Genomic DNA, 56,158 nt, shown 5'->3' with positions numbered 1-56,158 from the left:
AACGCCATCATGTTCATCGACGAGATCCACACGGTGATCGGCGCCGGTGCGACCTCGGGCGGCGCCATGGACGCGTCGAACCTTCTCAAGCCTGCTTTGGCCTCCGGCACGCTGCGCTGCATCGGCTCGACCACCTACAAGGAGTACCGCCAGTACTTCGAGAAGGACCGCGCCCTGGTGCGCCGGTTCCAGAAGATCGACGTCAACGAGCCGTCGATCCCCGATACGATCGAGATCGTGAAGGGCCTGCGTCCGTATTTCGAGGAGTTCCACAAGCTCAAGTACACGACCGAGGCCGTGAAGGCCGCGGTGGAGCTGTCGGCGCGCTACATCAACGACCGCAAGCTGCCCGACAAGGCGATCGACGTGATCGACGAGACCGGCGCCTCGCAGATGCTGGTGCCCGAGGCGCGCCGCAAGCGCACCATCGGCATCAAGGAGATCGAGGCGACCATCGCCACGATGGCCCGGATCCCGCCGAAGACCGTCTCCAAGGACGACGCGGTGGTGCTCCAGCACCTGACCGAGAACTTGAAGCGCGTGGTCTACGGCCAGCCGAACGCGATCGAGGCCCTGACCTCGGCGATCAAGCTGGCCCGCGCCGGCCTGCGCGACCCGGACAAGCCGATCGGCTCGTACCTGTTCGCGGGCCCGACCGGCGTCGGCAAGACCGAGGCCGCCAAGCAGCTCGCCGCCTCGCTCGGCGTCGAGATGCTGCGCTTCGACATGTCGGAATACATGGAGCGCCACACGGTGAGCCGCCTGATCGGCGCGCCCCCCGGCTACGTGGGCTTCGACCAGGGCGGCCTGCTCACCGACGGGATCGACCAGCACCCGCACTGCGTGCTCCTCCTCGACGAGATCGAGAAGGCGCATCCGGACCTGTTCAACATCCTGCTGCAGGTGATGGACCACGGGAAGCTGACCGATCACAACGGCAAGCAGGTCGATTTCCGCAACGTCATCATCATCATGACCACCAATGCGGGCGCCTCGGACCTGGCCAAGTCGGCCTACGGCTTCACCCAATCGAAGCGCACGGGCGACGACGTGGAGGCGATCAACAAGCTGTTCGCGCCGGAATTCCGCAACCGTCTCGACGCGATCATCTCGTTCGGGCACCTGCCGAAGGATGTGGTCGCCAAGGTGGTCGACAAGTTCGTCCTCCAGCTCGAGGCGCAGCTCGCCGATCGCAACGTCACCATCGAGCTCTCGGACGAGGCACGGGACTGGCTGGTGGAGCACGGCTACGATGACGCGATGGGCGCGCGCCCGATGGCCCGGCTGATCCAGTCGACCATCAAGACTCCGCTCGCCGACGAGGTGCTGTTCGGCAAGCTGAAGGACGGCGGCGCGGTTCGCGTGGTGGTGCGCAAGCCGGAGGACGCTGAGGCCAAGGCCGGCGCCAAGGACAGCCTGGGCTTCGACTTTCCGGCCGGTCCGGTCACGCCCAAGCCCGAGAAGGATGTGACCAACGCCGCCAAGCGCCACAAGCGCACCAAGCCCCGCACCGCGTCACGGAAGAAGACGCCGAAGGACAACAAGGGCGGGGGCGGCTCCGGCGGCGTCAAGACCGTGCCGAAGGTGCCACTCGTGCGCGCCTAATGGTGTGCACGCCGGCCGGCGGCCTTCCGGACCAGGATCCGCCGGTCTATGACCGCCGCGACGCGAATGCGCCGCGGCGAGGAGGCGCCCGATGACTGACAACTTGCACGAGGGACCCCTGTCCCCCGTCGCGCAGCCGGCGCCCCCGAAAAAGCCGACCTGGCGCGAGGAGCGCCGCAAGCGCCGCCGTCGGCGCAAGCGCGGCGAGGAGGTCCTCTCCTGGTTTCTGGTGCCGCTGATCTGTTTCGGCGTCTACTGGGGCGTCAACGCGGGCTTCAGCTTCTTCGGGACGTCGCCGGGACAGGTCTGGGACCAGCTGATGCAGGTCAAGGCGATGATGGAGAAGCGTTCGAGCAACCCGGCCGGGCGCGGCTAGAGGATCGTCTCGAAAGGCGGCCTCAGACCTGTCTGACGTGGCCCCTCCGACCCACGCCCTCATTCCGAGACGGGGCGTAGCCGCCTTCAACGAGGGGCCGGGCCGCGCGCTCCCCGGACGGCTCCGTCGAGACCCCGCGATCTCCGATCGCGCGGCATCTCAGGACGAAGGTGTGAGCGGGACAGCCGGTCCGAGGTTGTCCCGTCGTTTACCGTGGTCCGCGGGCTCCGGGACCTGTCCGGGCGGAGGCGCCATGAACCCGGCTCGACTGAGACCGACCCGACGCTCGATCCTCGCATCTGCGGTGCTGGCGGCCCCGGCCCTGCGCGCGGCTGCGCGCGGCGGCCCGGTGGTGATCGTCGGCGCCGGTGCGGCCGGCCTCGCGGCCGCCTCCGCCCTGCGTGCGGCCGGACAGAACTTCACGCTGGTCGAGGCTCGGGACCGGATCGGCGGTCGCGCCTTCACCGACAGGGCGCTCGGTCCCGACTGCCCCTTCGATGCGGGCGCCGAGTATATTCACTGGGCCGAGCACAATCCCTGGGCGCCGATCGCCCGGCAGGCAGCGGTCCGCTTTGCCCGCGAGGACGGCTGGGCGCGCAGCCTCACGATCGACGGGCGGCCGGCCACCGACGCCGAGAAGGCCAAGCGGCGCGCCGGCTTCTCCGGCCTCGATGCCCTGCTGGACCCGAAGGGCAAGGGCGACCCGTCGCTGGCGGAGGCAGCCCGCGCCGGCGGCCCCGATGCTGAACAGGCCGCCGCGGGCTTGAGCCGGCTGTCGCTGGGCGAAGATCCGGAGCGCGTCTCGGCGGTCGATTACGATCGCCTCTGGTCTGGCAGCGACCTGTGGGTCGACGGCTACGGCGACCTCGTCGCGCGGCACTTCTCCGACGTGCCGGTAAGCCTCGGCTGCGCCGTCCGGGCGATCGACTGGTCCGAACGGGATGTGCGGGTCGAGACGGCGCGCGGCACCCTGACGGCGGCGGCCGTCATCGTCACGGTCCCGGTCGGCGTCCTGAGGGAGGGCGCGATCCGGTTCACGCCGGGCCTCCCGGACTCCGCGCGGGCTGCGCTGGATGGGCTGCGCATGGGTGCCTACACGAAGATCGGACTTAGCCTCGACCCGGCGAAGATCGACCCGGCGGCCCTGGGCGACGCGGTCTCGGTCGCGGCCGGCGGACCGACCCTCTACCTCGAGATGGCTCCGTTCGGCCGCCCGCTGGCAGTCGCCAATCTCGGCGGCGATCTCGCCCGCGACCTCTGCCGCGCCGGAGAAGCTGCGGCGGTGGCACTCGCCACCGAACGACTCGGCGCGATCCTGGGCGACAAGGCCCGGGGCGTCGTGCTGGCCGGTCGGCTCGCCGGCTGGTGGACGGATCCGCAGGCCCGCGGGTCCTACTCGATCGTCGTGCCGGGCCACGCCGACGCCCGCGACCGGCTGCGCGAACCGGTAGGCGGACGGGTGTTCTTCGCCGGGGAGGCGCTGGCCGGCGGCGGCGCCATGACGGTCGGCGGCGCGACCCTCGACGGCGGCCGGGCCGCCCGCGACGTGCTGAAGGTGTTGGGCGCCTGATCAGCCCGTCACGGCCGCCCGGCGCGGCGCTGCCGCCGGAAACGGAACGGGCGTTCGATGCCGAACCGCGGCCACCACCAGGGCTTCCTCCCGCCCGCGCAGGGTATGGGCGCCGAGATCCTCCGCCTCGAGGTCGTCCGGCAGCTGTCCGATCCGGTCGAGGAGATCGGCCGAGACGAGGACGTGGACGCCCAGCGACTTGGACAGCGTCTCCAACCGTGCCGTGGTGTTCACGACGTCGCCGAAATACGCGATCTTGTGGCGTTCCAGTCCGATCTCGGCGGTGACGACCGGGCCGCAATGGAGCGCGGCGCGGAATTCCGGCACCTGCCCGAAGCGGCTGCGCCAACTCTCCGCCTCGGCGTTGAGCCGCGCGGCGAAATCGAAGACGCAGCGCAGGCACGCCGCGTCGCGCAGGCCCCGCTCCATCGTCCAGGTCACCAGCGCGAGGTCGCCGATATAGTCGTCGATGGAGCCGCGCGTGCGGGAGACCGGTAGGGCCAGGGCGTTGAAGACCTGCCCGAGATAGGCCTGGGCAGCGCGGTCGCCGTACCGGTCGGCGAAGCGGGTCGAGCCGGTGACGTCGAGGAAGAGGAAGATACGCTCCTCGCTGATCGGCCGGTGGTAGCGGCCGATCAGCAGGTTGGCGAACACGCCCGGTCCGATCAGGTCGCGGACGCGGAAAACGAAAACCACGATGGCCGAGATGCCGAGCGCGTAGAGCAGACCCGTATCCGTCATCAGCATCGCGTTGCGCTCGCTGTACATGAAGCGGAACAGGCGGTTCAGGATGGTGCTGGCGACCGCGTTGCCGATGACGATCATCGCGATGTAGATCGCCACGGTGGCGAGCAGGAACAGCGGCGTCGCAAGGCCTCGGATCCGCTCCCGCAGGCGTGGGAGCAGGAGACGGCGCTCGTAGAGCATGATCGGCGTGCCGATGATGGCGCCACGGATCGCCGCGCCCGTGAGCGGACCGACCTCGAAGATCGCTCCGTACATCAGGCCGGCCAGGGCACCGAGCGTCGGCGCGACGAGAAAGAACCATGGGGGCCTGAAACGCATCGACGCGTCCTCTGTGGCGGCCCCCCGGTCGCCGGCGCTCCTCAGTCCAGCCGCAGGGCGTGGACCGAGAACAGCGCGTCCGGATCAGTCCACACGGTAAGCCATGTCCAGCCGGCCCGTTCCGCCAATTCCCGGAAGGTCGTCGGCGTATATTTGTAGCTGCTCTCCGTGTGGATCGTCTCGCCCGCCGCGAAGGTGAAGGTGTCGGAACCGACGCGCACCGCCTGCGCGTCCCGGGCGACGAGATGCATCTCGATCCGCGATGCCTGCGGGTTGAACACGGCGCGGTGAGCGAAGGCATCGAGGTTGAAGCGCCCGGCGAGTTCCCGGTTGATCCGGGTCAGGAGGTTGCGATTGAACGCCGCCGTCACACCCGCGGCATCGTCGTAGGCCGTCTCAAGGGTCGCAGAGTCCTTCACGAGGTCGACGCCCACGATCATGTGGGCGCCCTGCCCCAGGATCCGGCCGAAGCGGCGCAACAAGTCCTCGGCCTCGGACGGCTCGAAGTTGCCGATCGTCGAGCCCGGGAAGAAGCCCGCCCGCGGCAGTCCGTCCAGGCTCTCCGGCAGCACGAAGTCCCGGGTGAAATCCGCCGCCACCGGCTCCACGCGCAGGTGCGGGAAGTCGGCGCTGAGAACGTCCGCCTGCGCGCGCAGGAACTCGCCGGAGACGTCCACCGGAACATAGGCGGCGAGCGTGTCGAGGTGCCGGAGCAGGCAGCGGAGCTTCACGGTCGAGCCGCTGCCGAATTCCACCAGGGCCGCCTGAGCCGGCAGCAGCGCCGCGATCTCCGGACCGATCCGGTCCAGGATGCCGATCTCGGTGCGGGTCGGGTAGTATTCCGGCAGGCGGGTTATGGCCTCGAACAGGTCCGAGCCGGCGGTGTCGTAGAAGTACTTGGGCGAGAGCGCCTTCTGCGGCCGGGACAGGCCCTCCCGGACATCGGCCAGGAAGGCGAGTTCGGCCGTTTCCAGCGCGATCGGGGTCGCGTCGGGGAATGCGGGCTTGATGGTCAAGGAGGCCTCCGGGGGCGCGTCAGGCGGCGTCGGCCAGACGCAGGCCCGTGAACTGCCAGCGCTGGTGCGGATAGAAGAAGTTGCGGTAGGGCAGCCGGGCATGGCCCGCGGGCGTCGCGACCGACGAGCCGCGCAGCACGAACTGGTTGGCCATAAACTTGCCGTTGTACTCGCCGAGGGCCCCCGGCAGCGGCCGGTAGCCGGGATACGGCAGGTAGGCGCTGCGGGTCCATTGCCACACGAGTCCGAAGGCGTCGGGCAGCTGGCCGTCCCGGGCCGCGACCTCCCACTCGAACTCAGTCGGCAGGAAGCGTCCCGACCAGCGGGCAAACGCATCGGCCTCGTAGTAGCTGACATGCGTGACCGGGGCGTCGAGGTCCACGGGGCGCAGGCCGCCCAGCGTCATGGTCGCCCAGCCGCCGTCGGACCGGCGCCAGTAGCCGGGCGCCTCCCAGCCCTCGCCGGGGCCGGCATACCAGCCGTCGGACAGCCACAACTCGGCCTTGGCATAGCCGCCGTCCTCCATGAAGGCGAGCCACTGCCGGTTGGTCACCAGCGCCCGGTCGATCCGTCCGGCCGGGATGAGAGCCTCGTGGCGGGGCGACTCGTTGTCGAACGAGAAGCCCTCCCCGTCGTGCCCGATCCACGCGATGGCCCGGTCGAGGCGACGCTGGCCGGAGAGAGCCTCCAGTGCCGGGAAACGCCACGCGGAATCGTAGGCGGGATTCAGCGGGTTCTGCGCGAAGGCGTGCAGGATATCGGTGAGGAGAAGTTCCTGGTGCTGCTGCTCGTGGTAGAGCCCGATTTCCAGGATCGGCAGCACCGCCTCCAGCGCCCCGTCGGACGCCTGACCGAGCAGGGTCTCCACCGCCCGGTCCACATGCGCGCGGTAGGCGGTGACCTCCGCCATGGTCGGGCGCGTGATCAGGCCCCGCTGGATGCGCGGTTGCCGCGGGCCGGCGGCCACATAGTACGAGTTGAACAGGTAGTGCAGCCGCTCGTCGTAGATCGCGTAGCCTGGCAGATGCTCGCGGAGCAGGAATTGCTCGAAGAACCACGTCACATGCGCCCGGTGCCACTTGGTCGGGCTCGCATCTGCCATGGACTGGACCTGCTGGTCCTCCGCGGAAAGCGGTGCAGCGCGGCGCTCGGTCTCGCCGCGCACCTGTCGGAAGGCGGCGATCCAGGCAGTCCGGTCGATCGGGCGGGCCGACACCGCGGGGGGCGGGAAGGCTGGCGCCTCCTGCTCGCACCCTTCCTCCGGGCGCAGTGCGGCCGTCGCTGCCATGAGATTCATCCCTGTTTTCGGCCCCAGCCCGGAAGCATTTCCCTGCCCAGGGTTGGTGCGCAGAAGATATGTCCTGCTCGAGCTTCGACAACCTCCGTCGGGTCAGCCGCTCCCCCGACCCGTCCGCCGTCATCTTCGCGCCGGCGCCGCGTCGGTTAACCGGAACTGTTGGGGATGGCGCGTCTTTCTCTCGCCGCAGTGAGGCCGCCTTAACCCTCGCCGTCGAGATTTTGGGCCGCTGTTCGTGGAGTCCGGGGTTCTCATGCGGATCGATCTGATGGCCGGGGCCACCCACTCCGCCGCCGCGCTGCATGTCGCAGCCGAGCCGACCATCCTGGTGTTCGATTCCGGCCTCGGCGGACTCACCGTCCTCGAGGCTGTGCGCCGCGCCCGTCCGGATGCCCGCTACGTCTATGTCGGTGACGATGCGGCCTTCCCGTATGGCCGCCTCGGCGAGGCCACCCTCGTCGCCCGCGTCCTCGCCGTGATGGAGCGTCTGGTCGCGACGCACAGGCCGGACCTCGTGGTCATCGCCTGCAACACTGCCTCGACCCTCGTCCTTCCGGCCCTGCGTCAGCGCTTCACCACGCCCTTCGTCGGCGTCGTGCCACCGATCAAGCCTGCGGCGGCGGCGACGCGCTCGCGGGTCGTCTCGCTCCTGGCCACGCCCGGAACGGTGGCACGCTCCTACACGCAGGATCTCATTGCCACCTACGCGGGCGCCTGCACGGTGACCCGGGTCGGCTCGCAGAACCTCGCGGGTTACGCGGAGGCCGAACTCGCCGGCGCACCCGTGGACGATGCCGCCCTGGCGGCCGAGATCGCCCCCTGCTTCGTGACCGAACCGGATGGGCGGCGCACCGACGTGGTCTGCCTCGCCTGCACGCACTACCCCCTCCTGCTGCCGCGCCTTGAAGCCCTGGCTCCATGGCCGGTGACCTGGATCGATCCGGCACCGGCGATCGCCCGGCGCGTCGTGCAGCTGATTGGGCCACTTCCGCGCGAGGCCGGTCGGCACGGCTCGGCGCTCGGCGCGTTTACCGCGGGTAGCTGTCTCAACGCCCCGTTGCGGGCCGCCCTGGCGGCCCGCGGGATCGGCGAAGTGGGCGTCGAAGCGATCCCGCTGCCGCTGCAGTAGCGATTCGGCGGTACGGATGCCGCTGAAGATCTAGCGAAAACTGTCTTCAGCGCTTGCCAATCGGGCAAGTGCAGTTTCTGATGGTCCCGATTCGGCGAATGTGCTGCATTCGAGAGGGGCCGATGACCCTGAAAGCTTCGATGCTCGCGGCCGTGCTGGTCCTCGCGATGTCACCGATCTCGCCGGCTCTGGCGTGCGGTGACGGCGAGGCGCCGACTTCCTGCGACGATCCGAGCCCGAACGGACTCGCTTCCTGGATGCTCGGCCGGGTCGAGCGGGCCCTGAAGGCCGACAAGGCGCAGGCGCTTCGCGACTTCACTGACGGCGCGCGCGGGTTTCGGACCGCCGACACCTACGTGTTCTGTGTCGGGCCCGACGGCGTGATGAGCGCCCACCCGAACCCGATCCTCAGGGGACACGACGTGCGGGACCTGCACGACAGGACCGGCAACTATTTCATCCGGACGATGATGGGGTCCGCCGTGCCGGGCCAGATTTCGGTGATCCGCTACCTGTTTCCCAAGCCCGGCAGCACGGTGGAGGAGCCAAAGACCACGTACTACACCAAGGCTGGTGGCCAGACCTGTGGGGTTGGCGTCTACGACGCCGATGTGGTCGCACCGGCCGCCGCGACCGCGGATGCGCGGGTGGCCCAGCTTCGGAAACGGCTCGACGGAGAGATCCCGGACAGCGCCCGCGCGGACTGGACGGCCTTCCTGGAAGCACTGAATGCGCAGGGCGACGAGAAGGCGACGGCGATCGCGCAGGCGCGCCGCGATCTGAAGGCGGCCGCGTCCGCATTGGATCAGGCCGCGGTGAAGTGACCGGCGCGCCCGACAGGCATCGGTGACGGCGGCCGCGATCGCATGTCCCGATCGTGCGGTCCGCCATGTCCTGCTCTAGCGAAGACCGGGATTGCCGGCGGTTGCGCTCGCCACGACCGGATCGGCGGACGCGTCGGCCTCGTTGGGGACGATCAGGTGGACGAAGAGCATGCCGGCCGCCACGATCAGCGCGAGCGCCACAATGCGCCACAGTTCCAGGATCGGCTCCTGAGGCGGCGTCTTGGTCTCGCTCGACATCGCTTCCCCTTCCCGCCTCCGTGAACCCGGATGGGACACCTGGAGGGTAAATGAATACTTAACCTCACCGCTGCGAGGCCGCCTCGGTCATCCCGGAGACGACCGGCTTGCGCCGTGCGCGGCTGCATCAACGCCGCCTGAAAAGACCAGAAACGCGGCGGGAATGCGTGACGCCGCCCACTCGCGACGGCTCCCTGGCGGGTCCGGTGCGGCATCGCACACCCGCTGCGCAGCCGGGCGCGCCGTCCTGAGACCGGCGAGTCCCGACGCTCGCGCGACGCGTCGTGGAAGCAGGGCGGCCGGGCGCCGCACCACCGTCTGCGCGGATGTCCACAGCTCAGATCGCCCCATTATTGGAGTTCCGGGGGAAGCTTAGGCGTTGTCCAGATTTGGCCGCAATCGTCGCCGGTTTTCGACGTGTGATGTCTTTCCGGGCCGGGAGTTGCCGATGTTCGAGAGCTGGTTCCTGGGCCCGGCACTCGTCGCGCTGATCAGTGCGGCGGCTCTGGTGGCGATCGGAGCCAGCCGACAGGCACCTGTCGTCCGCAGGGTAGCCGCGGGCACGCGGCTTCCGGATCCGCGCCGAGTCTTCGGACGCAAACGCCGCTGGCGTCGGTCGGTCCCCATCGCGCGGCGTCTTGGCCTGTTGCCCCTGCGGTGAGCCGCCGGTCCGCCGCGACGGCCTGAATCCCGTCGAAGCAGGCGCGTCGGGATCGGTCCGGGCCCTTGGTCCGTTGTGCCTGCCGGAAGCCGGTCTGCCGGCACCACCTCGATTTCTGGACCCGGACACGACATGCTGGCTTGGTTCCGCGCCCTGATGCCGAAGGAGGATCGGTTCTTCGATCTCTTCGAGCGTCACGCCGCCACCCTTGTCGACGGCGCGGCGGCATTGAGGACGCTGCTGGACGGCACGCAGGATGTCCCGGCGGCGTGTGCGGTCATCGCGGCGCGCGAGGACGAAGCCGACGCCATCACGCGGGACGCGCTCCTCGCGGTGCGCCGGACCTTCATCACCCCCTTCGACCGCGGCGACATTCAGGCTCTGGTCGGCTCCCTGGACGATGCCATCGACCAGATGCTCAAGACCGCCAAAGCGGTGCAGCTCTTCGAAGTGACGGCTTTCGAGCCCGCGATGCGCGAGATGGGGGCCGTGATCCAGGAGGCCGCGCAGGTCACAGCCGAGGCGCTGCCGAAGCTGCGCTCGCTCGGCGAGAACGCCGCCGCGCTGAACACCCTGACCGAGCGCGTCATCGAGCTGGAAGGCCGCGCGGACGATCTGCATAACGCCGGACTGAAGACCCTGTTCAAGGCGTCGGGCCGGGATCCCATGGCCTTCCTGGTCGGGTCCGAGCTGTACGATCACCTGGAGAAAGTCATGGACCGCTTCGAGGACGTGGCGAACCAGATCAGCAGCATCGTGGTCGAGCACGTCTGAGCCGCGGGCCGCACGCGTGACGTTCCTCGTCATCCTCATCGCCCTGGCGCTGGTCTTCGACTTTCTGAACGGGCTGCACGATGCGGCGAACTCCATCGCCACCATCGTGTCGACCCGCGTCCTGGCGCCGCGCTACGCGGTATTCTGGGCGGCGTTCTTCAACTTCGTGGCGTTCCTGGTCTTCGGCCTGCACGTGGCCGGCACGGTGGGCTCCGGCATCATCGACGTCGGTGCGGTCGACGATCGGGTGATCCTGGGTGCGCTCGGCGGCGCCATCTCGTGGAACCTGATCACGTGGTACGCCGGGATCCCCTCCTCGAGCTCGCACGCCCTCATCGGCGGCCTGCTGGGCGCCGGGATCGCCAAGGCGGGGGTGGGCGTCATCGTCTGGCACGGCGTCATCGCCACCAGCGCCGCCATCGTGCTGTCGCCGGCCCTGGGCTTCGCCCTCGGCCTGCTGCTGATGCTGGCGGTGTCGTGGATCTTCGTCCGCTCGACGCCCTACGCGGTGGACCGCCTGTTCCGCGGGATGCAGTTCGTCTCGGCCTCGCTCTACTCGCTGGGCCACGGCGGCAACGATGCCCAGAAGACCATGGGCATCATCGCGGCCCTGCTCTACGCGCACGGTGAGAGTGGCAGCTTCCATGTCCCCCTGTGGGTAGTCCTGTCCTGCCAGACCGCCATGGCGCTCGGCACTCTGCTAGGCGGCTGGCGCATCGTCCACACGATGGGATCGAAGATCACGCGCCTGTCGCCCATGCAGGGCTTCTGCGCCGAGACGGGCGGGGCCGTCACGCTGTTCGCCGCGACGGCCCTCGGCATCCCGGTCTCCACCACCCACACGATCACCGGGGCGATCGTCGGGGTCGGGGCGGCCCGCCGGGTCTCCGCTGTCCGCTGGAACGTGGCGCAGAGCATCGTGGTCGCCTGGGTGATCACGATGCCGGCCGCGGGCCTCGTCGCCGCCCTGACCTATGCGGTGTCGGGCTTGGTCCTGCCATAGGGCGGTTCCTGCCGTCGGGCGGGCAGCGCGGTTTCACCAGCGGCGGTGCCAGCCGCCGTGCCAACCCCGATGCCATCCACCGTGCCAACCCACGTGGCGGAATCCGCCCCAGCGATAGCCGCGGTGCCACGCGAAGCCGCGGTGCCAGCCGTGACGGTAGCCGTAATGCCACCGGTAGCCGAACCGGCGGTAGGCCGGGACGAACACGTACGGACGATAGAAGCCGTTCGGCCGGCACCATCCATAGAAATTGCGGTGAAAGCCGGGGCCGCACCCGTCGCGCGCCTCGGCGCTCGTGCCGGCCATCAGAACGCCCGCCGCGAGCGCGACGGGAAGGGCAAGCGTGCGAATCATGATCTCCTCCAAGGATGTCCGGCCCTTGCCGGACGGGAAGCGGACTCAGGATCGAGCTCAGTTCGGCCAGCAGCGGCGGCCGTAAGGCCCGATGTGGAAGCCGGCCGGACAGGAGACGCCCCGGACATAGCCGCCCCACTGACCGCCCGGGCGGCAGCCGCCGTAGGGGCCACGATGGGCGTAGGGACCGCAGCCGCCGTAGACCTGGATGATCTGCGCGTCGCCCGGTCCATCGGACACCGCGTACTGGACTTGCGGCAGGGCCGAGGCCGGGACCGCGAGCGCGGCGAGCAGCGCGGCCGGGGCGAATATCTTCAGCATCGATGAGTTCCTTCTGCTCGTGTGAGGGGGTGTCGGGCTCTCAGAATTGCCCCGGCCCGTGAAGCCGCGACGTGTGAGCAGAGGTTCGCCCGCGCGCTGTGCCCGGGTGTGACGGGCAGGCGCCGGATCGTAACGTTCCGTAACGATGAGTTGCGTGCGCCCGAGCCGTCAGGCCAGGCTCGGCAGCGTCAGGACGAGCCGCGCCCCGCCCCGCGCACCCGCCTCGGCGACCACGGAGCCGCCATGCGCCTCGGCGATCTGCCGGCTGATCGCGAGGCCCAGGCCCGTACCGCCGGTCTGGCGGTTCCGGGACCGCTCGACCCGGTAGTAGGGGCTGAACACCGCCGACCGCTCCGCCTCCGGGATCCCCGGTCCGTCATCCTCGACGACGATCTGGCAGACCGCTCCAACACGCTGCACCGCGACCGCCACCGAGGTCCGACCGAACTTGACGGCGTTCCCGATGAGGTTGGCGACGACCCGGCGCAGGGCGACGGCATCCCCCGCCACCGTGGCGTCCCGCACCTCCTCGCCGGTCATGCGGATGTTGGCGCCCTGCGCGGCGTGCTCGGCGACCTCGACGGCCACGAGGTCGGCGAGATCCACCGCCGACCGGGTGGCCTGGACGGCGGTGCCGCGGGCGAAGCCGAGGGACGTCTCGATCAGGTCGGTCATGGCGTCGAGATCAGACACGATCCGGTCGCGCACGACCGCCTCGCCGACCCCTTCGGCCCGCAGGCGCAGGCGTGTCAGGTAGGTCTTGAGGTCGTGTGAGATTGCGCCGATCAGCAGCGAGCGCTCGGCCATGAGGCCGGCGATCCGCTCCTGCATGTGCTGGACCGCGCGCGCGAGACGCCGGATCTCCGGGGCGCCGCGCGGAGCACTCACCCGCTCCGGTACGTGGCCGTCGAAGCGGGAGACCGCATCCGTGAGGCGCCGCAGCGGGGCAAGTTCGTGGCGGGCGCCGACCAGGACGAGGCCCGCCACCGCCACGCCGAGGGCCGCGACCCACAGGCTGAGCGGCTGACCCAGCAGCCAGGGCATCAGCGAGCGATGGCTCCGGATCGTCGTGATGACGACGGTCCGGCCGTCCGGCAACCGGGCGCTGGCCAGGGCCAGGCCGCCCTGGGGCCGCGTGACATCCGCCCGGGCCACGTCGGCCGCATTGACGCCGTGGCGCAGCATGTCGGGGCGGGTGAACGCGGAGACCTGGCTGGCCGGCTCGCTGGTCAGGCGGCGCAGGCGTGCCTCAAGACGCGGCTCGCGGATCAGCGTGGTTTCGTCGGGCGGCGTGTCGACGATGTCCACGGCGAGCGCCTCGCCGCTCACGGCCTTCAGGATCGCCGGCCGCTGTGCCGGATCGGCCTCCGACAGGAGCGAGATGATTCCCGCCGCCTGGTCCACGCGGGGAAACGGCGTCTTGTAGGGCGAGATCTCCTGGCCCCGCTGCCAGCTGTCGACGCCCACGGTGGCGAGGACGAGCAGCGACAGCGCCCCCAGGAGAAGCAGCATGATCCGGCCGAGCAGGCCGACGCGGCTCATCACGGGCTTCCGGGCTTCACCGCTGCCGCCAGGATATATCCCGCGTTGCGCACGGTCTTGAGGAGGCCGGCGGCGCTGCTGCCGGCGGCGTCGAGCCTGTGCCGCAGGCGGCTGACCTGGACGTCGATGGTGCGATCGAAGGCGTCGGCGGTCCGCCCGCGTGTCCAGTCGAGGAGCTGGTCGCGCGAGAGCACCCGTTGCGGGCGCGTGACGAAGCAGTGCAGCAGGTCGTACTCGGCGCTGGTGAGGGGTACCTCGGTGGCCGGCGCTCCGGTGGTGACGGTGCGGGCGGCGAGGTTGATGACGAGGTCGGCTACGCTCAGCGTTTCCGGTCCGGGCTCGGCGGCAGAGCCTCCGCCGTTGGCCCGGCGCAGGACGGCGCGAATGCGGGCGAGCAGCACCCGCGGATTGAAGGGCTTCGAGACGTAGTCGTCGGCGCCCATCTCCAGGCCGAGCACCCGGTCGATATCCTCGTCCTTGGCAGTGAGCATCACCACCGGCGGCCCGTTCGCGTCGCGCAGGCGCCGGCAGATCGAGAGCCCGTCCTCGCCGGGCAGCATCCAGTCGAGGACGATCAGGTCCGGGAGCGTGCCGGAGGCCAGGAGCCGGTCGAGGCTGGCGCCGCCGTCGAGCGCGACGACGCGAAAGCCCTCGCCCTCCAGGTAGCCGGCGAGCAGCGTACGGATGTCGGGATCGTCCTCGACGACGGCGATGGTCGTGCCTTCGTGCATGGCTGGAGCATAGGCGCCGCCGACGCGGCGGCAACGCGAATCCGGCCGCTGTCACAAAACGTTACATGAAGCGGTGGAGGGATCGCATCTGCGCTAAAGGTGCTTGAGGCCGTAGCTGCTCAGGAGGGGCAGCAACTCGTTCCGGGCCCGGATGCGATGCTGGCGCGCGGCGTCGAGGGCCTCGGCGGCATCGCCCGCGCGGACCGCTCCGGCGATGCGCCGGTGCTCCGCGATCGAGGCGTCGAGACCCCGGCGGAGGTTGAGCGTCAGCATCCGCGCCCGATGGGACTGGTCGTTGATCGCCTGCACGATCCGGCTCATGCGGCCGTTCCGGGCCTGCTCGATCAGCGCGGCGTGGAACGCCCCGTCCGCCTGACCCCAGCCGAGGAGATCGCCGCTGGCGTGCGCGTCCGCCATTGCGTCCGTGTGGCCGTCGAGGACCTGCGCGGCCGCATGGCGCGCGTCGTCCGGCAGCGCGGCGACCAGTTCCGCCGCCCGGCCATCCATCGCGATCACGACGTCGTAGATCTCGCGCATGTCGTCCGGCGCCAGCGCCAGGATCAGGATGCCCTTCCGGGGCAGGACCCGCACGAGCCCGTCCTCCTGCAGACGGATGGCCGCCTCGTGGACCGGGGTCCGGCTCATGCCGAGCCGCAGGGCGATCTCCTGCTCGGAGGCCTGATAACCCGGGGTGAAGCTGGCGTCCCGGATCGCGGCGCGCATCGCCGCGTAAGCCGCGTCGACCAGGGAGGCGGGTCTCTGACCCTCGTCGGCGCCCGCCTGCCCGTCCTGACCCTTGCTGGGCTGCGCCCGCGCCATCGACCCCTCCCCTAGCAAGGCAGCCCTATCACTGTCCGGGGCCCCTGCGGAACACGCGTTGACAGCCCACCTCATCGGCCGTACCTGTATTTCATCTTGCATGGAAGATGGCGCGCAAGGAACAGCAGCGCGTCGCGGCACTGGGAGGATGCGATGGACGGCTCGCTCGAGCAGGCCACGATGCGCCGCGTCGCGTGGCGGTTGATACCCTTCATCTGCCTCCTCTATTTCATCGCCTTCATCGACCGCGTGAACATCGGTTTCGCGGCATTGACGATGAACAAGGATCTCGGCTTCTCGTCGACAGTCTTCGGCTTTGGGGCCGGGATCTTCTTCTTCGGATATTTCCTGTTCGAGGTCCCCTCGAACATCATCCTCGACAAGGTCGGCGCGCGGCTCTGGATCGCCCGGGTGATGATCACCTGGGGCTTCCTCTCGGGAGCCTTCGCCTTCATCGCCGGCGAGACGAGCTTCTACGTGCTGCGCTTCCTGCTCGGCGCCGCCGAGGCCGGCTTCTTTCCCGGCATCATCCTCTACCTGAGCTACTGGTTCCCGGCCCGCTACCGCGCCGCGGTGGTGTCCCTGTTCATGGCGGCGGCGCCGATCTCCGTGCTGCTCGGCTCGCCCCTGTCGAGCCTGCTCCTCGAGATGGAGGGGCTTCTCGGCCTGCACGGCTGGCAGTGGATGTTCCTGGTCGAGGCGGTGCCCGCCGTGATCCTCGGGGTCGTCGTGCTGTTCTACCTGACCGACCGGCCCGAGAAGGCGACGTGGCTCGCCGCCGATCAGCGGGCGTGGCTCGTCGCCGAGATGGAGGCGGAGCGCGCCCGCAAACAGACGAGCGCCCGCCACAGTCTCCTGAGCGGACTCTCCGACCCGCGCGTGCTGGCCCTCGCGCTCATCTATTTTGGCACTTCAGCCGGCCTCTACACGCTGGGCATCTGGGCGCCACAGATCATCAAGGGATTGGGCCTGTCGACGATGGCGGTGGGCCTGCTCAACGCCGTGCCGCCCTCCGTGGCGGTGGTGGCGATGGTGCTCTGGGCGCGTCATTCCGACAGGACCGGCGAGCGCACGTGGCACGTGGTGATCGCCTGCCTCGCCGCGGCCGTCGGCCTGATCCTGGCCGGGGGCGCCGCCTCCGTGCTCGCGGTCGTCGCCGCGCTGAGCCTCGTCAATGTCGGGATCAGCGCCGCGAAGCCGCCTCTCTGGGCCATGCCGACCATGTTCCTGTCCGGCTCGGCGGCGGCCGTGGGGATCGCCACCATCAACGCGATCGGCAATCTCGGCGGCTTCGTCGGCCCCTGGGTGATCGGCTGGATCCGGGACCGGACCGGCAGCTTCTCCGGCGGCCTGATGTTCGTGGCGGGCCTGCTCGTGCTCTCCGCCATCCTGACCCTGGTGGTCGCCCGGGCCGGGCGGCGCGCCGAGCCCGCCGGCGCGGTCGCCCGCTGAACCTTTCCAAAGCTCAAGGAGATCGATGATGACGAAGACTTACACCATCGCGGCCATCCCCGCAGACGGCATCGGCGTCGAGGTCATCGCCGCCGGCATCGAGGTGCTCGACGCGCTGGCCGAGAAGACCGGCTCCTTCGCCTTCACGTTCGACCATTTCGACTGGGGCTCGGACTATTACAAGAAGCACGGCGTGATGATGCCGGCCGACGGCCGCGAGCAGATCCGGGACCACGACGCGATCTTCTTCGGCGCCGTCGGCGCGCCGGACGTGCCCGATCACATCACCCTCTGGGGCCTGCGGCTCGCGATCTGCCAGCCCTTCGACCAGTACGCCAACGTCCGCCCGACCCGGATCCTGCCGGGCATCACCAGCCCGCTGCGCAACGTCTCGGGGCCGGAGCTCGACTGGGTGATCGTGCGCGAGAACTCGGAGGGCGAGTATGCGGGCGTCGGCGGCCGGGTCCACCAGGGCCACCCCAACGAGGTCGCCACCGACGTCTCGATGATGACCCGCTCGGGCGTCGACCGGATCATCCGCTACGCCTTCGAGCTCGCCCGCTCTCGCCCGCGCAAGCTGCTCACCGTCGTCACCAAGTCCAACGCCCAGCGCCACGCCATGGTGATGTGGGACGAGATCGCCGCCGAGGTCGCGAAGGATTTCCCGGACGTCACCTGGGACAAGATGCTGGTCGACGCCATGACCATGCGCATGGTGACCAAGCCCGAGACCCTCGACACGATCGTGGCGACGAATCTGCACGCCGACATCCTATCGGACCTCGCGGCGGCCCTCGCGGGCTCGCTCGGCATCGCGCCGACCGCCAACATCAACCCCGAGCGGACCTTCCCGTCGATGTTCGAGCCGATCCACGGCTCGGCCTTCGACATCACCGGCAAAGGCATCGCCAACCCGGTCGCGACCTTCTGGACGGCCTGCCAGATGCTGGAGCACCTCGGCGAGAAGCCGGCGGCCGACCGGCTGATGCGCGCCGTCGAGCGGGTGACCGCGGATCCGAACCTGCACACGCCCGATCTGGGCGGCAAGGCGACGACCCGGCAGGTCACCGACGCCGTCATCGCGGCGATCCGGGGCGACAACGCCTGACGCTTCCGCGCAGACGTATCCCGCATCCGCCGTGCATCGTTCCGGCGGATGCGGACCGACTGTACTCTGCATTCAAGTTGGCGCGCCGCGGAGAGCGGCGGGCTATAGGCAGTGGGAGGACGCGATGATTCCATCTGACCCCAGCCGACGCCGTGTGCTCGGCAGTGCGGCCGCCGCGTCCCTGGGCGCCTCGCTCGGGCTCCGCGCCCGATCGGCCTCCGCGCAGCACAACGTGCGGTACTCGACCGGGAGCGAGGCGCCGAAGTTCCGCGTCCCGCAGAACGCCACCGACTGCCACTTCCACATCTACGACGACCGCTTCGCGCCGGTGGCGGGCGGACTGCCGGCGCCGAACGCCTCACTGGACGATTACCGCGCCCTTCAGGCGCGTCTCGGCACCGGCCGGGGCGTGGTCATCCAACCGTCCCTCTACGGGTTCGACAACCGTCCGACCCTCGAGGGCATGGCGGCCCTCGGGCCGAACTTCCGCGGCGTGGCCGTGGTGAACCCCTCCGTGAGCGACGCCGAGCTGCAGCGCCTGCACGGCCTCGGCATCCGCGGCATCCGTTTCAACCTCGCGCAAACCGGCGCCACGACGCTCGACATGCTGGAGCCGCTGTCGCAGCGGGTCGACGCCCTCGGCTGGCACTGTCAGATCAACATGCCGGGCGAGAAGATCGCGGCGGCGGCCGACACCTTCCGCAAGATCCGCGGCAAGCTGGTCTTCGACCATCTGGCCCATTGTCCGCAGCCTGCGGGCGTCGAGAGCGACACGTTCAAGCTGATCCGCCGGCTCCTCGACCAGGGCAACACCTGGGTGAAGCTGACCGGCCTCTACGCCGACACCAAGGTCGGGCCGCCCACCTACGGGGATTCCGTGGCCGTCGCGCGCGCCTTCGCGGCCGCGGCGCCGACGCGGTGCCTCTGGGGGACAGACTGGCCGCATCCCACCGAGAACCAGTCCAACAAGCCGGACGACGCCCTGCTCCTCGACCTGCTTCCGACCTTCGTGCCCGACGCGGGCGCCCGCACGCGCATCCTCGTCGACAACCCGGCCGAACTCTACGACTTCCCGAAGTCCTAGCGCGGGTCAGACCGGTATCGCGGATGTCCCGGCTCCCACGGGGTTCCGGAACGAGGTGAAGCGGTCCGGCTCGTCCAGGGGCACCGCGAGGGTGCAGCGGACGCCCTCCGTCGGAAAGCTCAGGTCTACGGTGCCGCCGAGTTCCCGGCTGATGCCGCCGGAGATCAGGCGCGTGCCGAAGCCGCGGCGCTGCGGGGCTGTGACGGGGGGACCGCCGCTCTCGCGCCACTCCAGCGCCAGGGTCCGGGTGGGCCTGTCCGTCGTGGCCACGTGCCACGTGATGTCGATCCGGCCGCCCTCGGCCGCGAGCGCTCCGTACTTCGCCGCGTTTGTGGTCAGTTCGTGGATCGTCATGCCGAGCGCCAGCACGTAGCGGGGCGGCAATTCGATGTCGGGGCCGTTCAGCCCGAAGCGGCGCGGCGCCGCGTCCTCGAAGGGGGCGAGCGCGCTCTCGAGCACCGCGCGCAGGGACGCCCCGCCCCAATCATCGCGCGACAGCAGGTCGTGCGATTTCGACAGCGCCAGGATGCGTCCCTCCAGCCGTTCGCCCCGGTCATCGTCGCGTCGTCCTTGACGGGCCAGGGACTGAACGGTCGCCAGCGTGTTGCGCACCCGGTGGTTCAGCTCGTGCAGCATCAGGGTCTGCCGCTCCTGCAGACGGCGGCTCCGCTCGATCTCCGATCGCAGCTCGCCCTCGTGGGTCTGGAGCGCGGCGGCCATGGCGTCGAACGCCTCGCCCAGTTCCCCGAACTCACCCGGGCCGGCAAGCCCGCTGCGCGTGTCCAGCGCACCGGCCCGCCACGACGCGGCGGCGCGGAGCAGCCGGCGGACAGGCTGGCGGATGAAGGCGCGTCCCGCCAGCAAGGCGGCCGCGATCGCCAAGGCGGCGCCGAGGCCGATCAGGACCAGTCCGCGCCGCGTGGCGGCATCGATGTCGGCGAAGGCCGTCGTCGGTGAGAAGGCGACCGACACCGTGACGGAGTCGAGGTCGTCGGGGCTCGCCTCCGCCACGGCGGTGATCCGCGGGCTTCCGTTGAGGCCGGGCAGATCCGCAACGCCGCCGCGGTGCTGGACCAGGGCCGCCCAGAACGGCTGCGGGAGCGTCCTGCCCACCCATTCCTCGTGACCCGGCAGCCGGATGAGGACCGTGCCCTTCCGGTCCGCGACCGTCAGGGTCGCGTCGGGGGGCAGGCCGGCTGAGGCCTGTCGGCCCGCCAGATAAGACAGGTCGATGCTCGTCAGCACGATCCCGTCCGAGCGACCGTCCGCACCGGGTATCCCTATGGCGAACTGAATGGTCGGCCTCCGGGTGACACGGCCGGACACGACGTCTCCGACCGCGAAGGCGCCCGTGCGCATCGCGTCCTGGAAGTAGGATCGGTCGGCGATCGTGTAGGCGCCGGGCGAGGACCCGAGTGTGTTGCAGCGAATTTTCCCGTCCGGATCGGCGACGCCGAAGAAGAATGACCCGGGGACCTTGTCGACGACGCGCCGGAGATAGGCCGTGCAGGTTTGCGGATCCCGGGTGCCGGATCTCGGGCAGTTCGGACAGGATGCCGAGGATCTGCTGAGCGCCGCGCCCGTACTGGCCCAGGTCGGCGGCGATGCCCCGCGCGGTCCGCATCGCCTCGCTGCGGACAGCCGCGCTCCGGGCGGCGCGCAGCGCGTACTCGTTGTAGCCCTGGATGGCGAGTGCGGGCACGAGCGCCAAGCCCACCAGCCCCACGATCCGCTTCGTCAGTGACATCGAGGGCGTCGTCCTCCTCCTGGGCACCCTCGCCTCGGGTTCCGGCACCTGCGCGCGCAGATAGGCGGCTTCGGCGTTTCGGAAAGCGCATTCAGGAGGTCGATCGCCGGCGCCGGACGGATCCGGCCTCGGGCCGATGCCGGAGCAACCGCACGGTCCTCGGAGCCGCGGCCCTCTCCGCGGATCTCGGGACGTTGCGTCCTGGGAGCCTTGATGATGCGCCCGACCTCTTCGTTCGGCGGAGGATCACATGGGTTCGACCGTTCTTCCACTCCGACGAGGATGCCCTGGGTTGATGGTCGCCCCGGTCTCTCCAGGGCGCCGCAGGCGAGCCCGAAATCCAGAACCCCTGTTGCGTCAGGATCTCGGCCATCGGCGTGTTCGAATCCTGGGGCTCCGCTTCGTGCCGCCAGTACCGCGAAGGTGATGCGGTTTCAGTCGAAAGTCATCAGACCAGGGTGCTTCGGACCCGAGCGTTAATAAGATAAAAATCCTGATTGGGGTTACCGGGGGCTAGCGCGGCGTCGGTTGCGTTCGGCCCTACGCCATGCGGGACACGAAGGGTGCATCCTGCCGCCGCGCCAAGCACCAGGGCGTCACGCGCACGTCATCACCGGGATGATAGCGGCGCGCCACGGCGAAATTCCCAGACCCTATGCCGCCACTCAGCCCGCTCGGCCCCGCCGACGCGGGCTTTCGTGTGCTCAGACCATCGTTCAACGCTGTTGCCGCGGAGCAACAAGCGGCGGCTTTCCACCGCTTCGTAGCGTGGGCAACCTAGCCAGGACTGGAGGAGATGAGCAATTTTGTGCCGCAGGCATGAGCAATAAAAAGCTGTCGGCGCCCGGAACCGCATCATAATGCAAGAACGTTAGGCGTTTCGGGCCGCATGACGTCAGGCCGCCAGAGGACACATCCGCATGCTGTACCTGATGCGCGACGCCTACGATCAGATGCTCTCGCCCATGCGCGTGGCCGCCGAGGTGGCCCGGACGGCGTGCGAAAATCCGTTCAGCCCTCTCTCTTACGCACCCACGAGTCGCGCCATCGCCGCCGGCTGTGAGCTGTTCGAGCGTGCCACACGCACTTACGCCAAGCCGGCCTTCAACCTTCAGGTCGCCGAGCGGGTGGTGTGGGAGCGACCATTTTGCCGCGTCGTTGCCTTCGGCGAACCGTCGGACAAACCGAAGCTCCTGGTGGTGGCCCCGCTGTCCGGTCATTACGCCACCCTGCTCCGTGGCACGGTCGCGGCCTTCCTCGACACGCATCAGGTGTTCATCACCGACTGGGCCGACGCCAAGAAGGTGCCGCTCTCGGCCGGCCGCTTCGATCTCGACGACTACATCGATTACTGCATCGACCTGTTCACGGAACTCGGCCCGGACCTGCACGTGGCGGCGGTATGTCAGCCCTCCGTTCCGGTCCTGGCTGCAATCGCCCGCATGGAGGCGGAGAACCATCCACTCGTCCCGCGTTCCGCCGTGCTGATCGGTGGCCCGATCGATACGCGCCGCTCGCCGACGGCCGTGAACCGCCTGCCGCAGGAGCGGAGCATCGGCTGGTTCGAGCGCCATTGCATCCACGAGGTGCCGTGGACGCATCAGGGCCACGGCCGCGACGTCTATCCGGGATTTCTCCAGCTGGCCGGCTTCATCAGCATGAACCTGGACCGGCATCAGACGGCCCACTGGGACATGTTCAACCACCTCGTCGAGGGTGACGGCGACTCCGCGGCCAAGCACCGGGAGTTTTACGACGAGTACCTGGCCGTGATGGATTTGCCCGCGGAGTACTATCTCCAGACGGTCGAGACGGTGTTCATCGAGCACCGCCTGCCAAAGGGTGAGATGCGCCATCGCGGCGCGCTCGTCGACCTGAACGCGATCCGTCGCTGCGCGCTGATGGCGATCGAGGGCGAGAAGGACGACATCACCGGCATCGGCCAGACGCGCGCCGCGCTCGACCTGACGCTGAACCTGCCCGACAGCAAGAAGGCCTATCACCTCCAGATGGGCGCCGGCCATTACGGCGTCTTCAACGGCTCCCGCTTCCGGGCCGAGATCGTGCCGAAGATCGTCGCGTTCATGGAGGCACACGGAGGGGCGGTGGAGGCTGCGCCGGCGATCACGCTGCCGAGCACCCTCCTGCCTGAGGCCGACATCGTGCCGGACGTTCCGGCAGCCCTCATCGCCGACAGCGCTCTTGCGGCCCGCGCGCTCGGATCCGAGCTGCACGCGTAGCTCTGTCCGGCGGACGCGCCGACGCCCTGGACTCGCCCGGAGCCTTTTGCAACGCTCTATCGAGTGGGCATCGCCGGTCCCGGTCTGGCGCGACCCGCCACCTCGTCCAAGCGGGGGTGGGTGAGGGAGGTGACGGGACCTGATCGGGCATGCTGACGCGACGCGCTCACGGCGCGCGCCTTTGGCACCGGCGAAGCCGACGCTTCCGTTTGAACGAGATCGGGCACGCTTCCGGCAGGCGCTCCTCCGGAGTGTTCCGCCGGGCGCTCAGTGAATCGTGCCGCCTCCCTGCAAAGCACGTCGCGGCCGTCGCGGGGTGTCGGTTGATTGATGGCCGATGAACGGCCTCGCCTGCCGCTGGAGCCATTCAGCGCGTCTGACCAAGACCTCGCGCTGCCTCTGCCGTTTCTGCTCGAGCTGGCAGAGGATCCGATCCCGCTCCGCCACGGGATCGGACCAACCCTCGAGGCGCTCGCAATCGCTCTGGAAGCCGAACTCGACATCTGCCAGGGCCGCCAGGGTGGCCTGGAGCATCCCCGTCAGATCATCGAGCCCGAGATCTGCTCCGCGCGCGCCGGACATCGCATCGGACAAGGGATCGGCCCCAGGATCGGCCGAGGCACCGGTCTGACCCAACCAGTTCAGCCGCGTGATCCTCAGGAGCACATTGGACGCCGCGACGAGGGTGCCGGACGCGTCGCGCAGGGGTGTGGGATACGGCATGAAGGGAATGCGTGTCCCGTCCGGCCGCTCCAGCAGGGCCTGGACGCCGCGTACGGGTACGCCCTGGCGGATCGTCTCGGCCATGGGGCATCGATCGAAGGGAAGCAGAGCGCCGTCCATCGTGAAGATGCGCCAGCAGCCGCACCAGCGCGTCTTCCCGAGCTCGGGATGATAGCCCCACAGATCAGCTGCCGCTTCGTTGTAGTAGGTCAGCCAGCCATCGGCGTCCGTCGTGTAGACGGGCGACGTGAAATCCTTGAAGACGTCCGCGCAGGCCGGTTCGAGGTTCCAATCGCGTACAGGGCCGACAAATTCGAAGTCGTCGTCGTCCGGAAACATGCCGCTCTCCCTCGACGGACGGGCGAGGAAATGCCCGTCAAAGCATTCCGGTCGCCCCCCTCTGTCGCGGGTGCCTGGAGCCGCGGCGACCTTTCGGCAGCCTCGGCTCGTCAAGGACGCAGGACGCGTCGCACTCCAGATCGTCCAACGCTACGGAATTGTGCCTCGAAGCTTCCGGGGGCGGTCGCTCCGCGGCGCCATGACCGACTCAGGCCGGTCTGGGCTCTCCCGCATCGTCTTGTACGGACACCGCTCTGTCGCACAGGACGGACATTCGTTCAAGGGCGATCGAGAAGTTTATTGGAGTAGAAGGAGTATATTCTTTGTCTAATCACCTGCGTGCGTGTTGCGATTGCTGGTCACATGGAATTGAATTTTTTGCCGAGCAGCTGGATTAAGATCAGATCGCCTGTGAAAGCTTTCCGGATTGGAAAGCCGTTCGCCATGAGCCCACCGGCCGGCGGCCCTGCGCCGTGCCGCGGCGGCCCGGCTTTCAGGCTCTGCAATGGTCCGATCGGGCGCTGGAGGTGCGTATCCAAGTCGCCGGCTGAAGGAGACCAAGACACGGATCGGTCGCGCCCGAGAAAAGCGTTGGTGAAGGCGAAGCCCCACGCTATGAAAGACGGGATCGATACCTGTCGCCAAGCCGGCGCGGGCTGTACAATTCAATCGATACTGAAGGAAGTCTTGAGGCTGCCGTGAGCCTCTCAGGTTTTCGCGACTCCACCCGATCGATGGTGCCCAGGAAAGGACTCGAACCTTCACCTCTCGCGAGACTGGTACCTGAAACCAGCGCGTCTACCAATTCCGCCACCTGGGCTCGCCGTCGGCCATCGGCCGGCGACGGCTCCGTTTAGGCAACGGAGCCGTCGCCGTCAATCGGGATTTCAGCCGCGCGGCCATTCCCGGATGTCGACGAAGCGTCCGGCCACCGCGGCGGCCGCCGCCATCGCCGGCGAGACCAGATGCGTGCGCCCCCGCGGACCCTGGCGGCCCTCGAAGTTGCGGTTCGACGTGGAGGCGCAGCGCTCGCCCGGCCGCAGCTTGTCGGGGTTCATGCCCAAGCACATCGAGCAACCCGGCTCGCGCCAGTCGAAGCCCGCTGCCTTGAGGATCTTGTCGAGGCCTTCAGCCTCCGCCTGCGCCTTCACGAGGCCCGAGCCCGGGACGATCATGGCGGAGACGCCCTCATGCACCTTGCGGTCGCCAACCACACGCGCGACCTCGCGCAAATCCTCGATGCGGCCGTTGGTACAGGAGCCGATGAAGATCCGGTCGAGGGTGATGTCGGTGATCCTCGTGCCCGGCGTCAGGCCCATATAGGCCAGCGCCTTCTCCTTCGACTGGCGCTTGTTGTCGTCGGCGATCTCCGCCGGGTCCGGCACGCGACCCTGGATCGAGATCACGTCCTCGGGGCTCGTCCCCCAGCTGACCAGCGGCGGCAGGTTGGCGGCGTCGAGGCGCACCTCACGGTTGAAATGCGCGCCCTCGTCGGTGACGAGGCTCTCCCAGTAGCGCCGGGCCGCATCGAAGGCCGCACCCTTCGGCGCCTTCGGGCGGTCTTGCACATACGCGAAGGTGGTCGCATCGGGGGCGACCATACCGGCGCGGGCACCGCCCTCGATCGACATGTTGCAGATCGTCATCCGGCCTTCCATCGAGAGGCCGCGGATCGCCTCGCCGGCATACTCGATGACGTGGCCGGTGCCGCCGGCTGTCCCGATCTCGCCGATGATCGCCAGGATGATGTCCTTCGCGGTCACCCCCGCCGGCAGCGTGCCGTCGACGGTCACGCGCATGTTCCGGGCCTTGCGCTGCACGAGCGTCTGGGTGGCCAGGACGTGCTCGACCTCGGAGGTGCCGATGCCGTGCGCGAGCGCCCCGAAGGCACCGTGCGTCGAGGTGTGCGAATCGCCGCACACGATCGTCTGGCCCGGCAGCGTGAAGCCTTGCTCGGGCCCGATGATGTGAACGATGCCCTGGCGGACATCAAGGGCGTCGTAGAACTCGATGCCGAAGTCGCGCACGTTCTCGGCGAGCGCCTCGAGCTGGGTGCGGCTCTCGGGGTCGTCGATACCCTGGCTGCGGTCGGAGGTCTGGACGTTGTGGTCGACCACCGCCAGCGTCTTCTCCGGGTGACGCACCTTGCGGCCCGCCGCCCGCAGCCCCTCGAAGGCCTGCGGGCTCGTCACTTCGTGAACGAGGTGACGGTCGATGTAGAGAAGGCTGGAGCCGTCCGGCTGGACATCGACGACGTGGTCGTCCCAGATCTTGTCGTAGAGGGTGCGCGGGCTGGTCATCGGTTTTCGTCTTCAGATGATGCGTCGGTTCTGGCGCTCGCGGGTGATGCGTGGTCCTTAGTAGGCATCGCGCGCGGTTTCCGAAAGAGGCCAGGTCTGTCGCGGTCGGATGGCCGCCCGGCGCCCGTGGACGGATGTCACGCGGACGGGCCGGTCAGGGTGGCGCCGCCCCCGCTTCAGGCCCTATGCCGGGCGCGGGATCCGGTTGCGCAGGCGGCGGATCGACGATGGCCGGCCGACGGCCTCACAAGGGAGTGATTGATGCCTGACGCGGCGGCCGACATCCTGTTCCTGCGGAAGATGCACCCGCTGGTCGAGACAGCTCTGGACGGACGGCACACGGTCCACCGCCTCGCGGACGCCCCTGACCCAGAGGCAATGCTGGACGCGGTCGGACCGCGCATCCGCGGGCTCTGCGTCGGCGGGCAGGTCGGCATCGACGGCGCGCTGATGGACCGGCTGCCGAACCTGGAGGTCATCGCCAATTTCGGTGTCGGCTACGACGCCGTCGACGCCGTCGAGGCCCATCGGCGGGGCATCGTCGTCACCAATACGCCGGACGTGCTCACGGACGAGGTCGCCGATCTCGCCATCGGCCTCGTGCTCGCCACGCTCCGGCGCCTGCCCCAGGCCGACCGCTACCTGCGCGCGGGTCACTGGCCGAAGGCGCCGTTCCCGCTCACGGCGTCCCTGCGCGGGCGGCGGGTTGGCATCCTCGGCCTCGGCCGGATCGGGCGGGCCATCGCCAAGAGGCTGGAAAGCTTCGGCGTCGAGATCGCCTATCACGGTCGACGCCGGCAGACGGACGTGCCCTTCGCCTACTACGACAGCCTGATCGGCCTCGCACAAGCCGTCCACGTGCTGATCGTGGTGGCCCCGGGCGGCTCCGACACCCGCGGTCTCGTCGACAAGGCCGTGCTGGAGGCCCTCGGCCCCGAAGGTATCCTGGTCAATGTCGCCCGCGGCAGCCTCGTGGACGAGGCGGCCCTCACCGAAGCGCTGAAGGCGGGCACGATCCTCGGTGCCGGCCTCGACGTGTTCGAGAACGAGCCGCACGTGCCGTCCGACCTCGCGGCCCTCGACAACACGGTGCTGCTGCCGCACGTCGGCTCGGCCTCCGAGCATACCCGCGCGGCCATGGCCCAACTCGTCGTCGACAACGTGATCTCGTGGTTCGAGGGTCGGGGCCCGTTGACGCCCGTCGGCGAGACGCCCTGGAAGCCGAAGGCGTGAGATCCGCCGGACCTGCCTTCCTGATACTCCTGGCACTGGTGTCCCGGCCGGCGGCGGCGCAGGATATGCCGGCGGCGCAGGCCGCGCCGGCGGCGAACCCCGAGCCGGCGACGCCCGCCGCGGATTCGCCCGCCGCGGATACGCCCGCCGCGTCGTCGGCGCCGCCGAGCCTTCCCGAGAAGATCGGCCAGGTGCCCGGAACCTGGGATCTGTCCCGCGACGGCACCAACCGCCGCTGCGTGATGACCCTCGTGCTGGACAACGGCGATGCCGGACGGAAGCTGCGCTTCCCGGCCGGCTGCCGCCGCGCCCTGCCGGTGCTCAACGGTGTCGCGGGATGGCTCTTCGTCGACGGCGTCGTGCGGCTGGTCGATCGCAACGTCCGCCCGATCCTCGACTTCACGCGACGGCCGGATCAACGCAGCCTCGTCGCGTCCTCCGAGGGCGGTGAGCGCTACAGCCTCGTGCCCCTCGACATCGTGGCGATGCGCCCCGGCGGGCCGTCCGAGGCCGAGGCCGCCGCACCGGAAGGAACGCCGCCCTCCCCGCTTCAGGCCGCGGCGCCCGTCCCGGCCGAATTGCAGCCCGCGACGGCGGCCGCGGCCGATCCCGGGCCCAGGCCGGGCGTCTACGCCCTCGATCGCTTCCAGGAGCGCGACACCTGTCGCATCGCCCTCGATGGGACCGGCGGCGGCGTGCGGATCGTCCCGGGTTGCCACGATGGCGGCCTCGAGGTGTTCGATCCCGTCCGGTGGCGCTTCGCCAACGGTCGCATGACCCTGACGGCGAAGCGCGGCCACAGCATCGATCTCGTGCCGAGCGGCGACGGGCGCTGGCGGCGCGACCCGGAGGTCGGCACCACCTTCGTGCTGCGCCGCGTCGAGTGACGTCGCGCAGGCCGGCGTCGGCCAAGCCAGCGCAGGCCTGCCGGCGCCCGCGGACGGTCGCAGGTTTTCGTCGCGGAAATGGCTCAGCGCGTGGCGCCGCGCCCGTCCTGCACCGGGAGCATCCGCTCCAGCAAACCGTCGCGGCGGACCAGGAGGTGCCACACGGTGCCGGCGATGTGCAGGAGCACCAGGGCATAGACGGCCCACTGCCCCGCGACGTGGACCGACTCCGCCACCTTCTGGGCGGCTTCGTCCTTCTGCAGCCCCGGGACGGTGAACAGCCAGAAATACGGCGTGTCGCGGCCGGAGAGCGCGCTCAGCAGATAGCCGCTGATCGGCATGATCAGGAAGATCGCGTAGAGCAACCAATGATTGATGCGGCCGATCAGCGTCAGGAGCCGCGGGGCCTGCGGGTCCGGGGGCGCGGGACGAATCATGCGCCAGACGATCCGCAGGACGACGATCGCCAGGATCGTCAGGCCCACCGACTTGTGAAGCACGAACATGCTCCCCTTGGCCGGCGTCGGCGGGAGGCTGATCGCCACCCAGGCCAGCGGCAGGATGGCCAGCACCAGCGCCGCGGTCAGCCAGTGCAGGACCTGCGACACCGGGTGGTAGCGGGGCAGGCCGGAGGCCGTGACGTATGTGGCCGGCTGCGGCGTGATCGTTTTGCCGGCCGTAATCGGAGAACCTGACATGATCCCTCGCGGATGAGCGTGGTCCGCCTGGGATCTAGGGCCCGCATCGGCACGGGGGGAGTATCCCGTCAGACGTCGGCGGTCCGCTTCACGTCGAGCAGGGCCGCGAGTTCCGTCGCCGCTGCGCCGAGCCGGGTCGCCACGGTGCCGTTGACGACGCGACCATCCACGAGATCGTCGGACCCGGCATAGACCGAAGTCGGCGCCACATGGGCCGCGAAGAAGCCGAAGAGCGGCCGAAGTCCATGCTCGACCACGAGGGCGTGGCGCAGGCCGCCGCCGGTGGCGGTGATCGCCACCGGCATGCCGGCCATCCGCGCCGGCTCGACGAAGTCGAAGACGTGCTTGAACAGGCCGGCATAGCCGCCCTGGTAGACCGGGGTGCCGACGATCAGCGCGTCCGCGCCCTCGATCGCCTCGATCAGGCCCGCCGCCGCCGGGGGCAGGTCATCGCGCTGGGTCACGCCCAGCCCGGGTCCGGCGTCGATCAGATCGTAGACCGTGAGATCGATCCGGCGCAGGCGTTCGAGCTCCGCCCCCAGCGCTTCGACTAGGACGCGGGTGCGCGAAGGCCGCTTGGCGCTTCCGGAGAAGGCGACGACGCGGGCAAGCCTCGGCTTGATGTTCGACTCGATACTCACCGGGAACCCTTCCGCTGCGAGACGCCCCGAGACGGGACCGCGCACAAGTCAGCCGCGTACCGCACACGCGCCTGGAGCCAAGTATTGGTAGCGCATTCCTCGGCCGGGTGAACACTCGGTGCATCCGAGTGTTGCGGCCGTATGGTTAGTTGTCGGCGGATTTTCATGCGCGCAGTCTCCAGACGTGGCTGCGCTTGATCTCGGAATCCTCCAGGGACCGCGAGACGGGCACCGCGTAGGTCGCCAGGCATTCGAGCCGCTCCCGCGGGAGGTATGTGCGGCCCGGATCCCCGATCAGCACCGTCGTGCCCCGCGCCTGCAGGCTCGTGAGCCAGGCAGTGACGGCCTGGGCGAGGTCACGCTCGTAAAACACGTCGGCCGCCAGGACCAAGTCGGCCTCCGGCTGCTCCCGGAGCAGGTCGTGGGCAACCGGCTCGATCAGCCCTGCGACGCCGTTGGCGGCGGCGTTCAGGCCGATCGCCGCGACGGCGAAAGGATCGAGGTCGCTGGCGGTCACGTGCCGCGCCCCGGCGCGGGCGGCCGCGATCGCCACCAGACCGGAGCCGGAGGCGAAATCCACCGTCGCCGCGCCCGCCGCGGCCTCCGGATGATCGAGGACGTAGCGGGCGAGCGCCTGTCCGCCGGCCCAGGCGAAGGCCCAGAACGGCGGCGGGAGCCCGATCTCCTGAAGCTCCTCCTCGGTCTTCTGCCACAGGGCCGTTGCCTCGTCGGCCACGTGGAGCCGGATCTCCGGAGCGTGCGGGACCGGCAGCAGGCGGGTGTGGGCGCGGATGAAGCCGGCCGGATCGTCGGGCGCGCGCATGGTCAGGCCTCCAGCAGGTCGCGCCAGAGGGCGCGGACGCTGTCGGTCACCGCGAGCTCCGTGAAGCCGCCGGTCTCGATCCGCGCGCGCGCCGCTGCCCCGAAGCCGGCGACATGTGCGGGATCGCCGCTCAGCCGCACCAGGGCGCTCGCCAGGGCCGGTGCATCCCCCGGCGGGACGAGAAGACCCTCGACGCCGTCGCGCACGAGGCTGCGGCAGCCCGGAACGTCGGACGCGACCAACGCCCGGCCGCAGGCGGCCGCTTCCAGCAGCGTGCGCGGCAGCCCCTCCCCGCCCCGGGACGGGAGGCAGGCCACATGGTGGGCCGCCCAGACCGCGGGTATGTCGGCCGTCGGCCCGTGCCAGGTCACGCCGTCGCGGCTCCAATCCCTCAACGTCGCCTCGGCGATCACGCGCCGGTTCGACGGGTCGGGTGCACCGTACAGGGCGAGTTCCACGGGTGCGCCCTGCGAACGGGCGAGGCGGACCGCCTCGACGGCCACGTCGATCCCCTTGGACCACAGCATGCGGGCCACCACGGCCACGCGCAGGGGGGGCATCGGCGGAAGGGGTGTGGGCGCGAAGGCCGCGGGATCGACTCCGGCCCCGCCCACGACGGTGACCGACTGCTCCAACGGGTCGAGGCCGAGCGCGCGGGCGTCGTCCGGGTTCTCGAACAGGAAGCGCGTGCGGCGAGAGGCCAGGGGCCCGCGGATCAGGGCCCGCAGGGCGAGGCGGGTCGCGCGCCCAACCCGGTCGCTCCGCGCCCCGACGAGACCGAGGCCCGTCAGCGCGTAGACACGCGCGGGGATCCCCGCCATGGCCGCCGCCGTGCCGCCGACCAGGATGCCGCGCAGGGCGATGCAGTGCACGACGTCGGCCTGAAGCGCCTTCAGGATCGCGGCGAGCTGCCCGGCCGCGTAGCCGGCGGCCATCGGGTTAAGGCTCGCCCGTTCCGCCTCCAGCGGCACGACCCGCGCGCCCGTCGCCTCGATGGCCGCGCGATGCGCGCGCACGCGGGTGACGACCGACACGGAGAGGCCCATGCCGACGGCGGCCCGCGCCATCGGCAGGAAATGCGAGGCGAAGAACCAGTCCTCGGTCACCACGAAGACCAGACGGCGCATCGGGCGGGGCGGGTTTTCAGGCGCGGGATCCATGGAAGCCCTCTAGCACGCGGGAGCGGCTCGTCCTGCGACCGATGCGCAGGCCCGGAACGGCGTCGCGGGCGGCCGGTTGAACAAGGCCTTCCCGCCGGGCCCGGTCGCCCGGCGGCGTGCACGGAAGGGGGGTTCCATGGCGGGTGTCGAGACGGCGGAGAGCGGCGGAAACCTTCGGGCTGCCGCGGAGGAGGCCGGGCTCGTCTACGTCGATGACGGCCGTCCCGGCCTGACGCGCAAGCGCAGCGGCACCGGCTTCCGCTACCTCGACGCCAAGGGCGCCCCGGTGCGCGACAAGGCGGTGCTGGCCCGTATCCGGTCGCTCGCCGTGCCGCCGGCCTACACGGATGTCTGGATCTGCCCCCGCGGCAACGGCCACATCCAGGCGACCGGTCGGGATGCCAAGGGCCGGAAGCAGTACCGCTATCACCCGGACTTCCGGGAGGCCCGGGAGGCCAACAAGTTCTCGCGGATCATGGCCTTCGCGAATGCCCTGCCGGGCATCCGCCAGCGCGTCGACGCCGACATGAGGGGAAAGGGCCTCACCCGCGAGAAGGTGCTGGCCACGGTCGTCCACCTTCTCGAGACCACGCTGATCCGCGTCGGAAACGACGATTACGCCCGCACCAACAAGAGCTACGGCCTCACTACCCTGCGCGATCCGCACGTCCGGATCGAAGGTGCGGCGCTGTCCTTCCGCTTCAAGGGCAAGAGCGGCAAGACCTGGGACGTGTCGCTCAAGGATCGGCGCGTGGCGAGGATCGTGAAGGCCTGCCAGGACCTGCCCGGCCAAGAGCTGTTCCAGTACATCGACCAGGACGGCACCCAGCGCGACGTCACGTCCTCGGACGTGAACGCCTATCTGCGCGAGATCACCGGCGAAGAGTTCACCGCCAAGGACTTCCGGACCTGGGCCGGGACGGTGCTGGCGGCACTGGCGCTGCGCGAGTTCGAGAGCTTCGACAGCGAGGCGGGTGCCAAGCGCAACATTCGCACCGCCATCGAGAGCGTGGCGGGCCGGCTCGGCAATACGCCGACCATCTGCCGCAAATGCTACATCCATCCCGAGGTCCTCGACTGCTATCTGGAGGGCGGCCTGCTCCTTCAGGTGAAGGATGCGGTGGAATCGGAATTGAGTGCGGACCTCTCCGATCTTCGCCCCGAGGAGGCTGCGGTTCTCGGCCTGCTCCAGGCCCGTCTGGCTGCCGCCAGGCACGCGGCCCGGAACGGACAGCCGGTCAAGCCAGCCACTGCGCGCGGCCGGGGTTCCAAGGCACCGCCCGGCAAGGCGTCGCCCAAAAGCAAGGCGCAAGGCACGGCGAAGCCGGCGGCCGGATCTCAAGGGTCGGCCTCCGCCAAGGGACGGCGTCCGCCGAAGGCCCGCGCCGAGACACGGGTCGGCGCAGCCTGAGGATGGAGCGGCCCACCGGGGGGCGGCCCGAGGTCCCAGTCAATGCCGGGACTGGCCGTCGGTGTTCGATCTGCGGCTGTCGGTGCCGCGCCGGACCTGATCGCCGTTGTCAACGACGGGCGCCAGGCCGAGCTGTCGGGCGAGCGAGACCAGATCCTTGAGGCGGCCCGTCTGGGTCTTGCGGCGCAGGTTGAGCCGGTGGGTCTCGACGGTGCGCACGCTCAGCGCCAGCCGCCGGGCGACCTCCTTGTTGCTGAAGCCGGAGCTGAGGAAGCGCAGCACCTCGGCCTCGCGGGGCGTGAGGCCCAGGCTGTCGGCCGCCTCGCTCGCCGCCGCACCGGGCTGCTCCGGCGGCGTCAGGCAGTCCGAGCCCTCCGCGAGCGCCAGCAGCGCGGCGCCGAGTTCCCGGGGCGACTTCGAGCGCGCCACGAACGCGTCGACGCCCGCAGCCAGCAGCGCGCGCAGGTCATCCGCCGCGAGCGCGCCGAAGGCCACCAGCGTGCGCAGGTTGGGCTGACGCTCCTTCAGGCCGACGATGCGGGCGATCCCGTCGGCGAGCCGGATCTCGTCGAGGAAGATCAGCGCGACGGTCGTGTCGGTGTTCGCCCGATCCAGATCCGCCTCGCCGATCGTGTGGAGCTCGGGCATGTGCTCCAGTGTCGCGCGAACAGTCGCGCTCAGGTCCTGCGGTTCATCAAGGATCAGGACGCCAACGGCCGTACTCATGACCTCGCACCTCTCTCTCCCGGCTTGATACAAGTGGCCGGGCTCGAAGTCGAAGTTCCAAGATTCGTTCCAGCGCAGTTCGGCGAATATTAAGCTTGATGCCAGCGGATTCGGTGCAATCTTACAGATACTAACCTGATCGACGGTCCGATCTGGGACAGCGCCGTCGGTTGCCCAACGTGGCCGTACCGTTCTGGGGCAATGGTAATGTCTCAGCTCGCGACCGCGAGGGCGTCGGCCGGATAAGGGACGACACGATTGCGTCCGCCGCTCTTCGCTGCGTACAGCGCCAAGTCGGCCCGCTTGATCAGGGCCTCGATGCAGTCTCCATCGGTCCAAGTGCTGACCCCGAAGCTGCAGGTCAGCCGGATCGTGCCGTGGGCGCCGCGGATGCGCCGGTTCTGGGTGGCGGCGCGCAGTCGCTCGGCCCGCGCGCTTGCCTCCACGAGGCAGCAGCCGGGCAGGACGACGGCGAACTCCTCGCCGCCCAGCCGGCCGGCGATCCCATCCTCGGCGATCAGGTCGGCGACCGCCTTGATCGCCACGTCGCCGACATCGTGCCCATGCTCGTCGTTGATCCGTTTGAAATGATCGATGTCGAGGAGGATCGCCGAGATCCCTCCCGGACGCCGGTGCTGTTCGGCCGCTTGGCGCGCCCGGTTGAAGAAGGCGCGCCGGTTATAGGAGCCCGTGAGGGGGTCCGTCTCGGCGAGGCGGATCAGTTCCTCCTGCATGGTCGTCAGGCGCTCGGCCGCGCGCAGCCGGGCGTTCAGTTCCTCGGCGCTCGGGGGCTTCTCGATGAAATCGTCGGCGCCGCTGTCGAGGGCTTCGGCCAGGATCCGGACGTTCCGGGCGGACGACATGGTGATGACGTGCAGCGGTCGGCGCTCTTCGGCCAGCAGGCGGGCGGACCAGCAGAGTTCGAGCCCGGACAGCGGCCGCACCTCCAGGCTCGTGATGAGGACCCGCACGGCGGGTGTCGCGGCTAGAAATTCGAGCGCCTGCGCGGAATCGGTGAAGGGATGAACCGCATGACCCCGCGGTTCGATCAGCGAGGCGATGATCTGGAGCACGACGCGGCTCGAATCGACGATGACGATCTGCATGGCGCGGTCCGAACACGATATCCGCGGTCTAGGCCAGAAGACTTAACTCACCCCAAACGGGATGGATTCCAATATGACCGCGGCCTTAACCACACCGGACGGGCGCTACATCGTCGTTCGCGGCCGCCTGTGGCGAACCGCCAATCCCGCGCTTCCGCCGGAGCGTCGCGAGGCCCTTGTCGCCCGGCTGATGACGGCACGCCGCGCCGTCCAGGCCGCCAAGCGCGCGGAGCGGCAAAGCGATCCAGAGGCCGGTGCCGCCCTGGCGGCCGCCCGCGCCGAAGTGGATGCGGCCAAGGTCGCCCTCGGTGAGCGGGGTCCCGTCTGGCGGAGCGACGGCGCGCCCGACCTCAACCGCAGGCTGGCGCGCCATACGCCCTACGCTGCGTGGTTTGCGGGGCTCACCGCCGGGGAACCCGCACCGTGATGATCTGCGGGCCGGCGGGCCCATCCTCCGCGGCGCCTACGCGCCGGCGGCCGTTCGCGGGGGCGCCGTTGATGACGGTGAGCGTCGGCTGCGCCGCGGGCGGGGCCGCGATCCCCGTGACGGTGGGAACGCCGTAGGTCCCGTAGCTCCAGGGGGACGGGACGATCTCGGTTGGCCGGGGCACCCTGGTCAGCGGGGCGCCGATGTAGGTTCCGCGCACGAAGTCGCCGGCGAAGCCGTCGCTGCCCGCGTAAACGGGGCCGTACGGGAAGGATCTGTGAAAGGGTTGCGCCGAGGCCGGCATCGCCGCGACGAGGGCGAGTAAAGTCAGGATGGTCCGGGTCGCCATGGGACCGGCTCCGATGCGCGTCGGCGCGACCGGGTCGCGCGGGGGGGCTGGGGAGTAATGATTGGGAACGGAGCGGAGCACCCGCCGTTCCGCTCCTCCAGACGCGGAGATTGCGTAAACCCCCAACCATACCCAGCAGATGCGTCGCGGGATCGCCCTGCGAGCGTTCGGCGATCAGCGGCAGGTGGTGATCCGCCGAACCACCCAGCCCTCTCCCTCGATCCAGAGGCGGCGTCGCGCGCGGCTGCATGTGGCATCGTCGTCCCGGTCGGCCGAGGCGGGGTGGACCTGCGTGCCGGCCTCCGCGACCTTGGTCTCGCCGGGATCGCTCGCCGCCTGGGCTGCGAATGTGGCGACAAGAACAGCCGCGCCGGCCAAGCCAGCAGCTTTCAGACGAATCATCATGTGGGGGAAGCGCTCTGCGGCCATGCTTCGGGGGTCGTTCCATGAATGCACGGCCCGCCGATTCGGTTTCATCGTTGGCGTTGCACGGTGTGCCCACCCACACCGCCCCCGACGGCGCTTAGACTTCCCGGTTTTCGCGAGTAAGGAGGAACAAAACCGGATATCGGGACCCCCGACGCTCCGGCATCGTCCCCGATCAGGGCTGCGAGATCCGGTCCACGAAGCAAGGGTTCATGAGCAAGCCGAAGCCTCCGACCAACGCGCTTCTGACGCCGGAGAAGCGCGCCGAGGACGTTGATCAGACGATCCGTCCGCTGAGCCTGTCCGAGTTCATCGGTCAGCGGGCGGCGCGGGCGAACATGCAGATCTTCATCGAGGCGGCGCGCAAGACCGGGCAGGCGCTCGACCACGTGCTGTTTGTCGGCCCGCCGGGCCTGGGCAAGACCACGCTGGCCCAGATCGTGGCGCGCGAACTGGGCGTGAACTTCCGCTCCACCTCCGGTCCGGTGATCGCCAAGGCCGGGGACCTGGCCGCGCAGCTGACCAACCTGGAGGAGCGCGACGTCCTGTTCATCGACGAGATCCACCGGCTCAACCCGGCGGTGGAGGAGATCCTCTATCCGGCCATGGAGGACTACCAGCTCGACCTGATCATCGGCGAGGGCCCGGCGGCGCGCTCGGTCAAGATCGAGCTGCCCAAGTTCACGCTGGTGGGCGCCACGACGCGGGCGGGTCTCTTGACCACGCCGCTGCGCGACCGGTTCGGCATCCCGATCCGGCTGGAGTTCTACGAGATCGACGAGCTGGAGCAGATCGTGGCCCGCGGCGCGCGGGTTCTGGGCTTGGGGATGTCGGCGGAGGGGGCCAACGAGATCGCGCGGCGGGCGCGGGGCACGCCGCGGATCGCGGGGCGTCTGCTGCGGCGGGTGCGGGACTTCGCGGTCGTGGCGGAGGCCGAGACGGTGACGCGGGCGATCGCCGACCGGGCGCTGCAGCTGCTCGACGTGGACGGGGCGGGGCTCGACGTGATGGACCGCAAGTACCTGGGTCTGATCGCGCGCTCGTTCGGGGGCGGGCCTGTGGGGATCGAGACGATCGGGGCGGCGCTGTCGGAGCCTCGGGACGCGATCGAGGACATCATCGAGCCCTACCTGATCCAGCGCGGCTTCGTGCAGCGCACGCCCCGCGGCCGCGTGCTCACCCGCCACGCCTACCGCCATCTCGGCATCGCCCAACCGAAACGCGATCCGAACGGCCAGTCCGGCTTCTTCGACGGCGCGCCGGACTGAGCACCTTATCGGTCCACATGCGCCTGCCTCAGGCCAGATCTTCGCTTGCAACATGTCTTGCAGTTAGCCGTCTTCCCGCGGGGCTTGCGGATCTTGTGCGCCGCATCAATCGCAAAGTGTTGTCGACATAACGATTTTCCTGTCCGCCCACCTGACAATACAGCCGAGCTTTGCGGAGGCGCTGCACTGGTTCCGGTGACGAAAATCTAGTTCTCGTGATGGAACAGCGGGAAAACCGGTTTGTTGTGGAGGCGACCGCGCCAAGTTTGATTGGCGCCGGTGAGGCTGCCGTCATTCGGGGTCCTGTCCCCCGGCTCGCGGCAGGTCTTCGAGCATCAAGAACAACGTCAGGGAAAAACTTCAGCCATGAAGAAGATGACGCTGGCCGTCCTCGGCCTCTCCGCTGCCGTGATCTCGGCGCCGGCCTTCGCGCAGGACGCGCTGCCGATCCGCATCCTGCCTTTCGCCAACCAGGACGGTGTCGGTGCCGCCGCGACCGAGACCCCGGCATTCCGCGCCGAGGCCCTGCGTTCGGACGCTGCCAGCATTGAGGCGAGCCGCATCGCCCTGCAGCGCTCGCGCAATCCGCAGGTGCGCAACTACGCCAACCGTGTTCTCGTCGAGCGCAAGGCGACCACCGATGCCCTGCTGCCGCCGAACACCTCCCTGTCGCGCAACGGCTCGGTCGTCTCCGACAACCAAGGCATCCGCACCGACCTGAGCAACCCGGTCGGGCTGGTGCTCGCGCCGGTGACGGTCGCGGCGAACATTGGGACCAGCATCGTGGGCGGCGCCCTCGGCGCGGTCGGCATCGTCGACAACAGCCCCGCCGAGCCGGGCCGTCGCGTGGCGCTGGGCGAGCGCGGTCAGGCGCGGCTGGCGCAGCTGCAGTCCGCCCCGAACGGCCGCGCCTTCGATCGCACCTACGTGGACCAGCAGGCCCGTTCGGACGCCCGGACCCTGGCGCTCTACGACTCCTACGCGAAGTCCGGCGACAATGCCCAGGGCCGCAAGTTCGCCAGCGAGGCGCTGCCCTACATCGCCGACGAGCACGCCCACTCGGCGAGCCTCGCTGCCCGCATCGGCGGCTGATCCGCGCCTCACCGAGAATGTTTGCGAGGGCCGCCCCAAAGAGGCGGCCCTCGTCGTGTCGCGCGGGCTCTCGGCGGGCCGCGAAAGCGTTGCGAGCCGAAGCGGCTGCCGGCCCGGCGCAAGAGCGCGCATTGAAACAAAGGCTTAGCACCGTTCCCCAATTGCCACGCGATCGAGAACGGCTCTAAGAGTCGCCATGAGCGCCAGCGAGCCCACGACCGACATGCCCGTAGGCGGCAGCCCGCCGCATCATCTGTCCGTGCGCGTCTACTACGAGGACACCGACTTCTCGGGCTTCGTCTACCACGCGAGCTACCTGCGCTTCCTGGAGCGGGGCCGAACCGAGCTGCTCCGCGGCCTCGCCGGCGATCAGTCCGACCTCCACCGTGAGGCCAGCGGTCTCGTCTTCGTCGTCCGGCGGATGAGCCTCGATTATCTGCGCCCGGCCCGGATGGACGATCTGCTGACGATCGTCACCCGCACGACCGCGCTGCGCGGCGCCTCGATGCAACTGGCCCAGGAGGTCCGCCGCGGCGACGCCGTGTTGGTGGCTGCCGATGTCACCGTCGCCTGCGTGCGGGAGGGTCGGGCGGTCCGCCTTCCGGACACCCTCCGCCGCTGTCTCGCGCCGAGAGGTCTGGACTAGCTCCTCAGCCGGCCCGCGATGGATCGACCTCCTGCAATAGCCGGGCAAAGGCATGGGCGATCGTCATCGCGTCGTACTCGATCGAGACGAGCTGGTAGCCCATCGCCACCATTTCCCGGGCGCGTGCCGGCGACGGCGCGAAGGCGCAGGGGAGCTTGCCCGCCGCCAGCGTCTTGCGGACGATGTCGCCGAGCGCCGCCGTCACCGCCGAGCCTGACGGGTCGATGACCGTCCCCTTGGACAGCGCGATCGACAGGTCGGCGGGGCCGACCAGCACGCCGTCGATGCCCGGAACCGCGAGGATCTGCTCCAAGGCGGCGATCGACTCCGCAGTCTCGCACATGGCGATGGTCAGCGCCCGCGAATTGCCGGCTGCGAGGTATTCCGACCCGTCCCGAAGGCCGGACAGCAGGATCGCCCGGTCCGGTCCCCAGCTCCGCTGCCCGACCGGTGGAAACTTGGCGGCGTCCGCGAGCGCCTGCGCCTGCGCCACGGTGTTGATCATCGGCGCGACGATTCCGGCGGCGCCCGCGTCCAGCATCCGCGAGACCATGGCGACGTCGCCGACGGCGACGCGCACGAGGGCGGCCTTACCGGCCAGGGCCACCTCGGTGATCGCCGCGCACGCGGATTTGTAATCGTAGCCACCGTGCTGCTGGTCGAGGAGCACGGCGTCAAAGCCCGCCCGGGCCAGGGCGCCGGCCAGCGCCGGATCGGCGATCACGGACCAGCCGAGGAATCGGGCCGGGCCCGTCGGCAGGATTTCCTGGAGGCTGGGGACGGGAAGGGTCATGCGCTTCCTGTACTGGTCTGGTGGAGATCTCGTGCGGGCGGCGACTCAGCGCCCCGGCCCGACCATAGAGGCCACGGTTTCAGGAGGTCCAGCCCGCCGCCCCGGTTCGAACAGCCGGACGCCTCAGGATCGCCCGGATCGAAACCGATCCTTAACCCTGCCGCGGCCTTAACGGGGTCGATGCGACGGCGGGGCGTAGGGGCTGCCGACGGCCCTTACTTTCGACAGATTCGCGGGCGACAGCCTTGATATCGCTCACGGATCCGGCGGACGCGGGCCTCGCCCGGCGCATCGCGATCCGGAGCAGGAGACCTCGACGGATGAACCCAGCCGACGCGATGCAGGCCGCGCCTGTCGCCGACATGACGCTGCTCGGCCTGTTCCTGCAGGCCCACTTCGTCGTCAAGATCGTGATGGTCGGGCTGCTCAGCGCCTCGATCTGGTGCTGGTCGATCATCGTCGACAAGACGCTGCTGTTCCGCCGGACCAAGGCCGAGATGGACGCGTTCGAGGACGCGTTCTGGTCCGGTCGCTCTCTGGAAGAGTTGTTCCGCTCGTTCAACGACCGCCCGGCCACCGGCCTCGCCGCCGTCTTCGTCGCCGCCATGCGGGAGTGGAAGCGCAGCTTCGAGGGCTCCGGCCGGCAGATTCAGTCCCTGTCGCAGCGCATCGAGAAGCAGCTCGACGTCACCATCCACCGCGAGGTGGAGCGTCTGGAATCCCGCCTCCTGTTCCTCGCCTCGATCGGCTCGGCCGGCCCATATATCGGCCTGTTCGGCACGGTCTGGGGCATCATGACCGCCTTCACGTCGATCGCGGCCTCGAAGAACACGTCGCTGGCCGTCGTTGCCCCCGGCATCGCCGAGGCGCTGTTCGCCACCGCCATTGGCCTGTTCGCCGCGATCCCGGCGGTGCTCGCCTACAACAAGCTTCAGGCCGAGGTCGCCAAGGCGCAGTCGCGCCTGGAGGGCTTCGCCGACGAATTTTCCGCCATCCTCTCCCGCCAGATCGACGAGCGGCTGCCGCTCGCCGCCTGAACCGGCTGATCCAGAGGAGACCGATCCATGGGTATGGCAGCGGGCGCGTCCCAGGGTGGCAAGCGCCGCCGGCGCAGGGGCAGGCGCAGCGGCGCCATCAACGAGATCAACATGACGCCGTTCATCGACGTCGTGCTGGTGCTCCTGATCATCTTCATGGTGGCCGCGCCGATGATGACCGTGGGTGTGCCCCTCGACCTGCCGCAGTCGAAGGCCTCGCCGCTCAATTCCGACGTGAAGCCCATCACCCTGTCAATCCGCCAGACCGGCCAGATCTTCCTGGGCGAGGATGAGCTCACCGACGACACGATCGTGCCGAAGCTCATGGAGACCGCCAAGACCGGGACCGAGGAGCGCGTCTTCGTGCGCGGCGACAAGCGGGTCGATTACGGCCGGGTGGCGCAGGTGATGGCAATCGTGACCGGCGGCGGCTTCAAGAAGGTCGCCCTCGTGACCGAGCCTGAGCATCAGTAGGGCCGCGCCGTGGAGTTCCGCTTCGACCGCCAGGAACCGGGTGTCTGGATCTCCGCCGGGACCCATGTGGCGCTCCTCGCGCTGGCGCTGTTCAGCGTCGCCGCCCCTGCCCTGCCCGAGGCGCAGGAGGGCGTGCCCGTCGAGGTGATCACCGAGAACCAGTTCTCCGAGATCACCAAGGGTGAGCGTCAGGCCGACAAGCCGATGCCGAACGCCCAATCGCGAGCTGATCGCCAGGCCGAGAAGGTCGAGGATCGCGAGCCCGAGAACGCCAAGACCGACGCGCCGACGGCCCCGACCCGGACCGCCGAGATGAAGCTCGCCAACGCGGAGGAGATGCCGCTCCGCAGCGAGCCGGATCCGCAAGAGACCGCCAAGGCCGCCAAGGCAGCGCAGGAGAAGCGCGACGCCGAGAAGGCAGCTGAGAAGGCCGCCGAGAAAGCCGCCAAGGCCGCGGCCGAGAAGGCTGCGGCCGACAAGGCGGCCAAGGCTGAGGCGAAGGCCAAGGCCGAGGCGGCCGCCGCCAAGGCGGAGGCCGAGAAGCGCGAGCAGCTGGAGAAGCTGATCGAGAAGCAGGAAGCCGAGGCCGAAGCCGCCCAGAAAGCCGCCGCCAAGGCGAAGGCCGAGGCGGCCAAGGAGGCGGCCAAGAAGGCGGCCGATGCCAAGGCTAAGGCCGAGGCGGAAGCCGAGCGCCAGAAGGAAATCGCCGAGGCGAAGGCCGAGGCCGAGCGCGAGAAGGCGGAGGCCGCCGCGAAGGCCAAGGCCGAGGCCGCCAAAGCAGAGGCTGCTGCCAAAGCGGAAGCCGCCGCCAAGGCAAAGGCCAAGGCGATGGCGGACGCGAAGGCCAAGGCCGACGGTGAGGCCAAGGCGCGGAAGCAGGCGGAACTCGCCGACAAGTTCAACGCGGGCGACATCCGCTCCATGCTCGCCTCGAAGGCACCGTCGCAATCGACCGGAGCCACCGGCCACGCGGTGCAGAAGGTGGCGGCGCTCGGTGCCGCGACCGGCACGGCGCAGCGCCTGTCGCCGTCCCTGCGCGACGCGCTCGTCGGCCTGCTCCAGCAGCAGATCGAGCGCTGCTACTCGGCACCCCCTGGTGCGACCCAGGGCGTGGTTCTGCCCGTCCTCGACATCCGGCTGAACCCGAACGGCTCGCTGAGCACGGAGCCGCGGATCATGCGCGGCGGGTCGAGCTCCGTGGATCAGTCGATCGCGCAGGCCGCGCTCCGGGCGGTCCGCCGCTGTGCGCCGTACAACATCCCGGCCACCTACGCGCCGTATTACAATGACTGGAAGGCCATCAACGCGGAGTTCGAGTTCACGGCGACCTGAGGCCATGCCCCGGACCGCTGCCCTCGACAGCCGACTCGTCTGATCGTCACTCGGATCTGAACTATGCAGAACGTCTCATTCGTCGGGCGCCTCCCGACGTCCTTCGCCGCGCGCCTGATCGCGGTCTTCGCCCTGCTGACGGCTTTCCTGGCGGGGCCGGCCCAGGCGCAGCTGCAGCTGCGCATCGGCGGCGGCAACTTCCAGCCGATGCCGATCGCCATCGCGGATTTCGGCGGCGATCCGAGCCTCGCCGGCCTCGTCTCCGGCGTGGTCACCAACAACCTGCGCCGCTCAGGGTATTTCACGCCCCTCGACCACGCCCGCTTCCCGGAGCAGCCGAACTTCGACGCGGCTCCCAACTTCGAGAAGTGGCGCGCCACGGGCGTCCAGGGCCTCGTTACCGGCCGCGTCGTCCGGGAGGCCGGCCGCGTCAAGGTCGAGTTCCGGCTCTGGGACGTGACCTCCGGCCAGCAGATGACCGGCCAGCAATACGGCACCGACGCCGCCAACGTCCGGCGCACCGGCCACCTGATCTCGGACGCCGTCTACACCAAGATCACCGGCCTCGGCCCCTGGTTCGACAGCCGCATCGCCTTCGTGGACGAGACCGGCCCGAAGGAGAACCGCCGCAAGCGCCTGATGGTGATGGATCAGGACGGCGCCAACGTTCGGGCGATCACCAACGGCGAGATGTCGATCGTCGCGCCGCGCTACTCGCCGGCGACCCAGGACATTGCCTTCATGGCGCAGGCCACCGGCCACCAGCCGCGTGTGCAGATGATCAACCTGGAGACCGGCGCGCGTCAGGCCCTCGGCAACGTCGATTCCATGAGCGCCAGCCCCCGCTTCTCGCCGGACGGACGCAAGATCGTCATGAGCGTGCAGCAGGGCGGCAACGCCGACATCGTGACGATGGACATCGCCTCGAAGGCCCAGCGCTCGATCACCAACGGCATGGCCATCGACACGTCTCCGACCTATTCGCCGGACGGATCGCAGATCGCGTTCGAGTCGGATCGGGGCGGCTCGCAGCAGGTCTACGTGATGGGCGCGGACGGCTCTAACCCGCACCGCATCACCTTCGGTGCCGGCTCGGCCTCGCAGCCGGCCTTCTCGCCCCGCGGCGACCTGATCGCCTACACGCGTCAGCGCAACGGCGGCTTCGCCATCTGCGTGTCGAAGCCCGACGGTTCCGGCGAGCGCGTCCTGACCGAGGGCTTCCACAACGAGGGCCCGACCTTCGCGCCGAACGGCCAGTACGTGCTGTTCTTCCGCGATCCGGGCGGCCAGGGCGGCGGCAAGCTGTTCATGGTCGACATCACCGGCAAGGTCGAGCAGCCGGTCCCGACGCCCGCCTACGCGTCGGACCCGACCTGGTCGCCGCTCCTCGCGGGGCGCTGACGCCTGCGATTGCGTGAGCGGTGGATCTCGCCCAACCGTCTCATCCTGAGGCGCCCGCGTCAGAGGGCCTCGAAGAAGCCTTCCAGCCAGCCGCGCGAGCCCTGGAGGGCTCCTCCGGGCCCGGCTCTCCGCTCCGGCGCCCCAGGATGAGGGCGCGGGTCGGAGGGCTCAATCAAGATTGCGATCCTGTGCCGCGTACCGCGCAGGTGCTCGATCTGCCGCGCGCACAAGACTGAGCCGCAAGACAACATCCACCCGACGCGCAGAGTGCGCCGGTCATTGAATACGCGTTCTCATATCGTTTCCGGTTGAACGCTTCGGTCCGATCCAGCCTGCTGGGCCATCGCGAGCGCTGTGCAGCGACCCAGGTCAGAGCGACGCTGCTGGATTGCTTCGCTCCGCTCGCACAGACGGCGGACCGATCTGATCCACCGGAAACGGTATCACCCCTGCACCATCAGCCGATCGCGCGCCTTCAGCGCCGGAAAGAGCTTCCCCCAGAGCAGAGCTACGCCGATCGTCGCCGCGCCGCCCGCTACCACCGCCGGGACGGCCCCGATCGCGGCGGCCAGCAGGCCGGACTCGAATTCGCCGAGCTCGTTGGACGCGCCGATGAACACCGTGTTCACCGCCGAGACCCGGCCGCGCATGGCGTCCGGCGTTTCGCCCTGCACGAAGGTCTGGCGGACGTAGACCGAGATCATGTCGGCGGCGCCCGTCACGAACAGGCAGGCCATCGACAGGGGCAGCGAGGTCGACAATCCGAAGGCGACCGTGGCGGCGCCGAACACCGCGGCGGCCCGGAGCATGCGCAGACCCGCATGGCGCCGGAGGGGGTAGTTCGCGAGCAGCACCGCCATGGCCACGGCCCCGAAGGCCGGCATGCTCCGCAGGGCGCCGAGGCCGAGCGGCCCGACATGCAGGACCTCGCCGGCGTAGATCGGCAGCAGCGCCGTCGCACCCCCGAGGAGGACGGTGAACAGGTCGAGGCTGATCGCGCCGAGCACCACCGGTTGCGAGCGGATGTAATCGATCCCGGCCGAAAGCGCCGCCCAGGTGATCGGCGGCCGCTCGCTCACCGGAGCGGGCCGGAAGCGGATCAGCACCGTGAGCCCGCTTGCCAGGGCGAAGCTCCCCGCGGCTCCGCCGAACACCACGGCGGGTCCGAGGGCGTAGAGGAAGCCGCCAAGGGCCGGTCCCATCACGGACGCGCTCTGCCAGAGCGACGCGTTCCACGCGATGGCGGAGCTGAACTGCGGGCCCGGGACCAGGGTCGGCAGCAGCGCCTGCAAGGCCGGATTGGCGAAGGCGCGCGCGGTGCCGACCACGATCACCAAGGCGTAGATCGGCCAGACGGACTGCAGGCCCGACAGCGCGCAGGCGAGAAGGCCGAAGCTCGCCGCACTCTGGAGGGCGAAGGCCGCGGCCCCGACGAGGCGGCGGTCGTAGGCATCCGCCACATGGCCGGTGATCAGCGCGCAGAGGATCGCCGGCAGGAAGCCCGCAAGACCCACGAGGCCCAGCGCCAGGGCGGAATGGGTCAGATCGTAGACGAACCAGCCGATCGCCACGGCCTGCATCTGGTAGGCGAGGCCCGTCAGGAAGCGGGCTGCGCCGAACAGGCGGAAGTCGCCGATGCCGAAGACGGCCCAGCCGGAACGATCATGCGCGGACATGGACCCCTGCTGCGCGGCAGCGGCTCAAGAATCAAGTGCGCTGGCGCGGCACCGGCGAGCCTTGATCCCGCTCAGACTCGTAACGCTCCTGATTCCGGCGCGGGAGCGGGACGAGCTCGCCCGGCGGCCGGGCTTCCGGTCGCGGCGGCAGGACGGGCTGCCTGTTCGGGTCGATCGGGAAGGTGCAGGTCACGCAGGTGCCGTCGCCCGGCGCCGTCTCCAGCAGGATCCGGCCGCCGTGCAGTTCCACGAAGGAGCGCACGATCGACAGGCCGAGGCCGACGCCGCGATGGCGCGTGCCGAGGGTGTGGCTCTCGAAGCGGTTGAAGACCGAGTCGGCGATCTCCGGCGGCATGCCGCGGCCATGGTCGCGCACGCTCAGGAGAAGCTCCTGTGCGGTCCGGCGGGCCTGGACTTCCACGCGCTGCCCGGCCTCCGAGAAGCCCACGGCGTTCGAGAGCAGGTTGAACAGGATCTGGCGGACGCGTTTTCCGTCGGCGTGGACGCTGCCGATATCCTCGGGGACGTCGAGGGCCAGGGTGATGTTCGACTCGGCCAGCCGGTCCTCGATGCCGCGCACGGCCGCCTCGATGGTGGCCTGGACGTCGACGTCCTCGCGCTGCAGCTCCAGCGAGCCGGCGTCGATCGAGGCGAGATCCAGGATGTCGTTGATGATGACGAGGAGCGCCGCCGACGAGCGCATGATGTGGTCGGAGTATTCGCGCTGCCGCTCGTTGAGGGCACCGACCGTCTCGTCGCCCAGGAGCTGCGTGAACCCGATGATGTTCGTGAGCGGCGAGCGCAGCTCATAGGAGACGTGGTGGACGAAGGTGTCGCGCAGCTGGGCCGCCTTCTCCAGCGCGTCGTTCTTCTCGGTGAGGGCCCGCTCGACGTTTACGCTGGCGGTGATGTCGATCAGGGTGAGGAGCGTCGCGCCCTCGGGCAGCGGCTGCGCGGCGCAGTCGAGCACGGTGCCGTCCACCACTTCCAGCCGGCAGGACCGGGCGGTGCGGGATTCCAGGCCGACGACCGCGTCGCGGATGTCGATCCAGGGTTCGTCGGCCGGCGCGAGTTCCCGGCAGGCCGCGATCACGGCATCGACGTGGGGCCGTTCGTCCACCAGGGCCGCGTCGAGCCGCCATACGGTGCAGAAGGCGCGGTTGGCGAGGGTCAGGCGTCCGTCGGCCCCGAAGACCGCGACCGGTTCGGCCAGGGTGTCGAGGGTCTCGGCCTGAAGGCGGCGCAGGGCGTTGTAGCGCGATTCGGCGTTCAGGTGGTCCGAGACGTCGTCGAACAGGTAGGTCAAGCCGCCCTGCGGGTTCGGATCCGCGACCACGCGCAGCGTCCGTCCGTCGGGCAGGTACCACCAGCTCTGGTTCGCCTCGGCGGCGCGGTAGGCGGCCAGCACGCTCTGCTTCCAGCCGCGGAAATCCGCCTGCTCCTCGAGCTTCCGCTCCGCCCGAAGGTGGTCGAGGATCTCGCCGTCGGAGGGGCGGCTGTCGAGGAACGCCTGATCGAGGTCCCAGAGCTGGCGGTAGGCGGCGTTGTGGAAGATCAGCCGCTGCGAGACGTCGAACATCGCCACCGCGGTGGGCAGCTGGTCCAGGGTGCGGACGTTCGCGTTCATCTGACGCTGCAGGTCGGCGCGGACGCTCTCCAGTTCGGAGACGTCGATCGCGATGCCGACCCGGCCGCTGTCGAGGCTCGTCTCGAACACGTCGAGCATGCGCCGGCTGCCGGCCACGATGGCGGAGAGGCGCGGGACGCTGCGGGTCAGTCCGGCCGAGCGGGCCGCCTCCTCGCGGGCGATGGATTCCCGCGCCGGGCGATCGAACAGCTCCAGCCCGGCATCGAGGGCGGCCTCGCGGCTTCCCGCCTCCACGGCGGCCACGTAGGCGGCGTTGACCCAGCTCAGGCCGCCCTCGCGGGTGCGTCGCCAGACAGGCTGCGGGATCGCGTCGAGCAGGCTCGAGAGGGCCGAGAGACCGCGGCGGGTCTCGTCCAGGGTCGCGCGCAGGTCGGCGATCTCGCAGCGTTCCTGGCTGGTCTCGCGCATCCGCAGCAGCGCGCGGCCGGCCACGGCCTGTCCCTGCGCCTCGATGCTCCGGCCGGTCTGGGTCGTGAGGCTCAAGGCGAAGCTGGTGCCGCGCGTCCGCAGGGTGTCGACGGCGGCCTCGACCGCGGTGGCGTCGGCCGCGAGCAACCACGTGCCGAAGGCGAGGACGCGGCGCGCGTAGCCCGAGGTGGGCCGCTCGCCGTGGATCGCGAGGCTGATGTCGCCTTCCACGACCGGCTCGCTGCGCTGGTCCCAGGTCACGATGATCTGCCGCTCGGCATTGAGCAGCATCTCGGCGCGGTCATGGGCGCCGCGCAGGACGTCGAGGGCCGCGGCCAGCTCGCGCTCGCGGCGTGTCCAGCGCCCGCGCTCGTAGAGGTGGAGGAGCGACAGGATCACCGCGAAGACGACGAGGCCGCCGAACACGGCCAGCGCCGCCACACTGTGGATCTCCCGGCCCGGATAGGCGGCCGCGCCCTGGGGCAGCTCGGCCAGGGCCGCACTCGCCAGGGTGAGGGCGATCACACCAACGCCGATACGAACGTGCGTCGCACGACCGACACCCATGGTTTGCCCCGCCCCCCGGACATCGACGGCGACGCGAGCGGCGCGCGTCATCACGCGGCGCACGGCGCATCGTCCACGCGGAGGTCGCTCCCAACCGCCGCGGTCCCCTCGATCAAAGATTCGCCTGCACTCTAACGTGTGGCGGATTCGCGCCGGAAGGGGAACGAAGCGTGGCTTTGCGCCCGCGGCGCATAATCACCCGTTAACGACACACAGAAGACACAGTTCGATCGCGCGTCGGCGGCTTGACAACGAGAGAGGCCCGGCGCAGCGCGCCGGGCCTCGGATCACGTCTGGGTTGTAGGCCTTCGGAGGGCGCCGACACGCCCTCCCGGGGCCGCCTCAGTAGCGGTAGTGCTCGGGCTTGAACGGGCCGTTCTCGCCGACGCCAATATAGGCGGCCTGATCCGGGCGCAGCTTCGACAGCTTCACGCCGATCTTCTCCAAATGCAGGGCCGCGACCTTCTCGTCGAGCGCCTTCGGCAGGGTGTAGACCTGCTTCTGGTACTTGCCCGGATTGGTCCAGAGCTCGATCTGGGCCAGCGTCTGGTTGGTGAACGAGGCCGACATCACGAAGGACGGGTGACCCGTCGCGTTGCCGAGGTTCACGAGGCGCCCCTCCGACAGGAGGATGATGCGATGGCCGTCCGCGAAGGTGATCTCGTCCACCTGGGGCTTGATGTTCGACCACTTGAGGTTCTTCAGGCCGGCAACCTGAATCTCGTTGTCGAAGTGCCCGATGTTGCAGACGATCGCCCGGTCCTTCATCGCCCGCATATGGTCGAGGGTGATGATGTCCTTGTTGCCCGTGGCGGTGACGAAGATGTCGGCGCGCGGGGCCGCGTCCTCCATCGTCACGACCTCGTAGCCCTCCATGGCGGCCTGGAGCGCGCAGATCGGGTCGATCTCCGACACGAGCACGCGGCAACCGGCGTTGCGCAGGGACGCGGCCGAGCCCTTGCCCACGTCGCCGAAGCCCGCGACCATGGCGACCTTGCCGGCCATCATCACGTCGGTGCCGCGGCGGATGCCGTCGACCAGCGACTCCTTGCAGCCGTAGAGGTTGTCGAACTTCGACTTGGTGACCGAATCGTTCACGTTGATCGCCGGGAAGAGCAGCTTGCCCTCCTTGGCCAGCACGTAGAGGCGGTGGACGCCCGTGGTGGTCTCCTCGGAGACGCCCTTGATGCTGTCGGCGAGGCCGGCGAACCAGCCCTTCGGCTTCTCGGCGAGCTTCTTCTTGAGGAGTGCGAAGAAGATCTCCTCCTCCTCGCTCTCCGGCTTGTCGAGGAAGGCCGTGTCGCCGTTCTCGGCGCGCAGGCCGAGATGGACGAACATGGTGGCGTCGCCGCCGTCGTCGAGGATCATGTTCGGCATGCCACCGTCATGCCAATCGAACAGGCGCGAGGTGTAGTCCCAGTAATCTTCTAGGGTCTCGCCCTTCACGGCGAAGACCGGAATGCCGGCGGCCGCGATGGCGGCGGCGGCATGGTCCTGGGTCGAGTAGATGTTGCACGAGACCCAGCGGATGTCGGCGCCGAGTGCCTTCAGGGTCTCGATCAGCACGGCGGTCTGGATCGTCATGTGGAGCGAGCCGGCGATCTTGGCGCCCTTAAGGGGCTGCGCCGCGCCGTACTCCTCGCGGACCGCCATCAGGCCCGGCATCTCCGTCTCGGCGATCGAGATCTCCTTGCGGCCGTAATCGGCCAGCCCGATGTCCTTGACGATGTAATCCTTGGCCATGTGTCGGCGGCTCCGTGTTGGCGTTGCGGTTCGGCGCGAGCCTCTACCACTTCGCCGGCCCCGAAGCAATCAAGACATAAAGATGTCTTTATGCGTTCCGATCAGCGGAGCGGCCGGGGTCACCGGCCGCCCTCTCGCGGAACTGCGCCGCCGGGCGCTCAGCGTGTCGGCCGGGCCAGCCAGCCCAGGCCGAAGGCGACGGCGGCCACGAGGGCGAGCGTCGTCCCGCGGTTCTCGTCGGCGCGCGCCGCGAGATGGCGCCCATGATGGATCGCCCGGTCACGGTAATGCTGGCCGCGCTCGATCGCCTCGTCGGCCAGGGCATGGCCGCGCTCGCTGGCATCGCGGAACCGGGCGCGCCCCTCCTCGACGAGGTGCTCGCCGCCCTGGCGCAGATCGCGGACCGTGTCGCGGGCCTCGCCGTAGGCGTATTGCGCTGCACCGGCGGCCTGATCGTAGGCGCCGTCGAACTGATCCCCGGGGCGGCCGCGGACGGCACCCGCCGCCGTCTTGGCACGTCCCCGGAGGTGGCGAAGCCCGCCCTCGAGATGATCTCTGTTCATGATGTCCCTCCGATCCGGGGCGCACGCCGCAAGGGTGCTTCGCCCGTGTCGGGTCGGAACGAGGGCGGAAGGCTCCGGTTCCGTGCGGCGTGCCGGCCGGGCCTCAAGTTTCTGTGCGCCGCTCCGCAAGACCTCGGGCCGACGCTCAGCCTCTTGCGTGGGGCGGCCCCGTGTCGTGCCGCGCGCAGGCAAGTCCGTTCCGCGAGCACCGGGCTTGCTACGGCGCGCGTTCTCTCCGGAGGACTCAGGCGGTCATCGGCATGGACCTGCCGAGCACTTTGATCGCGCCCGGATAGTCTCGCGACGCCCTCAGATCTCGATCTCGGTGCCGACCTCTACCACCTGCCGGGTCGGCACGCCGAAGAAGGCGCCGGTGCGCTCGGCGTTGCGCTGCATGAAGGCGAACAGGTTCTCGCGCCAGGGCGCCATCCCGCGCTTGTCCTTCTTGGGGATGATCGTCTCGTGCCCGACGAACACGGTCATGTCGTCGAGCACGTGCGGCGGCAGGTGCCGGGACTCGACCGCGCGGGAGAGCCCCTCCGGGATCGAGGCCTCCTCCATGAAACCGTAGCGGAGGATCACCCGGTAGAAGTCCGGCGCCAGGATGGTCACGTGGGCGCGCCGCTCCCGCGGGACGCTGGGCGTCTCCTCGTAGAGCGCCGTGATGATCAGGATGCGCTCCATCAGGGCGTGGTTGCGCTCCACGAAGCGCGAGAGGTGCAGCGGGATCCCGTGCTCCGCCGCCGACAGGAAGGCCGCCGTGCCGGGCAGGCGCAGGAGGTCGCGGTGCTGGAGGCCGGAGAGGAACACGTCCTCCGAGAGCCGCAGGGCGACCCGCGCCTCCTCGACCAGCTCGTTGCCCTTCTTCCAGGTCAGCATCATCAGCGCGACGAGGCCGGCAAGGACCAGGGGAAACCAGCCGCCCTCCAGGATCTTGACGCTGTTTGCGGCGAGGAACACCGCGTCGATCATGAGGAAGACGCCGTTCACAGCGACCACGAGAACGGGATTGTAGCCCCAGCGCAGGGCGATCAGGGCCGCGAGCAGCGTCGTGATGCCCATCAGCATCGACACCGCGATGCCGTAGGCGCCCGCCAGGGCGTCGGACGAGCCGAACATGACGACTGCCACCAAAGTCGCGGCGGCAAGCAGCCAGTTCACCATCGGCACGTAGATCTGGCCGCGCTCCTCGCGCGCCGTCTGGACGATGCGCATCGCCGGGAGGAAGCCGAGCTGCACCGATTGCTGCGTCAGCGAGAACACGCCCGAGATGATCGCCTGCGACGCGATGATCGTGGCCAGGGTGGCCAGGGCGATGAGCGGCAGGTGTGCCCAATCAGGGCACAGGTGGAAGAACGGGTTCTCCAGCGCGTCGGGCTCGGCAAGCAGCAGCGCGCCCTGGCCGAAATAGTTGAGCACCAGCGCCGGCAGCACCAGCGCGAACCAGGCCGCGCGGATCGGCAGGGCGCCGAAATGGCCGAGATCGGCGTACATCGCCTCGCCGCCCGTCACCGCCAGGAACGCCGCGCCCAGCATCGCGAAGCTCACGTGCACACCGGCGTGCAGCATGAAATCGACGGCCCGGAGCGGGTTGGCGGCCGCGAGGATCCCGGGGCTGCCGACGATGCCGCCGACGCCCAGCAGGGCGAGCACCACGAACCAGACCAGCATGACGGGGCCGAAGACGCGGCCGATGGCGGCCACGCCCTTGTGCTGCACGAGGAACAGCCCGATCAGGATCACCAGCGTGATCGGCACCACGTAGGGTCCGAGCGCCGGCGCATCGACCTTCAGGCCCTCGATCGCCGACAGAACCGAGATCGCCGGCGTGATCGCCCCGTCCCCGTAGAGCAGCGCCGCGCCCACAAGGCCCACCACCAGCAGCAGCGCCTTCCACGTGCCCGGACGCGCCTGCCGCGCCCCGAGCAGCGCCAGCATGGCCACGATGCCGCCCTCGCCGCGGTTGTCGGCGCGCAGGATCAGCACCGCGTATTTCAGCGACACGATCAGGATCAGCGACCACAGGATCAGCGACACCGCGCCCGTGGCCGCCGCCGGCACCGAGGCGCCCCCGCTGGTCGCCGCCTTCACCGCCTCCTTGAACGCGTAGAGCGGGCTCGTGCCGATGTCGCCGTACACCACACCCAGCGCACCCAGGATCAGGCCGGCTTTCAGCCGGCCGTGGGCCGGCTCGGTCTCCCCCGCCTCGACCGGGGGATTCGCCGCGGGGGCTATAGACTGGCTCATCGCACGGTTCCCGCAGGCATCCCGCCGGAATCTCGGCAGTTCGGCACCGTTCGACAGGTAGCGGCTTCGGCGACGCCGTCCAGCGAGGACGTTGTTCACAACGCGAAGACCGTGATCCCAGGGTGTGGATACCGAATCTGCGCGATGCCTTGCCGAACCCACCTGCCGGATCGGAATCGTCCGTTCAGGAATCGATCAGGGCCGCAAGCCGCTCCGGGCAGGCTTCGCCGCGCTTCAGGCAGAAGACCGGTGCACCGGCGTGCCGGGCGATCGACGCGGCCACGGTTCCGACCGGCGCGGGAGCGCCGACGCTCTCGCTCACCACCACGGCGAGCAGCGGAACGTCGTACCGGCGCAGGGTCTCGCAGGCGGTCAGCGCGTGGCTGATCGCGCCGAGGTAGCTGCCGGTCACCAGGAGAGCCGGCACCGACAGGGCCTTGAGCCAGTCCAGACCTGTCGCCGCCGCGGTGACCGGGCTCATCAGGCCGCCCACGCCCTCGATCAGCAGCGTCCCCGGCGTGCCGGCGATCTGCGACCGGCACCAGCCGATGAGGTCGTCGAGGTCCAGGGACCGGCCCTCGAGCACGGCCGCCTGATCGGGCGAGAGCGGTGCAGAGAAACGCCAGGGTGAGCAGCCCTCCACGGCCTCGGCATCGAGGACGAGGTCCTGCGCGTCCAGGAGGCGCGCCGTGTCGCTCTCGGCAAAGCCCGGGTCGTGCAGCGGCGGGACGCCGCTCGCCAGCGGCTTCAGCGTCCGGACCGTCCGGCCGCCTGCCCGCAGGCAGCGGGTCAGGGCCGCGGTGACGTAGGTCTTGCCGATCTCCGTGCCGGCGCCGGCGATGAAGACCGTCCGCGCGGGCATGGCGGCGTCAGGCCTGCAGGCTGCCGTGGCAGTGCTTGTACTTCTTGCCCGAGCCGCAGGGGCACGGCTCGTTGCGGCCGACGCGGCCCCAGGTTGCGGTGTCGGTCGGATCACGCTCCAGCACGGCGCCGTCCGCCGCGAGGCCCTGGGCAGCGTAGCCGTAAGCGGGGCCGCCACCGCCATCGCTGCCCGAGCCGCGCCCGGCATAATCCATCTCGTTCTCGCCGGTGACCGGGTCGAGGTGCTGGGCGAACATCGGCGGCAGCTCCGGGCCACCCGGCGGATACTCGTCCTGCTGCTCCTGCATCACGATCTCGACGCGCGAGAGCTGCGCGGTGACCTGCTCGCGCAGGGCGGTCACGAGCCCGTTGAACAGGTCGAAGGCCTCGGACTTGTACTCGTTCAGCGGGTCCCGCTGGGCAAAGCCGCGCCAGCCGATCACCTGCCGGAGGTGATCCAGCGTCACGAGGTGCTCGCGCCAGAGATGGTCCAGGGTCTGGAGCAGGACCTGCTTCTCGATATAGGCGGTGATCTCGGCGCCGTTTTTCTCGGTCCGCTCGGCGTAGGCCGCATCGGCCGCCTTGAGCAGGCGCTCGCGCATCTCCTCGTCGGCGATGCCCTCTTCCTTGGCCCAGTCCTCCACCGGCACGTCGAGGTTCAGGACCTCCTTCACCTGCTCGCGCAGGCCGGCCACGTCCCACTGCTCGGCGTAGGCGTTCTCGGGGATGTGGCGGGCCACGAGGTCGTCGATCACGCCCTCGCGCATCTCGTCCACGGTCTCGCGGACGCTGTCCTGACCCATGAAGTCGCGGCGCTGCTCGAAGACGACCTTGCGCTGGTCGTTCATGACGTTGTCGTACTTGAGCACGTTCTTGCGCATGTCGAAGTTGCGCGCCTCGACCTTCTGCTGCGCCTTCTCGATCGCCTTGTTGATCCAAGGGTGGATGATCGCCTCGCCCTGCTCCAGGCCGAGCTTCTGCAGCATCCCGTCCATGCGGTCGGAGCCGAAGATCCGCATCAGGTCGTCCTGAAGCGACAGGTAGAACTTCGAGCGGCCGGGATCGCCCTGGCGACCGGAACGGCCGCGGAGCTGGTTGTCGATCCGTCGCGATTCGTGGCGCTCGGTGCCGATGATGTAGAGCCCGCCTGGCAGGTCCTTCTTGCGGCCCGCCGCCGGATCGGCCGGCTCGCCCGAGGCCAGCACCTTGGTGCGGTTCTCCGCGATCTCGGCCTTGATCGCCTCGATGGCCGCGTCGCGTTCCGGGCCGTCGGCGAGATGGCCGAGCTCCTTCTCGATCCGCATCTCGAGGTTGCCGCCGAGTTTGATGTCGGTGCCGCGGCCGGCCATATTGGTGGCGATGGTGATCGCGCCGGGCACGCCGGCTTCGGCCACGATGTAGGCCTCCTGCTCGTGGAAGCGGGCGTTCAGCACGGCGAAGCGCTTGGTCACCCGGCCCTCGCGGGCGGCGGCGTAGACGTCGGTCAGCGCGTTGGGATCCGAATAGTCGAGCAGGCTGTAGCCGTGCTTCTTCAGGAGTTCCGCGAGCAACTCCGACTTCTCGATCGAGCCGGTGCCGACCAGGATCGGCTGGTGGCGGGCATGCGCCTTGTCGATCTCGGCGATAATCCCGGCGTACTTCTCCTCGACCGTGCGGTAGACCTCGTCGTCCTCGTCGACGCGCTCGACCTCCTTGTTAGTCGGGATGTCCACCACGTCGAGCTTGTAGATCTCGGCGAACTCGTCGGCCTCCGTGGAGGCCGTGCCGGTCATGCCGGCGAGCGTCTTGTAGAGGCGGAAATAGTTCTGGAAGGTGATCGAGGCGAGCGTCTGGTTCTCGGGCTGGATCGTGACCCGCTCCTTGGCTTCCAGAGCCTGATGCAGACCCTCCGAGTAGCGCCGGCCCTGCATCATGCGGCCGGTGAACTCGTCAATGATCACCACCTCGTCGTTCTTGACGATGTAGTCCTTGTCTCGGGTGAACAGCGTGTGGGCGCGCAGGGCCTGGTTCACGTGGTGGACCAGCGTGACGTTGTGTGCGTCGTAGAGGTCCCCCTCCTTGAGGAGGCCGGCCTCGCGCATCGCCTCCTCGACGAACTCGTTACCGTCCTCGGTGAGCGAGACGGTGCGCTGCTTCTCGTCGAGGTCGTAGTGCTCGCGCACCAGCCGGGGCATCAG

General features: G+C 69.5%; 51 protein-coding genes and 1 tRNA gene (2 of these 52 cut by a window edge). 23 read left to right on the top strand and 29 right to left on the bottom strand.

The features are described from left to right. The 3 genes from clpA to MMSR116_RS19610 form a co-directional block, all read left to right on the top strand. A protein-coding gene (gene clpA / locus MMSR116_RS19620) for an ATP-dependent Clp protease ATP-binding subunit ClpA (RefSeq protein WP_010685861.1) crosses the window boundary here: on the top strand, window positions 1–1,605 show its 3' portion. Its footprint begins 879 nt before the window's first position; 1,605 of the gene's 2,484 nt are visible here — the last part of the coding sequence; the start codon falls outside the window, past its left edge; the stop codon is at window positions 1,603–1,605. A gap of 91 nt (window positions 1,606–1,696) precedes the next feature. Then, a complete protein-coding gene (locus tag MMSR116_RS19615) occupies window positions 1,697–1,981 on the top strand; it encodes a hypothetical protein (RefSeq protein ID WP_010685862.1) in 285 nt (94 codons plus the stop codon). 253 nt (window positions 1,982–2,234) lie between these two features. Next, entirely contained in the window at window positions 2,235–3,551 is a 1,317-nt protein-coding gene (locus MMSR116_RS19610; RefSeq protein ID WP_010685863.1) for a flavin monoamine oxidase family protein, read from the top strand. Here MMSR116_RS19610 and MMSR116_RS19605 read toward each other — a convergent pair whose 3' ends face one another. From MMSR116_RS19605 to egtB, 3 genes are read right to left on the bottom strand one after another with little or no spacing between them, the layout of a single operon-like run. Beyond that, window positions 3,552–4,616, bottom strand: a complete 1,065-nt coding sequence (locus MMSR116_RS19605; protein WP_010685864.1) for an adenylate/guanylate cyclase domain-containing protein — start codon at window positions 4,614–4,616, stop codon at window positions 3,552–3,554. A gap of 41 nt (window positions 4,617–4,657) precedes the next feature. Next, a complete protein-coding gene (egtD, locus tag MMSR116_RS19600; RefSeq protein ID WP_010685865.1) occupies window positions 4,658–5,632 on the bottom strand; it encodes an L-histidine N(alpha)-methyltransferase in 975 nt (324 codons plus the stop codon). 19 nt (window positions 5,633–5,651) lie between these two features. Further along, window positions 5,652–6,920, bottom strand: a complete 1,269-nt coding sequence (egtB, locus tag MMSR116_RS19595; RefSeq protein WP_010685866.1) for an ergothioneine biosynthesis protein EgtB — start codon at window positions 6,918–6,920, stop codon at window positions 5,652–5,654. Between the two features lie 262 nt (window positions 6,921–7,182). Between egtB and murI the strand changes: the two genes are divergently transcribed. Beyond that, window positions 7,183–8,058 carry a glutamate racemase gene (gene murI, locus MMSR116_RS19590; RefSeq protein ID WP_010685867.1) on the top strand — a complete coding sequence of 292 codons (876 nt, stop codon included), beginning with the start codon at window positions 7,183–7,185 and terminating at the stop codon, window positions 8,056–8,058. 122 nt (window positions 8,059–8,180) lie between these two features. Next, the gene (locus tag MMSR116_RS19585; RefSeq protein WP_010685868.1) at window positions 8,181–8,882 is read left to right on the top strand and encodes a cache domain-containing protein; all 702 of its coding nucleotides are present in this window, start codon (window positions 8,181–8,183) and stop codon (window positions 8,880–8,882) included. A 75-nt stretch (window positions 8,883–8,957) separates the two neighbouring features. On the opposite strand, the gene MMSR116_RS19580 is transcribed toward MMSR116_RS19585, so the two are convergent. Beyond that, window positions 8,958–9,140 carry a hypothetical protein gene (locus MMSR116_RS19580; RefSeq protein WP_010685869.1) on the bottom strand — a complete coding sequence of 61 codons (183 nt, stop codon included), beginning with the start codon at window positions 9,138–9,140 and terminating at the stop codon, window positions 8,958–8,960. 793 nt (window positions 9,141–9,933) lie between these two features. Here MMSR116_RS19580 and MMSR116_RS19575 point away from each other — a divergent pair. Together MMSR116_RS19575 and MMSR116_RS19570 are read left to right on the top strand one after the other, a co-directional pair. Continuing rightward, window positions 9,934–10,575 (top strand): DUF47 domain-containing protein, encoded by a 642-nt coding sequence (locus tag MMSR116_RS19575; RefSeq protein ID WP_010685871.1) that lies wholly within the window; start codon window positions 9,934–9,936, stop codon window positions 10,573–10,575. A gap of 16 nt (window positions 10,576–10,591) precedes the next feature. Then, window positions 10,592–11,578, top strand: coding sequence for an inorganic phosphate transporter (locus tag MMSR116_RS19570; protein ID WP_010685872.1), 987 nt, complete (start codon window positions 10,592–10,594; stop codon window positions 11,576–11,578). A gap of 33 nt (window positions 11,579–11,611) precedes the next feature. On the opposite strand, the gene MMSR116_RS19565 is transcribed toward MMSR116_RS19570, so the two are convergent. From MMSR116_RS19565 to MMSR116_RS19545, 5 genes are all read right to left on the bottom strand, one after another. Then, the gene (locus MMSR116_RS19565) at window positions 11,612–11,932 is read right to left on the bottom strand and encodes a GCG_CRPN prefix-to-repeats domain-containing protein (protein ID WP_010685873.1); all 321 of its coding nucleotides are present in this window, start codon (window positions 11,930–11,932) and stop codon (window positions 11,612–11,614) included. Window positions 11,933–11,989: 57 nt separating this feature from the next. Beyond that, complete coding sequence (locus MMSR116_RS19560) at window positions 11,990–12,253, bottom strand: GCG_CRPN prefix-to-repeats domain-containing protein (protein WP_010685874.1); 264 nt, start codon at window positions 12,251–12,253, stop codon at window positions 11,990–11,992. A 168-nt stretch (window positions 12,254–12,421) separates the two neighbouring features. Next, window positions 12,422–13,795, bottom strand: coding sequence for a sensor histidine kinase (locus MMSR116_RS19555; protein ID WP_010685875.1), 1,374 nt, complete (start codon window positions 13,793–13,795; stop codon window positions 12,422–12,424). Beyond that, window positions 13,795–14,526 carry a response regulator gene (locus MMSR116_RS19550; RefSeq protein ID WP_010685876.1) on the bottom strand — a complete coding sequence of 244 codons (732 nt, stop codon included), beginning with the start codon at window positions 14,524–14,526 and terminating at the stop codon, window positions 13,795–13,797. Before MMSR116_RS19550 ends, MMSR116_RS19555 begins: the two co-directional genes overlap by 1 nt. A gap of 93 nt (window positions 14,527–14,619) precedes the next feature. Further along, the gene (locus MMSR116_RS19545) at window positions 14,620–15,345 is read right to left on the bottom strand and encodes a GntR family transcriptional regulator (protein WP_010685877.1); all 726 of its coding nucleotides are present in this window, start codon (window positions 15,343–15,345) and stop codon (window positions 14,620–14,622) included. Between the two features lie 153 nt (window positions 15,346–15,498). Between MMSR116_RS19545 and MMSR116_RS19540 the strand changes: the two genes are divergently transcribed. The 3 genes from MMSR116_RS19540 (at window position 15,499) to MMSR116_RS19530 (ending at window position 18,989) form a co-directional block, all read left to right on the top strand. Beyond that, window positions 15,499–16,797 (top strand): MFS transporter, encoded by a 1,299-nt coding sequence (locus MMSR116_RS19540; RefSeq protein ID WP_010685878.1) that lies wholly within the window; start codon window positions 15,499–15,501, stop codon window positions 16,795–16,797. A gap of 28 nt (window positions 16,798–16,825) precedes the next feature. Beyond that, on the top strand, window positions 16,826–17,905 hold the full coding sequence (locus tag MMSR116_RS19535; RefSeq protein ID WP_010685879.1) for a tartrate dehydrogenase: 1,080 nt from the start codon (window positions 16,826–16,828) through the stop codon (window positions 17,903–17,905). A gap of 124 nt (window positions 17,906–18,029) precedes the next feature. Next, window positions 18,030–18,989 (top strand): amidohydrolase family protein, encoded by a 960-nt coding sequence (locus MMSR116_RS19530; RefSeq protein ID WP_010685880.1) that lies wholly within the window; start codon window positions 18,030–18,032, stop codon window positions 18,987–18,989. 6 nt (window positions 18,990–18,995) lie between these two features. Here the strand turns inward: MMSR116_RS19530 and MMSR116_RS19525 are convergent, their stop codons facing one another. Continuing rightward, entirely contained in the window at window positions 18,996–20,234 is a 1,239-nt protein-coding gene (locus MMSR116_RS19525; protein WP_244625496.1) for a sensor histidine kinase, read from the bottom strand. 259 nt (window positions 20,235–20,493) lie between these two features. Here MMSR116_RS19525 and MMSR116_RS31990 point away from each other — a divergent pair, with 259 nt between their 5' ends. Together MMSR116_RS31990 and MMSR116_RS19520 are read left to right on the top strand one after the other, a co-directional pair. Continuing rightward, entirely contained in the window at window positions 20,494–20,733 is a 240-nt protein-coding gene (locus MMSR116_RS31990) for a hypothetical protein (RefSeq protein ID WP_244625495.1), read from the top strand. Between the two features lie 923 nt (window positions 20,734–21,656). Next, window positions 21,657–22,976 carry a polyhydroxyalkanoate depolymerase gene (locus tag MMSR116_RS19520; protein ID WP_010685882.1) on the top strand — a complete coding sequence of 440 codons (1,320 nt, stop codon included), beginning with the start codon at window positions 21,657–21,659 and terminating at the stop codon, window positions 22,974–22,976. A 267-nt stretch (window positions 22,977–23,243) separates the two neighbouring features. Here MMSR116_RS19520 and MMSR116_RS19515 read toward each other — a convergent pair whose 3' ends face one another. The 3 genes from MMSR116_RS19515 to leuC form a co-directional block, all read right to left on the bottom strand. Beyond that, window positions 23,244–24,038, bottom strand: coding sequence for a PAS domain-containing protein (locus MMSR116_RS19515; RefSeq protein ID WP_010685883.1), 795 nt, complete (start codon window positions 24,036–24,038; stop codon window positions 23,244–23,246). 735 nt (window positions 24,039–24,773) lie between these two features. Continuing rightward, window positions 24,774–24,858, bottom strand: a tRNA-Leu gene (locus tag MMSR116_RS19510). A 67-nt stretch (window positions 24,859–24,925) separates the two neighbouring features. Continuing rightward, window positions 24,926–26,338, bottom strand: a complete 1,413-nt coding sequence (leuC, locus tag MMSR116_RS19505) for a 3-isopropylmalate dehydratase large subunit (protein ID WP_010685884.1) — start codon at window positions 26,336–26,338, stop codon at window positions 24,926–24,928. 261 nt (window positions 26,339–26,599) lie between these two features. Here leuC and MMSR116_RS19500 point away from each other — a divergent pair, with 261 nt between their 5' ends. Together MMSR116_RS19500 and MMSR116_RS19495 are read left to right on the top strand one after the other, a co-directional pair. After that, window positions 26,600–27,571 carry a 2-hydroxyacid dehydrogenase gene (locus MMSR116_RS19500; protein WP_010685885.1) on the top strand — a complete coding sequence of 324 codons (972 nt, stop codon included), beginning with the start codon at window positions 26,600–26,602 and terminating at the stop codon, window positions 27,569–27,571. After that, window positions 27,568–28,458 carry an AprI/Inh family metalloprotease inhibitor gene (locus MMSR116_RS19495; protein ID WP_039894193.1) on the top strand — a complete coding sequence of 297 codons (891 nt, stop codon included), beginning with the start codon at window positions 27,568–27,570 and terminating at the stop codon, window positions 28,456–28,458. Before MMSR116_RS19500 ends, MMSR116_RS19495 begins: the two co-directional genes overlap by 4 nt. A gap of 83 nt (window positions 28,459–28,541) precedes the next feature. Here MMSR116_RS19495 and MMSR116_RS19490 read toward each other — a convergent pair whose 3' ends face one another. From MMSR116_RS19490 to MMSR116_RS19475, 4 genes are all read right to left on the bottom strand, one after another. Beyond that, window positions 28,542–29,156, bottom strand: a complete 615-nt coding sequence (locus MMSR116_RS19490) for a cytochrome b (protein WP_010685887.1) — start codon at window positions 29,154–29,156, stop codon at window positions 28,542–28,544. 68 nt (window positions 29,157–29,224) lie between these two features. Further along, complete coding sequence (locus MMSR116_RS19485) at window positions 29,225–29,797, bottom strand: NAD(P)H-dependent oxidoreductase (RefSeq protein ID WP_010685888.1); 573 nt, start codon at window positions 29,795–29,797, stop codon at window positions 29,225–29,227. 163 nt (window positions 29,798–29,960) lie between these two features. Then, window positions 29,961–30,620, bottom strand: coding sequence for a class I SAM-dependent methyltransferase (locus MMSR116_RS19480; protein WP_010685889.1), 660 nt, complete (start codon window positions 30,618–30,620; stop codon window positions 29,961–29,963). Window positions 30,621–30,622: 2 nt separating this feature from the next. Next, complete coding sequence (locus MMSR116_RS19475; RefSeq protein ID WP_010685890.1) at window positions 30,623–31,780, bottom strand: glycosyltransferase family 4 protein; 1,158 nt, start codon at window positions 31,778–31,780, stop codon at window positions 30,623–30,625. A gap of 136 nt (window positions 31,781–31,916) precedes the next feature. Between MMSR116_RS19475 and MMSR116_RS19470 the strand changes: the two genes are divergently transcribed. Further along, on the top strand, window positions 31,917–33,191 hold the full coding sequence (locus MMSR116_RS19470; protein ID WP_010685891.1) for a DNA topoisomerase IB: 1,275 nt from the start codon (window positions 31,917–31,919) through the stop codon (window positions 33,189–33,191). A 39-nt stretch (window positions 33,192–33,230) separates the two neighbouring features. Here MMSR116_RS19470 and MMSR116_RS19465 read toward each other — a convergent pair whose 3' ends face one another. Continuing rightward, window positions 33,231–33,917: a LuxR C-terminal-related transcriptional regulator gene (locus tag MMSR116_RS19465; protein WP_010685892.1), complete on the bottom strand. Its 687-nt coding sequence runs from the start codon at window positions 33,915–33,917 to the stop codon at window positions 33,231–33,233. Window positions 33,918–34,129: 212 nt separating this feature from the next. Further along, the gene (locus tag MMSR116_RS19460) at window positions 34,130–35,023 is read right to left on the bottom strand and encodes a GGDEF domain-containing protein (RefSeq protein ID WP_010685893.1); all 894 of its coding nucleotides are present in this window, start codon (window positions 35,021–35,023) and stop codon (window positions 34,130–34,132) included. Window positions 35,024–35,096: 73 nt separating this feature from the next. Between MMSR116_RS19460 and MMSR116_RS19455 the strand changes: the two genes are divergently transcribed. Next, complete coding sequence (locus tag MMSR116_RS19455; protein ID WP_010685894.1) at window positions 35,097–35,450, top strand: hypothetical protein; 354 nt, start codon at window positions 35,097–35,099, stop codon at window positions 35,448–35,450. Here MMSR116_RS19455 and MMSR116_RS19450 read toward each other — a convergent pair. Further along, a complete protein-coding gene (locus tag MMSR116_RS19450) occupies window positions 35,425–35,799 on the bottom strand; it encodes a hypothetical protein (RefSeq protein ID WP_010685895.1) in 375 nt (124 codons plus the stop codon). The genes MMSR116_RS19455 and MMSR116_RS19450 overlap by 26 nt on opposite strands. Window positions 35,800–35,973: 174 nt before the next feature. Further along, entirely contained in the window at window positions 35,974–36,204 is a 231-nt protein-coding gene (locus tag MMSR116_RS19445; RefSeq protein WP_010685896.1) for a hypothetical protein, read from the bottom strand. 233 nt (window positions 36,205–36,437) lie between these two features. On the opposite strand from MMSR116_RS19445, the gene ruvB reads away from it, so the two are divergent. The 3 genes from ruvB (at window position 36,438) to ybgC (ending at window position 39,231) form a co-directional block, all read left to right on the top strand. Continuing rightward, complete coding sequence (ruvB, locus tag MMSR116_RS19440) at window positions 36,438–37,493, top strand: Holliday junction branch migration DNA helicase RuvB (RefSeq protein WP_010685897.1); 1,056 nt, start codon at window positions 36,438–36,440, stop codon at window positions 37,491–37,493. Window positions 37,494–37,859: 366 nt separating this feature from the next. Next, on the top strand, window positions 37,860–38,585 hold the full coding sequence (locus MMSR116_RS19435) for a DUF4142 domain-containing protein (RefSeq protein ID WP_010685898.1): 726 nt from the start codon (window positions 37,860–37,862) through the stop codon (window positions 38,583–38,585). Window positions 38,586–38,781: 196 nt separating this feature from the next. Beyond that, window positions 38,782–39,231, top strand: coding sequence for a tol-pal system-associated acyl-CoA thioesterase (gene ybgC / locus MMSR116_RS19430; RefSeq protein ID WP_010685899.1), 450 nt, complete (start codon window positions 38,782–38,784; stop codon window positions 39,229–39,231). A gap of 4 nt (window positions 39,232–39,235) precedes the next feature. Here ybgC and MMSR116_RS19425 read toward each other — a convergent pair whose 3' ends face one another. Further along, complete coding sequence (locus MMSR116_RS19425; protein ID WP_010685900.1) at window positions 39,236–40,024, bottom strand: HpcH/HpaI aldolase family protein; 789 nt, start codon at window positions 40,022–40,024, stop codon at window positions 39,236–39,238. A 320-nt stretch (window positions 40,025–40,344) separates the two neighbouring features. Here MMSR116_RS19425 and tolQ point away from each other — a divergent pair, with 320 nt between their 5' ends. The 4 genes from tolQ (at window position 40,345) to tolB (ending at window position 44,268) form a co-directional block, all read left to right on the top strand. Beyond that, a complete protein-coding gene (gene tolQ, locus MMSR116_RS19420) occupies window positions 40,345–41,061 on the top strand; it encodes a protein TolQ (RefSeq protein ID WP_010685901.1) in 717 nt (238 codons plus the stop codon). A 27-nt stretch (window positions 41,062–41,088) separates the two neighbouring features. Further along, on the top strand, window positions 41,089–41,535 hold the full coding sequence (locus tag MMSR116_RS19415; protein ID WP_010685902.1) for an ExbD/TolR family protein: 447 nt from the start codon (window positions 41,089–41,091) through the stop codon (window positions 41,533–41,535). Window positions 41,536–41,544: 9 nt separating this feature from the next. Next, entirely contained in the window at window positions 41,545–42,867 is a 1,323-nt protein-coding gene (gene tolA / locus MMSR116_RS19410) for a cell envelope integrity protein TolA (RefSeq protein WP_010685903.1), read from the top strand. Window positions 42,868–42,930: 63 nt separating this feature from the next. Then, window positions 42,931–44,268, top strand: a complete 1,338-nt coding sequence (gene tolB, locus MMSR116_RS19405) for a Tol-Pal system beta propeller repeat protein TolB (RefSeq protein WP_010685904.1) — start codon at window positions 42,931–42,933, stop codon at window positions 44,266–44,268. Window positions 44,269–44,711: 443 nt separating this feature from the next. Here tolB and MMSR116_RS19400 read toward each other — a convergent pair whose 3' ends face one another. The 7 genes from MMSR116_RS19400 to secA all read right to left on the bottom strand — a co-directional run. Beyond that, window positions 44,712–45,944, bottom strand: a complete 1,233-nt coding sequence (locus tag MMSR116_RS19400; RefSeq protein WP_010685905.1) for an MFS transporter — start codon at window positions 45,942–45,944, stop codon at window positions 44,712–44,714. A 31-nt stretch (window positions 45,945–45,975) separates the two neighbouring features. After that, window positions 45,976–48,567: a sensor histidine kinase gene (locus tag MMSR116_RS19395; protein WP_010685906.1), complete on the bottom strand. Its 2,592-nt coding sequence runs from the start codon at window positions 48,565–48,567 to the stop codon at window positions 45,976–45,978. A gap of 342 nt (window positions 48,568–48,909) precedes the next feature. Continuing rightward, window positions 48,910–50,310, bottom strand: a complete 1,401-nt coding sequence (gene ahcY, locus MMSR116_RS19390; RefSeq protein WP_010685907.1) for an adenosylhomocysteinase — start codon at window positions 50,308–50,310, stop codon at window positions 48,910–48,912. Window positions 50,311–50,468: 158 nt separating this feature from the next. Continuing rightward, on the bottom strand, window positions 50,469–50,873 hold the full coding sequence (locus MMSR116_RS19385) for a hypothetical protein (protein WP_039894195.1): 405 nt from the start codon (window positions 50,871–50,873) through the stop codon (window positions 50,469–50,471). Between the two features lie 309 nt (window positions 50,874–51,182). Next, entirely contained in the window at window positions 51,183–53,120 is a 1,938-nt protein-coding gene (locus tag MMSR116_RS19380; RefSeq protein ID WP_010685909.1) for a potassium transporter Kup, read from the bottom strand. 184 nt (window positions 53,121–53,304) lie between these two features. Further along, a complete protein-coding gene (bioD, locus tag MMSR116_RS19375) occupies window positions 53,305–53,982 on the bottom strand; it encodes a dethiobiotin synthase (protein WP_010685910.1) in 678 nt (225 codons plus the stop codon). A 7-nt stretch (window positions 53,983–53,989) separates the two neighbouring features. Next, window positions 53,990–56,158: the 3' portion of a preprotein translocase subunit SecA gene (gene secA / locus MMSR116_RS19370; protein WP_010685911.1), read on the bottom strand. The gene runs 723 nt beyond the window's last position; only the last 2,169 of its 2,892 coding nucleotides appear in the window; the start codon falls outside the window, past its right edge — the gene reads right to left on this strand; it ends in the stop codon at window positions 53,990–53,992.

The sequence above is a fragment of the Methylobacterium mesophilicum SR1.6/6 genome (genome assembly GCF_000364445.2).
Classification (GTDB): Bacteria; Pseudomonadota; Alphaproteobacteria; order Rhizobiales; family Beijerinckiaceae; genus Methylobacterium; species Methylobacterium mesophilicum_A.
The sequence above is the reverse complement of the archived record's forward strand: the minus strand, read 5'-3'. Positions and strand labels throughout refer to the sequence as shown.

Bases quoted from the DNA above. Each gene is read 5' to 3' on its own strand.
- MMSR116_RS19560 (WP_010685874.1), bottom strand. From the start codon at position 12,253: ATGCTGAAGATATTCGCCCCGGCCGCGCTGCTCGCCGCGCTCGCGGTC.
- MMSR116_RS19605 (WP_010685864.1), bottom strand. From the start codon at position 4,616: ATGCGTTTCAGGCCCCCATGGTTCTTTCTCGTCGCGCCGACGCTCGGT.
- ybgC (WP_010685899.1), top strand. From the start codon at position 38,782: ATGAGCGCCAGCGAGCCCACGACCGACATGCCCGTAGGCGGCAGCCCG.
- MMSR116_RS19545 (WP_010685877.1), bottom strand. From the start codon at position 15,345: ATGGCGCGGGCGCAGCCCAGCAAGGGTCAGGACGGGCAGGCGGGCGCC.
- MMSR116_RS19575 (WP_010685871.1), top strand. From the start codon at position 9,934: ATGCTGGCTTGGTTCCGCGCCCTGATGCCGAAGGAGGATCGGTTCTTC.
- MMSR116_RS19470 (WP_010685891.1), top strand. From the start codon at position 31,917: ATGGCGGGTGTCGAGACGGCGGAGAGCGGCGGAAACCTTCGGGCTGCC.
- MMSR116_RS19380 (WP_010685909.1), bottom strand. From the start codon at position 53,120: ATGAGCCAGTCTATAGCCCCCGCGGCGAATCCCCCGGTCGAGGCGGGG.
- bioD (WP_010685910.1), bottom strand. From the start codon at position 53,982: ATGCCCGCGCGGACGGTCTTCATCGCCGGCGCCGGCACGGAGATCGGC.
- tolB (WP_010685904.1), top strand. From the start codon at position 42,931: ATGCAGAACGTCTCATTCGTCGGGCGCCTCCCGACGTCCTTCGCCGCG.
- leuC (WP_010685884.1), bottom strand. From the start codon at position 26,338: ATGACCAGCCCGCGCACCCTCTACGACAAGATCTGGGACGACCACGTC.
- MMSR116_RS19465 (WP_010685892.1), bottom strand. From the start codon at position 33,917: ATGAGTACGGCCGTTGGCGTCCTGATCCTTGATGAACCGCAGGACCTG.
- MMSR116_RS19445 (WP_010685896.1), bottom strand. From the start codon at position 36,204: ATGATGATTCGTCTGAAAGCTGCTGGCTTGGCCGGCGCGGCTGTTCTT.
- MMSR116_RS19475 (WP_010685890.1), bottom strand. From the start codon at position 31,780: ATGGATCCCGCGCCTGAAAACCCGCCCCGCCCGATGCGCCGTCTGGTC.
- MMSR116_RS19450 (WP_010685895.1), bottom strand. From the start codon at position 35,799: ATGGCGACCCGGACCATCCTGACTTTACTCGCCCTCGTCGCGGCGATG.
- MMSR116_RS19395 (WP_010685906.1), bottom strand. From the start codon at position 48,567: ATGGGTGTCGGTCGTGCGACGCACGTTCGTATCGGCGTTGGTGTGATC.
- MMSR116_RS19480 (WP_010685889.1), bottom strand. From the start codon at position 30,620: ATGCGCGCGCCCGACGATCCGGCCGGCTTCATCCGCGCCCACACCCGC.
- MMSR116_RS19535 (WP_010685879.1), top strand. From the start codon at position 16,826: ATGACGAAGACTTACACCATCGCGGCCATCCCCGCAGACGGCATCGGC.
- MMSR116_RS19490 (WP_010685887.1), bottom strand. From the start codon at position 29,156: ATGTCAGGTTCTCCGATTACGGCCGGCAAAACGATCACGCCGCAGCCG.
- MMSR116_RS19565 (WP_010685873.1), bottom strand. From the start codon at position 11,932: ATGATTCGCACGCTTGCCCTTCCCGTCGCGCTCGCGGCGGGCGTTCTG.
- murI (WP_010685867.1), top strand. From the start codon at position 7,183: ATGCGGATCGATCTGATGGCCGGGGCCACCCACTCCGCCGCCGCGCTG.
- MMSR116_RS19500 (WP_010685885.1), top strand. From the start codon at position 26,600: ATGCCTGACGCGGCGGCCGACATCCTGTTCCTGCGGAAGATGCACCCG.
- tolQ (WP_010685901.1), top strand. From the start codon at position 40,345: ATGAACCCAGCCGACGCGATGCAGGCCGCGCCTGTCGCCGACATGACG.
- MMSR116_RS19530 (WP_010685880.1), top strand. From the start codon at position 18,030: ATGATTCCATCTGACCCCAGCCGACGCCGTGTGCTCGGCAGTGCGGCC.
- MMSR116_RS19555 (WP_010685875.1), bottom strand. From the start codon at position 13,795: ATGAGCCGCGTCGGCCTGCTCGGCCGGATCATGCTGCTTCTCCTGGGG.
- MMSR116_RS19580 (WP_010685869.1), bottom strand. From the start codon at position 9,140: ATGTCGAGCGAGACCAAGACGCCGCCTCAGGAGCCGATCCTGGAACTG.
- MMSR116_RS19460 (WP_010685893.1), bottom strand. From the start codon at position 35,023: ATGCAGATCGTCATCGTCGATTCGAGCCGCGTCGTGCTCCAGATCATC.
- MMSR116_RS19435 (WP_010685898.1), top strand. From the start codon at position 37,860: ATGAAGAAGATGACGCTGGCCGTCCTCGGCCTCTCCGCTGCCGTGATC.
- MMSR116_RS19385 (WP_039894195.1), bottom strand. From the start codon at position 50,873: ATGAACAGAGATCATCTCGAGGGCGGGCTTCGCCACCTCCGGGGACGT.
- ruvB (WP_010685897.1), top strand. From the start codon at position 36,438: ATGAGCAAGCCGAAGCCTCCGACCAACGCGCTTCTGACGCCGGAGAAG.
- MMSR116_RS19615 (WP_010685862.1), top strand. From the start codon at position 1,697: ATGACTGACAACTTGCACGAGGGACCCCTGTCCCCCGTCGCGCAGCCG.
- MMSR116_RS19540 (WP_010685878.1), top strand. From the start codon at position 15,499: ATGGACGGCTCGCTCGAGCAGGCCACGATGCGCCGCGTCGCGTGGCGG.
- MMSR116_RS19455 (WP_010685894.1), top strand. From the start codon at position 35,097: ATGACCGCGGCCTTAACCACACCGGACGGGCGCTACATCGTCGTTCGC.
- MMSR116_RS19585 (WP_010685868.1), top strand. From the start codon at position 8,181: ATGACCCTGAAAGCTTCGATGCTCGCGGCCGTGCTGGTCCTCGCGATG.
- MMSR116_RS19610 (WP_010685863.1), top strand. From the start codon at position 2,235: ATGAACCCGGCTCGACTGAGACCGACCCGACGCTCGATCCTCGCATCT.
- MMSR116_RS19520 (WP_010685882.1), top strand. From the start codon at position 21,657: ATGCTGTACCTGATGCGCGACGCCTACGATCAGATGCTCTCGCCCATG.
- ahcY (WP_010685907.1), bottom strand. From the start codon at position 50,310: ATGGCCAAGGATTACATCGTCAAGGACATCGGGCTGGCCGATTACGGC.
- MMSR116_RS19425 (WP_010685900.1), bottom strand. From the start codon at position 40,024: ATGACCCTTCCCGTCCCCAGCCTCCAGGAAATCCTGCCGACGGGCCCG.
- MMSR116_RS19400 (WP_010685905.1), bottom strand. From the start codon at position 45,944: ATGTCCGCGCATGATCGTTCCGGCTGGGCCGTCTTCGGCATCGGCGAC.
- MMSR116_RS19550 (WP_010685876.1), bottom strand. From the start codon at position 14,526: ATGCACGAAGGCACGACCATCGCCGTCGTCGAGGACGATCCCGACATC.
- egtB (WP_010685866.1), bottom strand. From the start codon at position 6,920: ATGGCAGCGACGGCCGCACTGCGCCCGGAGGAAGGGTGCGAGCAGGAG.
- MMSR116_RS19515 (WP_010685883.1), bottom strand. From the start codon at position 24,038: ATGTTTCCGGACGACGACGACTTCGAATTTGTCGGCCCTGTACGCGAT.
- MMSR116_RS19415 (WP_010685902.1), top strand. From the start codon at position 41,089: ATGGGTATGGCAGCGGGCGCGTCCCAGGGTGGCAAGCGCCGCCGGCGC.